A 57671-nucleotide genomic window follows, 5' to 3' on the forward strand; every position below is an offset into this window, starting at 1 on the left:
TGAGAGAGGGTTGGCTTAGGTTTCGGTGCGGAGCTCGGGTTCCTTCTGCAGGCCGGTGAGGCCGTTCCAGGCCAGGTTAACCAAGTGCGCTGCAACGGCGCGTTTGTCCGGTTCGCGGCTGTCGAGCCACCACTGGCCGGTCATCGCCACCATGCCAACGAGCATCTGGGCGTACATGGCGCCGTCCGCCGCGCTGAAGCCCCGCCGGGCGAATTCGTCCGAGAGCAGGTGTTCTACGCGGGCCGTGACGTGGGAGAGCAACGTGGAGAACGCGCCCTCGGGTTGTGAGGGCGGGGCGTCGCGCATCAGGATCCGGAATCCGTCGGTGCGTTCTTCGATGTAGCCCAGGAGGGCCAACGCGGCGCGCTCAACGAGGACCCGGGGTTTGGCGTCGGTACTGAGGGCCCCGGTGATGGAATCCAGAAGGATCCGGAATTCCGTGTCCACGACTTGCCGGTACAAGCCTTCCTTGGAGCCGAAGTGCTCATAGATCACAGGCTTGGAAACGCCCGCAGTGGCCGCGACTTCTTCGATGGTGGTGCCGTCCAGGCCCCGTGCGGCAAACAAGGCACGGCCGATGCCGATGAGCTGCGCACGCCTCTGCTGGCCCGTCATCCTGGCCCGGACAGGGGACCCGCCGGTACGGGGTTCCAAGGACTCAGGGACAGCGGTGTGCAGGGGGAGTTCGGTGCGCTTGCTCACTTGTCCATCATGCACCAAGGGCAGCGGCGGGAGGCCGGACGCGCAGTTCACAACCCGGCAAAAGAGGGTCAAGTCGCGAAGCACGCAAAGGTCATGGCAAACTAGTTTCTTGTGTGTGCATCCCGGTGATCCGGGAACGCCTCCGGACCCTGCCGTCCGGATGTGGAAAGCATGCACGGTCCGCTCTGGTGTAACGGCAGCACCCCGGCCTTTGGAGCCGTGGAGTATAGGTTCGAATCCTATGGGCGGAACGGTCGGAAATGCGCTCCACTCTGTACCTGGAACGGCTTGAGCAGTGCCTGGGTCCAAAGCTCGGATGGCAGCATTCCGAAGCCGGAATATCCGGGACAAACCGAGCAAGGAGAGCCAGTACGTGAGCCCCGAAACCACCGGTCCCGCAGCGGTCATCGTCTTGGCGGCAGGTGCCGGAACGCGAATGAAATCGCGGACTCCCAAGATTCTCCACGAAATCGGCGGCCGTTCCATGGTGGGCCACGCGATCCTCGCCGCCCGTTCGATCAACCCCCAAAAGCTTGCCCTGGTGGTCCGTCATGAGCGCGACCGCGTCGCCGAGCACGTCTCCGTGCAGGATCCCGCAGCGCTGATCGTGGACCAGGACGACATCCCGGGCACGGGCCGCGCTGTCGAGGTAGCCGTGAAGGCCCTGGACACGGAAGCCGAGCTGAGCGGCACCGTGGTGGTCACCTATGGCGACGTCCCGCTGCTCACCGGTGAACTCCTGGGCGAACTGGTCAGCACCCACGAATCCGAGGGCAACGCCGTGACCGTCCTGACCGCCGTGCTGGACGACGCCACGGGCTACGGCCGCATCCTCCGTGCCGAGGATGGCACCGTGCTGGGCATCCGCGAGCACAAGGACGCCACGGACCAGGAACGAGCCATCCGCGAGATCAACTCCGGTATCTACGCCTTCGATGCCGCAGTCCTCCGCAAGGCGCTCGAAAGCGTCACCACGGACAACGCACAGGGCGAGATGTACCTGACCGATGTGCTCGGTTTGGCCCGCGACGCCGGTGGCCGGGTTGCCGCCGTCGTGACTGACGACCGCTGGCAGGTCGAAGGCGCCAACGACCGCATCCAGCTCTCTGCGCTCGGCGCAGAGCACAACCGCCGCATCATCGAATCCTGGATGCGCGCCGGCGTCACCGTGGTGGACCCCTCCACCACGTGGATCGACTCCACCGTGACCCTCGACGAGGACGTCCGCCTGCTGCCCAACACCCAACTGCACGGTTCCACCACCGTGGCGAGGGACGCCGTCGTCGGACCTGACACCACCCTCACCGATGTGCACGTAGGCGAAGGCGCGAAGGTGGTCCGCACCCACGGATCCGGTTCCACCATTGGTGCCAAGGCGAGCGTCGGACCGTTCACCTACCTCCGCCCGGGAACGGTGCTGGGGGAGACGGGCAAGATCGGCGCCTTCTACGAAACCAAGAACGTGACGATCGGCCGCGGCTCGAAGCTGTCCCATCTCGGTTACGCCGGCGATGCCGAAATCGGCGAAGACACCAACATCGGCTGCGGCAATATCACCGCCAATTACGACGGCGAGAAGAAGCACCGTACGGTCATCGGCTCCGGCGTCCGGACCGGTTCCAACACCGTTTTCGTCGCCCCGGTCACCGTGGGCGACGGAGCGTACAGCGGCGCCGGTGCAGTGATCCGCAAGGACGTCCCCGCAGGTGCCCTGGCCGTGAGCCTCGCCGCGCAGCGGAACGCCGAGGGTTGGGTCCTGGCCAACCGCGAAGGCTCCATCTCTGCGCGCCACGCAGAGGCAGCCCTGGAACCGCGGCTTGCAGCCGCCCCCACATCCTCACCATCCCCGGCAACCACAGAAGAGGGCACACAGGCATGAGCGAAATTACCGCACACGGCGAGAAGAAACTGGTTCTCGCCGCCGGAAGGGCACATCCGGAGCTGGCGCAGGAAATCGCGAAGGAACTCGAAACAGAGCTCCTGCCCATCGACGCCTACGACTTCGCCAACGGGGAAATCTACGTCCGTTCGGCCGAGAGCGTCCGCGGCACCGACGCGTTCGTGATCCAGGCCCACCCGGCACCCCTGAACAACTGGCTCATGGAGCAGTTGATCATGATCGACTCCCTCAAGCGTGCCTCGGCCAAGCGCATCACGGTGGTTTCGCCGTTCTACCCGTACTCCCGCCAGGACAAGAAGGGTCGTGGCCGCGAGCCCATCTCCGCCCGGCTGGTTGCGGACCTGTACAAGACCGCGGGCGCTGACCGCATCATGTCCGTGGACCTGCACACGTCCCAGATCCAGGGCTTCTTCGACGGCCCGGTGGACCACCTCATGGCCATCCCGCTGCTGGCCGACTACATCCGCACCAAGGTCGAAGCTGACAACATCACCGTTGTTTCGCCGGACACCGGACGCGTGCGCGTTGCCGAGCAGTGGGCCGAACGCCTGGGCGGTGCCCCGCTGGCGTTCGTGCACAAGAGCCGCGACCTCACGGTTCCCAACCAGGCCGTCTCCAAGACCGTGGTGGGCCAGATCGAAGGCCGCACCTGCGTGCTCATCGACGACATGATCGACACCGGCGGAACCATCTCCGGCGCCGTCCAGGTGCTGAAGAACGCCGGCGCCAAGGACGTCATCATTGCCTGCACCCACGCCGTGTTCTCGGACCCGGCAGCGCAGCGCCTGGCTGACTCCGGTGCCCGCGAAGTGGTGGTCACCAACACCCTGCCCATCCCGGCAGAGAAGCGCTTCCCGCAGCTCACGGTCCTCTCGATCGCGCCGCTGATTGCCCGCGCCATCCGTGAAGTGTTCGACGACGGTTCGGTCACCAGCCTGTTCGACGGCAAAGCATAGCCGAGGCCTGACAGGGACTGATCCTGACGACGGGCCATCCACCGCTTGAGTGCGGTGGATGGCCCGTTTTCCGTTTCCGGCCGGACCGCTGGTAAACTTTCGGGGATACCTTGGCGAGGGAGAGCACGCCGGTTGTTGAAACCGGTGGATGTCTCCGTCATCGACTGGGTCTGTAACCTCCTTCGACAAAGGCGGCCGGCGTTCAAGTCCGGGCCCGCGGGCGTGGAAGGTCACTCCAGACCTCCGCCCTTGCTGATCAACCAACCGCCATCCGGCGGTACACCAGTAATCAAGGAGTACACATGTCTGAGCAGAAGCTCGCAGCAGAACTGCGCACCGAATTCGGCAAGGGCTACGCCCGCCGTGCACGCGTCGCCGGCCGCATCCCCGCCGTCATCTACGGCCACGGTGCAGAGCCCGTCCACGTAACCCTCCCGGGCCGCGAAACCACCCTGGCAGTCCGCGTTGCCAACGCCCTGCTGAACCTGGACATCAACGGCGAGGCACACCTGACCATCGTCAAGGACATCCAGCGCAACGCCATCAAGCAGACCATCGAGCACATGGACCTCCTGACGGTCCGCCAGGGCGAGAAGGTCACCGTGGACGTTCCTGTGCACGTCACCGGTGAAGTTGCTCCGGGTGCCGTTGCCAACCAGGAAGCCGTCACCCTCTCCGTTGAGGCCGAGGCTACCCACCTGCCCACCGCCCTCGAGGTTGACATCGAAGGCCGCGAGGCCGGCGCGCACGTCCACGCTTCCGACGTCGTTCTTCCCAAGGGCGTCAGCCTGCTGACCGAAGCCGACACCCTGGTGGTCAACATCTCGGAGCCGGTTGCTGCTGCAGCTGAAGAAGAAGAGGCAGCTGAAGGCGCAGAAGCACCGGCCGCTGAAGAAGCTGCCGAGTAGTCTGAGGCTTAGCCTTTCGAAGAGTGGCCGGGTCCCTGCGGGGTCCCGGCCACTTTCCTTTGCCTGACCTGCAGTACCCACCAGATTCCCTAGGATGAAACCATGACTGACACTTGGCTGATCGTTGGCCTGGGCAACCCCGGCAGCGAGTACAGCGGCAACCGCCACAACGTGGGCCAGATGGTCCTGGATGAACTGGCCGCACGCATGGGTGGAAAGTTTAAGGCCCACAAGTCGCGTGCCCAGGTGGTGGAGGGCCGGCTCGGGATCGGCGGTCCCCGGGTAGTGCTGGCCAAGCCGATGACGTACATGAACGTTTCCGGTGGCCCGGTGTCGGCGCTGAGCAAGTTCTTCGACATCGCCCCGGACCACGTGATTGCCGTCCACGACGAAATCGACATCCCGTTCAATACCCTCAAGCTCAAGATCGGTGGCGGCGAGGGCGGCCACAACGGGCTGCGGGATATCTCCAAGGCGCTTGCCACCAAGGATTACCTGCGCGTGCGCGTGGGCGTCGGCCGTCCCCCGGGACGCATGGACACCGCCGATTTTGTCCTGCGGGACTTCGGAACCACGGAGAAGAAGGAACTCCCGTTGCTGCTGGACGAAGCAGCCGACGCCGTGGAATTGCTCATGGCCCAGGGTTTGCTTGCCGCGCAGCAGAAACACCACCCGGCGCGTTCTTGAGCAAATCTTGAGGAAAGCCTGATCAAAGCCTTACGGTCGTAAGAACCCTTGGCCCTACTAACTGTCGGCGCCCGGCGGTAGTGTGCATGGTACGCAGGGTACGCGGTGGGGACTGTCGGGATGTTGTAGCGAGGGATGCGGGTGTCGGCGGAGTTGCTAAACAGGAATGGGGGAGGCGCAGCGAGGGCTGCGGCTCCCGATCTTGTTGGCGGACCCTCGGATCGGCAAACCTGGTCCCTCCTGGCGCGCAGCCAGGATCTCGCAAGGGCCAACAAGCATCTCGAATCATCCGAATCCTATGGCGTTGTCCTGACCGGTGACCGCGGAATCGGCAAGTCCGGGCTGGCAAGGGCGGTGGTGTCCTCCCTCGGTCCCAAGGTCCACAGCCTGCAATTGCGCAATACCTTGGCCAGCGGACAGACCCCTTATGGCTGCTTGGGTTTTCTCCTGGCCCGGCTGCCCTCGGAGGCAGTGAGCTCACCGACGGGCATCCTCCATGCCGTCACGTCGCTGATCCGGGCCGAAGCCGGAGGACGCCAGACAGTTTTCATCGTTGACAACGCCGGCGGAATGGATCCGATGAGCACGGGCGTGCTGCTCAACCTCATGGCCACGGGCACCGCGAAGGTGATCGCCACCGTCCAGCGCGCCAGCGACCTCCCCGCAGATTTCCATCGCTTGGTGCTCGAAGGCCAATTGGGTGAAGTGCACCTGAACGCCCTGTCAGAAGAGCAGACCAAACAGGTGCTGGGCTCGGTCCTGGGCCACTACGTTTCCTCAACCCTGGTGGGTTCGCTGCACTCCGCCGTGGGCGGGAACCCGATGCTCCTGCATGCGCTGCTGGATGAGCAGCGGCATTCGGGCAACCTGGTGCTCAACGACTCGGTGTGGACCCTTCGTGACCGCATCAAGCTCGACGGCGCGACGGTGGTGGAGGACTTTGTCCGCTCCCGGCTGGCGCGCGAATCCCCAGCCAACCGGACCGTCGTCGAAATCCTTGCCTGTGCCCGGCGGGCGACGCTCATGGACCTGGCCGCGATCTTCAGCACCGAAGTCCTGGTGGAGATGGAGGAATCCGGCCTCCTTTCGGTGGACCGTTCCGGGGAGCACTGGGTTTCGCTCCGGGATCCCTACTTGGGCGAGGTTGTCCGGGGGTGGCTGAGCACCAGGCGTCGCCGGGAACTGCGCCTCATGCTCCTGGGACCCAAGGAGCCCGAACTCCATGGCCTGGCACCCCAGGACCTGCTCAGCTACGCAGCCTGGATGCACGAGTGCGAGGACGAACCTTCGCCGTCGGCATCGCACGCCCTCGCGGCGGGACGCGCTGCCCTGGACGAGTACGATCCCAACTTCGCCATCCAGTGCACCGTTTCGCTCGATCCCAAGGATCCCGAATGGGTGGCCGGCCAGCGACTCAAGGCAGCGTCCTACCTCATGCTGGACCTCCCGCTGCACGCCGCGCAGGCACTGGATGAGGTCTCGGAGGCGCACCTGGCGGTCCTGGGACCCACGGACTTCGCCGAGATCACGGCGGCGAAGTGCCAGGCCATGACGTGGATCGACGGCCGCTCCGCCATGGTCCCGGGAGTGATCACGGAGGCCAGGGAATCCCTTGCCGCGATGGAGGCCTCAGGAATCCATGCGGACACCGACCTCTCCCGGGCACGCAACCGGCTCAACCTCTGCAACTACGAGTACCAGACGTACATGGGCGAATACGCTGACATTGTTGAGGCCCTGGAACGTGAACATGCGCAGGAACCCGGTGAGGACAGTGAGCACTGGTTGCGGTGCGGCTTCTTCCTGGTGGAGGCCCGTTGCATGTTGGGCCGCGAACTGGAAGCCCAGCAATTGGCGCGCACCATGTCCAAACATCTTCGGCAGGCCGGTACCACGCCTTCCCTGGAGGAAGCCTTCGCCCGGCACACCTACCTGGTGCTCTTGCTGTCCGGCCACTGGCGCAAATGCATCGAGTTGATGCGCCGGGCGCCGTCCAAGCCCTCGCGCCTGCAGTTCCGGGGTGCCGTGACCGAATTGGGCATCGGGCTGGCGTACGCCTATGCCGGCAAACCGTCGTGTGCCATTGAACCGTTGCGTTCGGCTGCGGCGCAGCTTGAACTGCGGCCCGCCATGAACCTCGTGAAGGTGGCCTATGCTGCCACCGCCTTCGCCTACGCCCAGCTGGGGAACGCCTTGGAAGCGGGCCGCTACTTGGATCTTTACCGGACGTGCCGGGGTACGGGAATGTATTTCTCCGAATCGGTAGCTGAATTCTGCGCGGAGATGGCCGGCCGCTGGATGGGCGATCCCGAGGTGAAGCAGCGGCTCCTGGCGAAGGTCCACCTGGATGTGGCCAAGCAACGGTTCACCACTGCGGGTATTTGCCTCTTCGGTGCCACGGTGGAGGGCACGGACGCCGAGTACCGCTTCCTGGAAGACATCGCGGCCAGCCGTCAGGGTCCGCTGGCGAAGATCTCCGGCGACCTGGCCCGCGGTTCGCTGACCCGCAGCTCACGTTCGCTCCTGGCGGCCGCAGATGCCGCCGCGGCGTTGGACCTGCTGGTGGTCGAGGCCCGGTGCGTGGCGATGGCCCTGGACTTCGCCCGCGACGCCGGTGAAACCACCACGGCACGGACAGCCCAGCTCAGGCTCGAACGACTGGAACAATCAGTATCGGCCCTGCCGATCCAACCTCGCAGCGATGCGCCTGTCCTCACCGAGAGGGAACGGCAAATCGCCAAACTTGCTGGAAAGGGTGTCAGCAACCGTGAAATCGCCATGGATATTGGGGTGTCTGTGCGGACCGTGGAAGGCCACCTCTACCAAGTCTTTACCAAGCTGGGTGTCTCCTCGCGGGGCGAGCTCAATGGCCTGCTGTAACGAAGGGACGAACCGTCCAAGGCTGAGCGCTGCCCATGCAGGCTGAGCACCTTGTGGGCCGGGAAGCCGAACTGGACCTGGCGACGGAAATATTGAGGCAGGAGGGCGCTGGAGCCGTCCTGCTCCTTGCGGACCCCGGAATCGGCAAGACCGCCATGGCAGCGGAGATTGCTGCCCGTCTGGCCGACGAAATGGTGGTGATGCGGGTCCATGGAAGCCCCGCCCTGTCCGCCGTTCCCTTTGGCGTCCTGTCCCCGTACCTGTTGGACCTGCCCGTGGACCAGGCCACCTCGCCGGTAGCGATCCTGCGCGAATTCTGGTCGCAATTCGAGAAACGCCGGGGCAGTGCGGGGGCCCGCCTCCTGCTGGTGGTGGACGACGCGCACGACCTCGACGAAGGCAGCACCCAAATCCTGGCTGAACTTGTCACGGCCGGTTGGGCCCGGCTCGTTGCCACGAGCCGGCCCCGGCCCGGACTGCCTGCAGCCCTGCTTCAGCTCTGGTATGACGGGTTGGCTGAACGGTTGGAACTGCACCCGCTGGAGAAGGAAACGGTCACGGAACTGGCCGAGAAGACCCTGGGCGGCACGGTGATGGCCAGCACCGTGGACGTGCTGCATTCAGTATCCGAGGGCAACCCCTTGCTGTTGCGGTCCCTCCTGGAGGACTCAAAGGCAGACGGCAACCTGGTCCGCCGCAATGGTGTGTGGTTCCTGACCCGCGCGCTGACGGGCAATGGAGAAGGCCTCGCCGAGGTGGTCCGCAACAAGGTCCTCCGGACCAGTGAGGCCGAGCGGGAGGCGATGTACGTCATTGCGTTGGCCGAACCTGTCCCTGCCGCCGTGTTGGACTCGCTGGTGGGCAGGGACACCGTCCGCTCCTTAATGGACAGCCGGTTGGTCCTCGCCACGAACGGGGCGGGCAGCCCGCTGAAGATGTGGCACCCCATGTACGGGGAGGCCTTGCGCCAGATCGTTTCGCCGGCCCGCAGCCTGCAGATCCGCCAGAGCATGGTGCAGCACTTGCTGACCGAGCCGGCCACGGCCGAGGGGCTGCTCCGCATGGTGAGCTGGGCACTGGACTGTGGGGCCGACGTCGACGATGAACAGCTGCTGCAGGCAGCGTTCCTGGCCGCGAAACTGCTGCAGAACCCCCTGGCCATGGCCGCGGCGGAGCGCGTCAGGTCAGAGGCGCTGCGGCCCCGCGCCCGCGCCGTGATGGCGATGGTCAACTACAACGACGGCGACTACCGCAGTACCATCCGGCTGTTGGAGGAAGGTGCCGGGTTCCTGGACGCGGACCCGTCCGGGCCCTTGGGTGCCGGACTCCTGTGGGCGGCGGCCCGTTCGGCTGTGGGGGACAGCTCCGGGGAAATCGTTGCGGATGTGCGCGCCGCAGCGGAGGCCGTTGCCGTGCAGCACCCGGCGGACCAGGAATTGGTCAACGGAATCCAGCGGCATGCGTTCGCCCTGGAATTGGCTGCCTTGGCACACGATGGCCGGTATGCGGAACTGAGGGAAGGCCTGGACGCTTTTGAGTCCGGGTTGGAACAGGACCAACCGGACATCGTCATGAGCCAACTGTTCCTGCTGGCCATGCGGTGCGAGCTGCTGATGGTGGAAGGCCAGCCCGTCCAGGCCCTGGACAAGGGCCGGGACGCGTTGGTGCTGCTGGACGAGCACAAGGACGATCTCCTCTACCTCAGCGACTTCATCCTGGTCCGCTACGCCTTGGCAGCCCTCGAATCGGGGGACTGGGCCGCTGCGGAGACGGCACTGAACCGCTATGCCGCCAGCTCGGCCTTGGGGCTCATCACCTTCGGCGGCGACATCCAGACCCTCAAAGGCCTGTCGCTGCTGCGCCAGGGCCGGTCGGAACAGGCTGGGCTGGTGTTGACGCCCGCTGTGGAAGCCCTGAAGGTCAAAGACCCGCAGCGGCTTCGCAGGCTCGGCAACGCGTTGGCGTTCTACGCCGCCGCACGCTCGGGGAACACGGACCTGGCCCGGCGGCTGGGCAGGGAACAAAGCACCGCCGCGGCCGGCGGAGCCTACGTTGAAGCCATGGCCCAACTCTTCATGCTCGCCGGCAAGGAACACCTGGACAAAGGCTCTGCGCTGGAGAAGCTGCGCACCATCGCCGGGGAATCGACTCTCCACCACCTCCCGGGTGTCCTGCTCCAAAACCTGGTGCTCCGCGCTGAACTGGGGGACTTGGAAGCCATGGAAGCCATCCAGGACACAGCCTCCACCATGGGAGGCTCGTGGGCCAACGGCTGGGAGTCGCTGGCATCGGCCCAGATGGGCGGAGCGGGCGACGGATTCGTGAACGCCGGGAACCTCCTGGCCGCTGCAGGAATGCCCGGTCCTGCCGCCGTGGCCTTCGACAGGGCAGCGAACGCGTTCGACGCCGAGGGAAAGCGTCCCGAGGCCAGGCAAGCCGCTGTGCTGCGCGACGTCAGCGAATCCAACCTGGGCGACGCCTTGGTCCACGACCCCCACACCGAAACGGACCGCTCCGTACCCCTGACCCGCAGGGAGCAGGACATCGTGGCGCTCGCCGTCTCGGGGCTGACGGACCGGCAAATCGCCGAGAAGCTGATGGTTTCCGTCCGCACCGTGGAAGGCCACCTCTACCGCAGTTACGCGAAGCTTGGCATTCGTCGCCGTGAGGATTTGGGAGCGGCCGTCCGCAGCTGACGGCAGGCGCCTAAGTACCGCCGAAACCGCCCTGCGTACCACCTGCCCGCGGGTTGCCGCGGAATTTAACCATTCAATGGAGTAACGCCTGCCTGTGCGATGCCCGGACCAAGTAGTGCGCTCCCGAACGACTGAGTACAAGAGAGTACTGCCGCTGAAAATCCCCGCAACTAATCGAGTACCAACTACTGGTGTTCTGCTTTTCGCCACACGGTTAACTGTTCTCAGGAAGCACGGTTAGCCCCAAGCATCGCCGGACTTCCCACCGCAACACCCGCATCGGTGGTCTCGTTGAGCCGATGCTCCGGCCGTCGCAAGACGGTCCGGCCCTGGACGAAGCCGGCGGCGACAGAGTCTTCTGAGACCGAGACTCTCCCCCCAGCCGTCGCCGGCTTCTAGGCCAGGGATCCGCATTCGCGGAACACCGAACCCCTCCCGGACCAAGGGACTGCTGCTATTGGAGTGCGCATGCTGCCGGATCCCTGGCTGGACGAAGACACCGTCCCAGTCGGGCTGAGGCCACCAGCATTCCCGGACCGGAAGAAGCTGCTTGAGCTGATCCTCGCAGCCGTACCTTCACCGTCCACCAACGGCATTGTGGTAGTCGGGGACCGGGGCTCTGGGAAGAGCCATTTGTTGCTCTCCATCCAAGCCGGCCTTCCTGAATCCATGGATGTACGCACCTTCGCCGGAAGGCCTGAGCTCGAGGCAATCCGGTTCGGGGCCCTGACCGGCGGCGAAGACGCCCCGGACGAACATGCCGTCCTGCCCGGGCTGCAGGTGCTCCGGGCCCTCACCCGGACCCTGGGACCGGCCGATTACCTGTACACACCGTCGGCGGTACGCCGTCGCAGCAAGAAACACGCCACACCGCTGCGAAGGGCACCTCTGGTGCTGCTGGTGGACGATATCCACTACATCGACCCGGCCTCCCTGGCGGTCCTGCTGCAGTTGATTCCCGGTTTTGGGGCGACGCTGGTGGCGACGGCGGACAGCCGGCGTCCCCTGCCCCAGGATCTGTACCAGTTGTGGGAGGACGGGTTCCTGGAGCAGTATTTCCTGCCGCCCTTTACCTTCAATGAGGCCCACGCCCTGTGCCAAGAGGTGTTGGGCGGCAACGTCCAACGCCGCGCGAGCAGCCTCCTGGCCGTCATGAGTGGCTTCAACGTGGGCCTCTTGTGCCTGGCTGTGGAGGATGCCCGCGAAGCAGGCCTCCTGGTCCTCCGCGATGGCTACTGGACCCTCGATGCCCGGGCCCACTGCCACTGGCCACGGGTGGTTGAGCACGTCAGTTCGGAGAACGCCAACCGTCCCGAGGAGGAGCGCCAAGCACTGGAGCTCATTGCCTTGGGCGAACCCCTGGCGTTGGACACCGTGGAGCGCAGCTTCGGCCAGCGCGCCGTGGAACACCTCCTGTCCGCCCACCACATCAGGTTGCTGCCCGGCCGCCCGCCCACGGTCCGGACCAGCTCCTGGCTGCGGGGCGAGGGAACGCGGCTTTCCGTCCCCAAGGCGCGGAGTACCGCCCTGCGGAAGGGCATCGAAGGACCGGCCGTGACACGCGAGTCCGCGCCCACCATGCTCCGGTGGATGACGTGGACGCTCGATTCCGGCCTGAGCTTGTCCGATGAGCTCCTCCTCTCCGCCGCGCCTGCCGCCGACAGGCCCTCCACTGCTGAGCTTGCGCTGCGTGCGGCGGACGCCATCAAGGAACCGGGCCACCTGCAGGAGGCCAGGCTGCTCCGTGCCCGTGCGCTCATCGCGGAGGGACAGCTCAGGGAAGCAACGCCTGAACTGTGGGAGTTGGCAGCCACAGGATCGCAAGCGGGCGTCAGGGACGAGGCCAGCCATCGGCTCATGGCGCTCAGCCTGCTCGGGGCGGTTCCGGAGTCTGGCGGAGACCGCGAGGGCGGGCCCGTGGACCAGGCGGGGTTTGTCATGAAGACCATCGACGAGGCAGGGCGGCTGCTGCTGGCAGGCGCAGCACCGCAGGCCTTGGCCGAGTCGTCCGCCGCCATGGCCGCCATAGACCAAGACCCTGCCTTGGAGGTCTTCCGGCCCGGAGTCCTGCTGCGCCACATCATCTGCTTGCGCCACAACCTGGCGTGGGGTCCCGTTGATGCGCTGCTGAACTGTCCGGGGTCCTATGCGATGCCCGCCCACATGGCTGTTTGCCTGGAGGTGGCCCGCGGGTACGCCCAGCTCAGCCAAGGACTGCCGCGGGCAGCGCGGCTGACGCTGCAGCCGGCGGTGGCGGAACTGCCCGACGCCGGCCTGCCGCCCGTCCTGGCGTTCGCTGCGGCCATGTTGGCCTACTGTGAGGCGCTGTGTGGAGACCCTGTGCAGTCCGGGGAACGGATCGCCCAAAGCCACGCTGCCCTGCTGGAAACGCCCCCAGGGTTCTTCGGTCCGTTCACTGACCTGTTCCTGGCCGCTGCCGAGGATGCCGTTTCGCGGGGGTGGCACGCGGAAGGTGGAAGGCTGTTCACGCTTGCCGGAGATTTCCATGGGCAAAGCCCGTTGCTCGAAGCCGAGGCGCTCTCCCTCCTGACCCTCAACGCAAGCAGCACCGCCGTCGACGATCTGGTGCTGCAGCGGCGCCTCGGCGAGCTGGGCGCCGCTGTCCAGGGACCGGCGGGGGTGGCCCTGCAGACCTTCGCGCTGTCCTTGCTGGACCATGACCCCAAGACGCTCGAGTCTGCCGGAAGGAGCCTGTCCGCGGACCGCCAGTTTGCGCATGCCGCGGTGTGCTATTCACGCGCTGCGAACGGCTACGAGGCGAGGACCCGCAGTGCGGCGAGCCGCCGGGCCTCGGTGATGATGGAGCGCTTGCGCCATGCCTTTGAGAGCGAGGCTGTTCCGCCGCTGGGTTGGCTGCCGGGGACCGCCGGCCGCTGACGTGCTGGAAGGCACACTCCCGCCGGCCTGTGCCGTGGGATAATTGAGTGTCCCTGAAGGCTTTCCAAGGAGCGCCCCTTGACCGTCGTATCAACCCCCGCCTCGCTGAAGCATTCCGTGCACGCCATGGACAACGCCGAGGTTTTGCGGATCCGGAACGACTTCCCCGTCCTGGACCAACTGGTGAACGGCAAGCCACTGGTGTACTTGGATTCCGGCGCCACATCGCAGAACCCGCTCAGTGTCATCGAAGCCGAGCAGGAGTTCTACGAACAACGCAACGCGGCCGTGCACCGCGGCGCCCACTACCTTGCCGTGGAGGCAACGGAGGCTTTTGAAGACGCCCGCCAGACGGTGGCCGATTTCATCGGTGCCCGGTATGAGGAAACGGTGTGGACCTCCAACGCCACCGAGGGCCTGAATTTGGTCAGTTACGCCCTCTCCAACGCCGCGCTGTGGTCCGCCCAAGGCCGCGGTGGTTCGGCGTTGAAGGACCTCGCCTTTGGGCCTGGCGACGAGATCGTGGTCACCGAAATGGAGCACCATGCCAACCTCATCCCATGGCAGGAACTCGCGTTCCGCACCGGGGCCACTTTGAAGTACATTCCCATCACGGACGACGGCGCGCTCCGGCTCGACGCTGCGGCGGAGATCGTAGGGGAGCGCACGCGCTTGCTCGCTTTCACGCACGCGTCCAACGTCCTGGGAACGGTCAACCCGGTGCGTGAACTGGTGGCCCTGGCCCGCCGCGTGGGCGCGCTGGTGGTGCTCGATGCCTGCCAGTCGGTGCCCCACCTGCCCATCGACGTCAAAGAACTGGACGTCGATTTCGCCGTCTTCTCCGGCCATAAGATGCTGGCGCCCACGGGTGTTGGCGTGCTCTACGGGAAGCAGGAACTCCTGGACGTCCTGCCGCCCTTCCTGACAGGTGGTTCCATGATCACCACGGTCACCATGGAACGCGCCGAGTACCTGCCGGCTCCGCAACGCTTCGAAGCCGGAACCCAAAGGATTTCCCAGGCGGTGGCGCTCGCCGCGGCGGTGAACTACCTGAGCGAAACCGGGATCGACCGTATCCACGCCTGGGAATCCCAGCTGGGCCAGCGGCTGGTGAAGGGCTTGGAAGCCATTGACGGCATCCGCGTAGTGGGGCCTGCTTCCGGTTCCGAACGGATCGGCCTGGCCGCGTTCGACGTCGCCGGAGTGCACGCGCACGACGTCGGGCAGTTCCTTGACGATCGCGGCATCGCCGTCCGCGTGGGCCACCATTGCGCCCAGCCGCTGCACCGCAGGCTGGGACTCACCGCAACCACCCGCGCCAGCACCTACCTCTACAACACCACGGACGACGTCGACGCTTTCCTGGACGCTGTGTCCGGAGTGCGGGCGTACTTCCAGGCCTGAGGGCCTTCCATTCACACTTTGACGGACAGGCAAGCACCATGAGTCTCGACCAGTTGTACCAGCAGATCATCCTGGACCACTCCAAGCAGCGGCACGGCAGTGGCCTCGCCGACACCCCGGCACCCGAAGGGGCCGCCACGGGCCAGTCCCACCAGCTCAACCCGGTCTGTGGCGACGAAGTGACCCTGCGGCTCGCCGTCGCGGATGGGACGGTCAGGCAAGTCAGCTGGGATGGGGCCGGTTGCTCCATTTCCATGGCATCCGCCTCCGTCCTGAGCGAGCTGGCCGAGGGCATGTCCATCGGCGAACTGCATGCCGTGATCGATACCTTCCGCGAGGTCCTCCGTTCCCGCGGGAAAGTCCAGGCCGATCCGGAAATCCTCGGCGATGCTGCGGCGTTCGAGGGCGTCGCCCGGTACGCCGCCCGGGTCAAGTGCGCCATGATTTCCTGGGTGGCTGCCGAGGACGCACTCAACCAGGCCACCGCCTGACCCTCCTCGCCGGGGACGTCGCCTAACTGCGGGCGAAAACGTCAGGCACGCCGTCGCCGTCGTCGTCCCGTTGCTCTTCTGCCGCCACTTGCCGGTACCGACGGTTGCGGGCCTTAAGCACGACGGCGGCAAGCACTGCCGAGATCAGGGAACCGGCCAGGATGGCCACCTTGGCGTGGTCGTTGTGGGCCGAACCCGCCCCGAAACTCAACTCGCCGATGAGCAGTGAGACCGTGAAACCGATGCCGGCCAGAAGCGCCAGGCCGAAGAGGTCGATCCAGGCGATGCTCGAGTCCAGGCTGGCCCGCGTGGTCTTGGTGACCAGGAAAGTGGTGCCGAAGACTCCCGCAGCCTTGCCCACAACCAGAGCGGCCACCACTCCCAGGGCCACAGGATCACTGAGGGCTGCACCCATGCCGCCAAAGCCGCCCAAGGCAACACCTGCCGAGAAGAAGGCGAAGACGGGGACGGCGAAGCCGGCCGAGAACGGGCGCAGCCGGTGTTCGAAATGTTCGGCAAGACCCTCCGCCGGTTCACCCTTCCTGCCGCTGGCAAAGACCGGAACAGCGAAGCCCAGCAGCACTCCGGCCACGGTGGCGTGGATCCCGGAAGCATGCACCAGGGCCCACGTCGCCAGGGCCAGCGGGAGCAGCACGTACCAGCTCCGGATGCGCTTCTGGACGAGAAAGGTGAAGAGGGCGAGGGGAACCAGCGATGCGAGGAGCATGAGGGGCTGCAGGCCGCTGGAGTAGAAGAAGGCGATGATGCCGATGGCGATGAGGTCGTCCACCACGGCGAGCGTCAGGAGGAAGGTCCTGAGCGCTGCGGGAAGGTGTGTGTTGATCACGGCCAAGACCGCGAGGGCGAAGGCGATGTCCGTTGCCGTGGGGATGGCCCAGCCTTTGAGTGTTTCTTCGGCCGATCCGAGGTTGAAGAGGACGTACATCAGGGCCGGGACAATCACGCCGCCTACAGCAGCGGCCACGGGAACAACAGCCTTGGCGGGCTTGCGGAGTTCACCGGCCACGAACTCCCGCTTGAGTTCCAGCCCGGCCAGGAAGAAGAAGACGGCGAGCAGGCCATCGGACGCCCAATGGCCAAGGCTGAGGTCAAGATGCCACGGCTCGTAACCGATGGTGAAGTCCCGCAAGGCAAAGTAACCGTCCGCGGCGGGGGAGTTGGCCCAGATCAGGGCAATGACCGTTGCGGCCAGCAGTAGCGCGCCACCGACTGTTTCGGTCCGCAGGATCGCGAGGATACGCCGGTACTCGGGGTAGCTGGAACGGGTGAAGATCGGGGAAGGGCGGTCTGCCACGGGGGGGCTCCTCTTGAGTGGGCGGGCATCAGCGGGTACTGCACATCAACCGCCGACCAGACTTCCCGGCACACCAACATCCATCCTACCCAACTGGGTCGCAGTAGAGCGCGTTATGAGGGGTCAAAACGCGCTTAACTGCGACTCAGTTGGGTGAGGGTTACGCGAAAAGGCCGGCGACGCCGATTGCCGCCGTCGCGAGTCCCAGCACCATGGAAATGGTCACCAGGACCACGTGCACGGTCAGGAACCTGGTGGCCTTGCCCGAGGCGTCACGGGCGCGGGGATCCTTCATGACGCGCTTGAGGAACTGCGGCCACACCGCCAAGGACCATACGCCCGCCACGATCAGGATGATCGCGAGGATGGCAGGAAGCTGCACCTTAGTGGCTTTCGAGCCAGGCCTGGGCCTGCTGGGACTGGATGTTGAGGGCCTTGCCAACCATCGGTTCCGCGGCGTCGGCGATCTTGCCGCCGAGGAACGGAACGGAGGAGGTGACGTTGCCTTCGAGTTCGATGCGGGTGCTGCCGCCCTCGGCGATCAGGCGCTGCACGGCCGAAACGTCCAGGGGAGCGCCGGAGACCTTCAGGGCGATGGTGCTGGCACGCGAACCATCGGCAGCAGGAGCGTCCCACTTCTCGGTCTGGGTGACGGTGAGGCTCTCACCGACGAACTTGCGGGCGATGTCCGGCAGCCGCGTGGTGGGCAGCGTGCGGACGGTGGTGGTGGTGAACGCGCCGGCGGTGTCACCGTCGATCGTGAACGATTCCAGGGAGCCGCCCACCAGTTCGCTCGTGTGGCGCAGGAAGTCTTCGTCGACGAAAACAGCAGCTACGCGGTCAACGCTGTGCGGCAAGGTGGTGGATGCACTCAGGGCCATGGGTCCTCCGTGGATTGGTGGTGTTGAAGCTCTTTTAGCTCCCCAACATCCTACGGGGTGTCGGTGGACACTCCTGAACCGGGCTCCACGGCCTCTTCCTCTTGCAGGGCAATAGCTGCCGCCGAGATGTTCCTGGCCATCGACGGAAAAATGAACCCGTGGAACGGGTAGACGCCCAGCCAGTACAGCCTTCCCGCCAGTCCCCGCGGGAAGAAAATGGCGCGCTGCTTGTAAAGGCTTCCGCCGCCGTCGGGCTCCACCGCCAGCTCCAGCCAGGCGCGTCCCGGTGCCCGCATCTCCGCCCGCAGGCGGAGCAGGTGGCCGCGTTCGATCGCCTCCACCCGCCACCAGTCCACCACTTCGCCGCTGCCCAGCGTCTTGGGGTGGCGGCGTCCGCGGAGCAGCCCGGCCCCGCCTTGGAGCTTGTCCAGCCAGCCACGGACCCGCCAGGCCAAGGGAAGCGAGTACCAGCCGTTCTTGCCGCCGATGCCCTCAATGATGGTCCACACGTGTTCCGGCTTTGCTTCGCTGTGGAAGCTCCGTTCATCCAGGTAGACCTTGTAACCGGCCCAGTCGGGGTCGCTGGGCAAAGGATCGGCGTCGATGCCGGCGTTGGCCCACGTGGTCTCCACCTGGCCGTCGCGTTCCTTGCCCAGCGCCAGGGCGACGGCGCGGCGGTACGGCGTCAGGCCGCCGTCGGGCTGCGGTATGTAATGGTCGACGTCGTGCTCCCGCGACACAGCATCGTGCTGCAGTGACTGCACCAAGGGGAAGGACATGGACAAGGGAATGGGTGTCACCAGTGCCACCCACAGCCCTGCGAGCTTGGGTGCCGGGACGGGCAGGGCGATCACGAGCCGCCGGGGAAGTCCACGCTCCAGGGCATACTCGTTCATCATGTCCTTGTATTTGAGGACGTCCCGGGAGCCGATATCGAATGTCCGGTTCAGCTTGTCCGGAAGCGTCGCCGCGGCGACCAGGTAGTGCAGGACGTCCCTCACGGCGATGGCCTCGATCCGGTTGGTGACCCAGTTTGGTGCAGGCATCACCGGCAAGGTATCCGCCAAGTGTCGGATCATCTCGAAGGACGCCGAGCCGGAACCAATCACCACCCCGGCCTGGAACACGATGGAATCCACGCCGGACTCCAGGAACACCCGGCCTACCTTCTCGCGGGACCGCATGTGCGTGGAAAGCAGCTCGTTGTCCGGATGCAGTCCGCCGAGGTAGACGATCCTGTCCACCCCCGCCGCCTTGGCTGCCTCCGCAACCAGCCGCGCCATGGCTTCCTCCTTGGCTTCGAACCCACTGCCGGAGGCCATGGAGTGCACCAGGTAATAGAGCACCTCCACCCCCGCCAAGGCCTCTTCCACGCCGGCGGCATCGTCCAGTGAGTCCTGCACGATCTCAACCTGGTCGTGCCACGGGACATCCTTGATCTTCTGCGGCGAACGGACCAGCACCTTGACGCGATGTCCGGCCTCGAGGAGCCGGGGGACCAGTCGGCCGCCGATGTAGCCGGTGGCGCCGGTGACCAGGACGGTCCGGCTGTGGGAGGGAACGGAAGGCTGCAAAGGGAACTCCTGGGTCTGGAGGGAGGGGTAGGCTGGAATAACCCGGCATTCTTTTGAATTTCCGGGCATTTGTGTTGCCTGCCCTTGGATCCACCCTAGGAGTTTCAGCCATGAGCCTCAACGGTCTGCGCCGCGCACTCGCGGAAGACAAGAGTTTTGCGCGTGTCCGCACCGAGGCCAGGCGGCCCTTCGACTCCCGGAGCACGGATTACCAGATCAGTGGTCCCACCGGCATGCGTTCCGTGCTGCTCGCCGAAATGGCCGACGCCCTGGCCGGCGAAGGCTCCGCAGGCCCCGTGGTCCTCGCCGTGACGGCCACGGGCCGCGAAGCCGAGGACCTCACCGCAGCGCTGGCCTCCTACCTTCCCGCCGAATCCGTGGCGGCATTCCCCAGTTGGGAAACCCTTCCGCACGAGCGGCTCTCGCCGCGCTCGGACACAGTAGGCCGCCGGCTCTCCGTCCTGCGGCGGCTGGCGCACCCGGAAAGCTCGACGGCGGCCCCCCTGCGCGTGGTGGTGGCGCCGGTCCGCGCCGTGGTCCAGCCCATCGTCGCCGGCCTGGGCGACCTGGTCCCCGTGACGCTTAAAGTGGGCGAAGAGCGGTCCTTCACCGAGGTGGTCCGGGCCTTGTCGGACGCCGCCTACGCCCGTGTGGACATGGTGACGCATCGCGGTGAGTTCGCCGTGCGCGGTGGCATCCTGGACGTCTTCCCGCCCACCGAGGACCACCCGATCCGCGTGGAGTTCTTCGGCGACGAAGTGGACCAGATGCGTTGGTTCGCCGTCGCCGACCAGCGCTCGCTGTCCGCCCCCGGAATCCACCACCCCACCGAATTGCATGCCCCGCCGTGCCGGGAAATCCTCATTACGCCCTCGGTCATGTCCCGGGCGGCCAAGTTGAAGGCGGACATGCCTGCCGCAGCGGACATGCTGGAGAAGATCGCCGGCGGCATCGCGGTGGAAGGCATGGAGTCCTTGGCCCCGGTCCTGGTGGATGCCATGGTTCCGTTCGTGGACCAACTTCCCGCCGGCTCGCTGGCCGTGGTGATCGAACCCGAGAAGGTCCGTACCCGGGCGCACGATCTCGCCGCAACCAACGAAGAGTTCCTTGAGGCCGCTTGGTCAACAGCGTCCGACGGCGGTGCTGCGCCCCTTGATCTGTTGAGCCGCGCCTCCAACGACTTGCATGCCGCCAGTTTCCGTTCGCTCACGGACACCCGGACTTCGGCCCTGGAGAATGAAGTGTCCTGGTGGTCCATCACCTCACTGGCCTCCGACGAGGACCTGGTGTTGGACATTGACGTGCTCAACCTCCATGCCCGTGAACCCCGCGGCTACCAGGGCGAAGTGGCTGAAATGCTCGACTTCATTGGTTCCCGCGTCCGGGACCAGTGGCGCGTGGTGGTGGTGACCGACGGTCCCGGCCCTGCGCAGCGATTGGTTGAGCTGTTCCATGACGCCGATATTCCGTGTGCCCGGGTTGACTCCCTGGATGACGAGCCGCAACCCGGCATCATCGAGGTGACCTGTGCCGCCGTCGGGCGTGGCTTTGTGCTCGATGGCCTGAAGATGGGCCTCCTGACCGAAGCGGACCTGCTGGGCCGCGCTTCGACGAGCTCCACCAAGGACATGCGGCGCATGCCGTCCAAGCGTCGCAACGCCGTGGACCCGCTGCAGCTGCATGCCGGGGACTTCGTGGTCCACGAGCAGCACGGGATCGGCAAGTTCGTGGAACTGATCCAACGCAAGGTGGTGGGAACATCCGCGTCCGACTCGGGGCTGCGCGAGTACCTGGTGCTGGAGTACGCCCCGTCCAAGCGGGGTGCCCCCGGGGACCGCTTGTTCGTTCCCACGGACCAGTTGGACCAAGTGACCCGCTACGTTGGCGGTGACACCCCGGCGCTGAGCAAGATGGGCGGCGCCGACTGGGCCAGCACCAAGTCCAAGGCCCGCAAGGCCGTCAAGGAAATCGCGGGCGAACTGATCCGCCTTTACTCGGCCCGCATGGCCTCGCGGGGGCACGCGTTCGCCCCGGACACCCCGTGGCAGCGGGAACTTGAGGAAGCCTTCCCCTACGTGGAGACCCCGGACCAGCTGACCACCATCAACGAGGTCAAAGCGGACATGGAGCGCGAGATCCCCATGGACCGGCTGGTGTCCGGCGATGTGGGCTACGGCAAGACCGAAATCGCCGTCCGCGCCGCGTTCAAGGCCGTCCAGGACGGCAAACAGGTGGCTGTCCTGGTGCCTACCACCCTCCTGGCCCAGCAGCACTATGAGACCTTTACCGAGCGATTCTCCGGCTTCCCGCTGCGCGTCAAACCATTGTCCCGGTTCCAGTCCAGCAAAGAAGCCAAGGAGACCGCAGAGGGCGTCAAGAGTGGCGCCGTGGACGTGGTGATCGGCACGCACCGCCTGCTGTCCAAGGATTTCGAGTTCAAGGACCTCGGCCTGGTCATCGTGGACGAGGAACAGCGGTTCGGCGTGGAGCACAAGGAAGCGCTCAAGAAGATGCGCACCAACGTGGACGTGCTGGCCATGAGTGCCACCCCCATCCCGCGTACCTTGGAAATGTCCCTCACGGGTATCCGGGAAACGTCCACCCTGGCCACGCCGCCGGAAGAACGCCACCCCGTGTTGACCTACGTGGGACCGTTCACCAACAAGCAGACCTCGGCCGCGATCCGCCGTGAACTCATGCGCGAAGGACAGGTGTTCTTCGTGCACAACCGGGTGTCCTCGATCGAACGGATTGCCGCGCAGATCCGCGAGCTGGTTCCCGAAGCGCGGGTGGAAGTGGCTCACGGGCAGATGTCCGAGAGCCGCCTGGAAAAGATCATCGTGGACTTCTGGGAGAAGCGCTTCGATGTGCTGGTGTGCACCACCATCATCGAAACCGGCCTGGACATCTCCAACGCCAACACGCTGATCGTGGATGGTGCCGACAAGTACGGCCTCTCGCAGCTCCACCAGCTTCGTGGCCGCGTGGGCCGTGGACGTGAACGGGCCTATGCCTACTTCCTGTACCCGTCGGAGAAGCCGCTGGGCGAGGTTGCGCTGGAGCGCCTCAAAGCCGTGGCTGCGCACAATGAGCTCGGAGCCGGCATGCAGCTGGCCATGAAGGACCTCGAAATCCGCGGCGCCGGCAACCTCTTGGGCGGCGAGCAATCCGGCCACATCCAGGGTGTCGGCTTCGACCTTTACATCCGCTTGGTGGGCGAAGCCGTGGCAGAGTACCGTGGCGAGGCCGAGGAGAAGGCCGCCGAGATGAAGATCGAGCTGCCTGTCAACGCACACTTGCCGCATGACTATGTTCCGGGAGAGCGCTTGCGCCTGGAGGCCTACCGGAAACTGGCCGCAGCCATCACCAACGAGGCCATCGACGAGGTCCTGTCCGAACTCGTGGACCGCTACGGTGAGCCGCCACTCCCGGTCAAGAACCTCATTGCCGTGGCCCGCTTCCGGGTGGGTGCACGCGAAGCCGGGCTGTCCGACGTCGCACTCCAAGGAAACTTCATCCGCTTCTCGCCGGCGCAACTGCCCGAATCGAAAACCATGCGCCTCAACCGCATGTACCCGGGTTCGCAGGTCAAGCCCGCCTTGGACGCGGTACTGATCCCCAAGCCCAAGACAGCAAGGATAGGTGGCCGCGACCTGCAGGATGCCGAGATCCTTGACTGGGCCAACAACGTGATCGAAGCAATCTTCACCGATGTACCCGTAAAGGCTGGCTAAACGAATGATGGGAGGACACCACGCCGCGTCGGGAGCCGCGGCGTGGATCGCTATTGCCTCGACCGGCCCGTACGCGCTGGGCTGGTACCCGCTGGATTCCACCGGCATCCTGATCGGCGCCATGGCGACGGCGGGAACGGCGCTGGTGTGCGACTGGGATCACCGGCACAGCACCATCGCCAATTCGTTGCCGCCGTTGTCCAACGCGATCGCAGTGGGTATCGAGAAGGCCAGCGGCGGGCACCGTCAGGGAACACACTCCTTGCTGGGCGCCTCGGCGTTCGTGGTGCTGGCGGCGATGGCTGCCCAATTCCAGATGGTCACGCCCGTTGGGAGGTTGTCGGTGGGCGCCGGGCTGCTGTGTATGTTCATGATCAACCTGGCAGCCAAGGCCTTGAACCTGTTTCCCAAGTCCGGGTGGATCACCAACTGGCTTTTCGCACTGGTGATGGCGGGGTTGGTGACCTGGTTCGCACCGGCCCAGTGGGGTTGGCTGCCCCTGTCCATGCTGACCGGCGTCGTGGTCCACATCGTGGGGGACATGATTACCGTGGGCGGTGTGCCGTTGCTGTGGCCGATCGTCATCAAACCGCCCAAGTTCTTGCGGAAGTCCGCCATCAGCGGGATCTGGCGTCCCAACGGAGCCTTTTCCCTGCCGCTGCTGGGGCGGGCGGGATCACGCCGCGAATGGCTGGTCCTCATCCCCGTCAGCGGCTACGCGATGGTGGGCATGGGCGCTGCTGCCTGGGGACTGGCCCAACAGCACTGGCCGGCGGTCCTGGCGGCGTTGGCGCTGTAAACCCGCACTTAAACAAGGAAGGGGCACCCGCTGGGGTGCCCCTTCCTTGTTGCTTAAGACCTAGTTCTCGCCGGCCGAGTCCGAACGGCCGAGGACGGTCTGCGGAATCCAGAAGGCCAGGGCGAAGAGGCCCAGGCAGACGGCCATCGGCCACGGGTTGTCCAGCGTCAGGAAGGACAGGGAGTAGATGGCGCCAAGGAAGAGGACGATCATGACCACGAACAGCACGATGCTCGTGCCCAGGTTGTTCTCGTTTTCAATCGGGGCAGTGTTCTTGGACAATTCATTCCTCCTCGGCCCCGCAGGGCTCAAATCCGTGGCGGCGGCCGGAAGCCTCAGTAGTCGGATGAACCCTGTTCACCCTTGACGATGGCAATTCCGGAACTCGCTCCGATACGTGTTGCACCAGCAGCAATCATAGCCTGTGCATCGGCGAGGGACCGCACTCCGCCCGAGGCCTTGACGCCCAGTTCGGGGCCGACCGTCTTGCGCATGAGGGCTACGTCTTCGGCTGTTGCGCCGCCTCCGTTGAAACCGGTAGAGGTCTTGACGAAGTCGGCACCCGCTTCCACCGCTGCTTCACAAGCGATGACCTTCTGCTCGTCAGTCAGCAGCGAGGTTTCGATGATGACCTTCAGGATCGCCTCACCCGTGTGCACAGCTTCGGCCACGGCGGTGATGTCCTCCACCAGCGCACCCTTGTCATTGGCACGGGCCGAGGCGATGTTGATCACCATGTCGATCTCGTCCGCGCCGTCCAGCACGGCGCCCCGGGCCTCGAACGCCTTGACGTCGCTGGGTGTCGCGCCGAGCGGGAATCCCACCACCGCGCAGGTCAGGACGCCGGAACCCTTGAGGGCTTTCTTGACGGTCTTGACCCAGATCGGATTGACGCAGACGGACTTGAAGTTGTACTCGGCTGCCTCGGCACACACCTTGAGGACGTCGGCCTCGCTGGCCTCGGGCTTCAACAGGGTGTGGTCGATGTACGAGGCGATGCCGGCTTGGTTGCTCATGGAATCCTTCCGTGCCGGGCGTGGCCGGCCCGGTGGCCGCAGGGTTGTCACTGCCCGTCAAAGGACCATCTTGCCACACCGGCCACCGGCACCGGCGGGAGGTTGTCAGGCGGCTGCCTGGACTTCTGCCGTAGTAGCGGCAGCGCCGCCACGAGCGGCAGACAACAGCCCCGAAGCGCACAACATGGCCGACGATTCCGCGGACAGAAGGAGCCCCAACCGCAACCCGTCGCAGGACGCGGCGTCGCCGATCGCCCAGATGCCCGGCACCGACGTGGCCAGGTCGCGCCCGACGGCGATACCGCCGTCGTGAGCCAGTTCCAGGCCCGCGCTGGAGGCGAGTTCGGTGCGCGCAGTGCGCTCCTCCGCCAGGACCACCAGGTCGCCGTTCATGCTGCTGCCATCCTCGAACAGGATGCCGGTGGCCGGCAGCGGGGAACCGGCCAGGGAAGGTACGACGGCGGACGGCCGCAACGTGGTGCGCACGGGACGGACACCCCTGGCCCGGAGCACGGCCTCAGCCTGCCCGGCGGCGGGTCCGGTTCCCACGAGGATGCCCAGCGGACGACGGCCAACAACCCGGGTGACGTCCTTGACGGCTTCGCCGATGGGACCGGCGTCGTCAATGGTGGAGTAGTTCAAGCCACAGTAGGCGCCGGTAACCGGGGGCAACGACGGTGCCGAGCCGGTAGCGATCACCAGTTGGTCGTAGGAGAACTCCATGCCATCAACAGTGGTCACCATCTTGGCGTCCACGTCGATGTAGCTGGCGGCCTGGCCGAAGCGGACCGAGACCTTGGGCAGCTCAGCGAGTTCCAGCAGGGCGTCGGAGCACTCGTCGCGGTTGCTGAGGACCGTGATGGTGCCCTCGAAGGTGCGGTGATCCCGGGGGCGTGGGCCACCCTTGCCTGCGAGCCTCCGCACCAAAGCCTGGGCGGCCGGACCTGCGCCGGCAATGACGATGTGGAGGGAAGGTGAGGACATGGTGGGCCCTTTCGCTGAATGACCTGTTCGGTGCTTGTGGGATCAGCCTAGGACGCCGGTTTTTCGCGGGTGTTTCACCGCTGTTGCCATCTTTGGTTGTTGCGTAGCGTGGTGTTTACCGGGCGGTAATAACGTACGTCACATTCGCAGCGTTCGCAGTGGGGCATCCGGGATTTTGGCCCTGTGGATAGCACCACCTAGATAATTTTCCGCTCCACCTAATTTTGGGTTTCTACCACCTAATTTCCCTTGTTTTGGTCTAGGGAGAGCCTTTTTTGCCACCTAGTCGGTTTTTCGTGTGCTCACAATGACCCCGGCTGCGTGACCACTTCCGGTCACGACCATTCCGGTTGTTGTTCCAGGAGCGCTTGTGACGTCCGTTGACACTTCGTCGGGGTTGAATCCTTCGGGTGGGTTCACTTTGCCTGAGGTTGATTCCCTTGATGATGCGGTGAAGTCGCTGCGGCAGCTGGCCGGAGATTACCTGACGGACTTTTGCAACACCGCGGGGATTTGGCGGAACCTTTCGGTTCATTACAGGTCCGAGGAATCAGCCACGGTTCTGACAGCATTTGACCATCTGACGCCCACCGCTCAGCGCGTAAACAGCACGGCAACTTCCACCGCGGCCGCTCTGGAGACTTTTTCGTCCACGTGCCGGGACTTGAAACAGCGGCTCGAAGCCTACGGCAGGGCCGTGCACGCCTTGGACGCGGACATTTCCGCATTCCCGAGCAGCATCGAGGTCACCCATCGGGTCAAAGACGACGAGATCACCACCACGGTCACCCAGCACTGGAGCGGGGACGCTGACCTGAGCGCCCGGCGCGAGCGGCTCGCCTCCGATATCAAGGCCATCCACGACGACTACCTGAAGGCGCAAAACACCTGCGCACAAGCACTTGCAGTCATCTCCGGCGGTCCCGTGTACGCGGCCACGGCACCTACCGGGCCGGACCCGAAATTCGGGAACTGGGTGGACGCACTCCTCTGGGACGCCGGAACGTACGCCGGCATCGACCGCCCCCAGGACGAACAACCCTGGGGCAACCAAACCATTCCCTACCGGCCCAACGGCGGGCTGGGGCTTCTCCAAGGGATTGGCGCAGCGTTTATCGAAACCGTGGACGGCATCTGGTCCCTGAGCGGAACCCTGAATCCGATCAAACGCGACTTGGCCTGGGGCGGAATCAACGCCACCATCGGCGCCGCTGGAACCTTGGCCGGAGCCAGCATTCCGTGGCGGGACGAGGAGACCAAGGAACGCGAAGAGCCCAAGGTCAAGGAAGCCCGGGACCTCTTCACGTCCATCGGCCCGGCCTTCATCCACCTCGAAGAAAATGAGACCACCGCGGCCTGGGCAGCCGGGGCATCCGTGTTCAACGTCTCCAGCCTCTTCCTCGGCGCCGGAGCAGGCGCAGGAATTAAGGCCTCCAAAATCGTCTCCTCAGCAGGGATGGCCGCAGGGCGCCTGTCCCTCGCGACGATCGACAGCGCCAAATACGCGGCGTTCGCAGCCAAGCTCGCCGCCAGTTCCCATCTGCTCCTGAAAACCGCGGACTTCCTCGAAAAACCCGGCTCCTTGGCCTTGAAGGTTTCGGACATCCTCGCTCCCAAGACCACAGCGAAAGTCCAGGACGCCCTCACCAAGGCCCGCGTTGGAACCTGGAACCTCGTCACCAATGCTCGGGCAGGCGCGGCCCAATCCGCCGCCGCAGTCAAGAACGCAACGGCCAATGGTTTATCCAAGCTCGCGGACGGACTCCGCGCAGCAGATGCTTCACTGCCAAAAGCCGTTTTCCCTACCCCGGGCGGAGCTCTCACCCGGACTGGCCACACCCACCATGCCTCGAATTGGTTGGAAACCCGGGCCTCGGCCATTCGCGGGAACAACCCACCCTCGTTCGTTCCACCACTCAGGACCAGTCCGGGACATCCAGCTGTGCCGTCGGTACTCCCGGACCACTTCGTCGTACCGGACAGGATCGAGAACACCATCATCCTGAAGCACGGTGATGGACTTTTCCCGGTCAGCCGCAGGGAAAACTTCGCGGCACGAACCAACCTGAAGCCGTTCACCGAGTATGTCATCGAGCACCGCAGCCTCATGAAGAACTCCCAGGGGATCGTCAATAAGCCCACTCTGGAAAAGTTCTACACCGACGCCACTGGCACCGTCAGGGTCGTCGACACTTATGGCGGCGTCAGAGGGGCATGGTCCCTTGAGCTGAACAAGCCTCTGCCGAACGTCACCTACAACGTGGTGGTGGAAGTGGATGGTGGACTCCAGAACACGTTCACTCTTGTCATGGACCAGAATGCTGAGCTCGCCTCAGGCAAGGGCCACATTGTTTCGACACTCGTCGGAGACAGTAACCGCAACGGTTACCAACAGCGCAAGGCCGGCCGCCTCGGAGGCCCCGGCTACGACGGGGGCCACGCAGCACCATCAGGCCTGGGCTTCATCGGCGAAGGCGCCGGCATCTTTCCCCAACACATGTGGCAAAACCGCGGTGTGGGCATACCCAACGACATACAAAACTTCCACGAGGTTGAGATGGATGTGATTAACAAGGTCAACCGTCAACTGTCCGCAGGAGCACCAGTCGACCTCACGTGGGAAATGCGGATGATTCCGGGGACTAGGTCGGGGGTCCCCAGTAAGGTGGAATTGGAATTTCGATTCGGGCAGGGTCGGCCTACGTTCAAGACATTTAACAATTAGTTCGGGAGCTGGTTGAAAATGACTGTTTACGACTTAGCGGACGTTGCATGGATTGTTGACGGACTGACGAGATTGCGGGAAGAGGCCTTCGGAGACGTTGGTTTCGCACGAGGCATGAAGAAGGCACGAGCGACCCTTGTGCATCACGTCTCGGGAACGTCCTGGCACGGAACAATCGAGAGTGCCGACCGATCAACATTTATGACTGGCGACATGCGCTTTTCGCATGCGGCGTGGAACGATTGGCTGGAGACGTGCAGGGTCTTGGCCTATCAGCCGGGTCACGGGACATGGACAACAGCTGAAGTTGTGGTGTTCCCGGACTCGGCCGGCGAAGCAAGTTTCTTCGATGAAGAGCATCTGGAACTTGACGCCGACGGTGAGTGGTATCCAGGCCAACGCCCTTCGAATGCGAGCGCATGGGCCCAGGAACTGTATGCGTTTCCCCGAACCGTCGATAACATCCCCGCGTGGATGTGGGACATCTTCCGCGCCGAAGGCGTGACCCCACCCATCTACAACCCGCAGTTCAACTCTGTGGACTGGAAGAACCGGCGCCGCCCGGTCACGGACCGCGGAACCGACTTCTCAGTGGAGCCAACCATCATCGACCCCTCCAAAGAACCAGGGAAGTTCGCGAGGTTCAGCAATAAACTCCTGCGCCGATGACGTAAGTTGACGCAGGCATGGGGGACACGACGACCGCAGGGCCATTCAGTACCGGCGCAGCAGTTCCCTCAAGCCGTTCGCGGCAAAACCCGCCACGGCCGCGGCGCGGTCCACGACTCCGTGTGCGCCCACGGGTTCGATGGAGGCCAGAAGTCCCGCTGCGTCGGCGAGGCTCATGGACAGTTCGGCCCTCACATCCCCAACTATGAGCTGGGCGCGGCGCGAATCTGACCACGCGTCCGGGCCCGGATCATCGTGCAAGGTGCGGGTAACCGCGACATCCTGCCACCCGCCGTCGAGCCTTGCACGGCCCCGGTAGGTGACGTCCGCGCCCGACGCTTCCACGCGTCCGTCGGCAACAAACGTCCGCCCGCCGAATCCGGCGTGTTCCAGGTACCCGGTGAACTGCGGGGGTGCGCCGGAGGCCGAGGTGGGAAGCACCACCGTTGCCCGGAACGTGAGCAGATCTCCTCCGATCCTGCCCTGTAACGTGTCATTGAAGCGCACCCCGGGAACGGGGTCGGTCATGGCCGTGCAGCTGGAATCCTTGGCGAGCCCCTCCGCGGTCATGGAGTCCAGGTAAGCCCGGGCGTCGCGGTAGCCCATGCCGATCAGGGTGTCTGCGTCCACCCGGCCCAGGTAGAACTCGGGATCCAGTGGCAGCGGGTGCGCAGGACGGATCACGTGCAGCACAAACTCGCGCCGCACGGCGGCGGCAGCCTCGAAATCAGCAAGCAAAGCACCCATGGCGCTCATTTCGATCATGTGCACGTACTGCTCCAAGGGCCCATCGCCCCAGTACGGGGAGTTCCCGATGCACCAAATGAGCCAGACCTCGGTGGCTCCGCGGCGGAGTGCCTCGCCCACATTGGCATCGCGCATCCACACGGCGTCCGTCCAGATCTTTCCATCGCGCCGCAGCGGTGTCAGGAAGATCGGCAGCGACATTCCCGCCGCCATGAGTTCCGCGTCGATCTCCTTGGCGTCGATGGCATGGCATCGTTTTTCGACGAACTCCACCACGTTGAAGGAACCTTCGACGGCGCCCGGTTCCGCCGCGCGGCCACGGATGGTGGCGTCGTTGATCCCCAAGGCGGGGAAGACTTTGTCCAGGATGCCGTCGGAATCGCCGACCGCAGGCAGCGACCACGGGCCCTTGAGGTAATCGCCGATCGGGAGGGCAGAGCCGAAATCCTTAACGTCCACGCCGGACCAGCGCTGGCACATTTCCCTGGCGGACACTCCGGAGAGCAGCATGCCGGCGGTCAGGATGCCCCCGGAAGCGGCGTCGACGTGGTGGAAGTCCAGACCCTCCTCCTCAAGGGCGCGCATGACGCCCGCCTGCCAGGCCACGCGCATGCCGCCGCCGGCAAGGACCAGGGAGCGTTTCACTGTTGCAGGCCCGGCCCGGCACCCAGCCGGCGCCAATACACGAAGAGGAGTACCGCCGTCGCGAGGTCAAAAAACGCGACCAACAGGGCAATCGGCGAGAACACTCCGTTGAGTACCCCAATGCCGACCGCACCGAAAGCACCCGCCTTCTGGACGCCGGACCACAGAACAACTTCCGGGGACGGCACCGCATTGAGCAAGGTGTGGAGGAGGAGTCCGCCAACCACCACCATGAACATGCCCACGGTGCCGAACAGTTGGCGGGCCTCCGGCGTGGGATCGGCGCCGAGCATTTGCAGCAGCGGCCCGCCAAAAGGAACCTCCACCACGCCCGTAATCACCGTGATGACGGCGATCGCCGCCAGTACTGCACGCAATGGGTCCGCCAGTGCCCAGGCAACGGTCCCTGGCGGATGCGGTTTCCGGGAACTAGCGTGGGCGCTCATGAGAAGGACTCCAGGAGCCGTCCCCGGTCCACCAGCAGCCAGACCATGGCCGCCCAGGTGAGCGTGGAGACGTAGAAGCGGATGTCGTTGAGGAGCATCCAGCGTTGCAGGAGCGTACGAAGCTCGGCGTCATCCTTGAAGTCGCCGCCACGGATCCGGACGTTGATGGGGATGATGATGCCCTGCCCCACCACTGTCAGGGTAATGATGCCCACCAGGCAGATGATGGCCGGGATGAGACGGATGGTGCCCCACTCGGACCACACCAGGATGCCCCCGGAGATGAACATGATGGGCACCACCACGGTGAAGAATTTGGTGGCTGCCCGGGTGGGGATGCCGAAGTGCATGTCCACGTTGTCCCTGGCCAGCGACCGCCACGTGGGGTAGAGGAAGAACTTGAGGACCCACATGGTGCCCACGTACATGGTGGCGCCAAAGAGGAAATACAGCGCGTTGAGGAGCAGGAGCCAGTTCACGGAGCACCGTCCGCGGACCTGATCGGCGCACCGGGGACCCTGCTGCGGTCCGGGGGCGCCAGCCATTCCTGCCCTTGGCCAAGTTCCGTGACGCTGTCCAGCATGTCTCCGCCGCGGATACCGGCGGCACCGGCTTCCGTAGGCGCGGTCAGGAACCAGGCTTCGTAGTGGTCGTCCAGGACGCCGTGGGCCTGTGGCAGCCAGGCGGTGAAGATCGGCTTGCTTTCCACCTGGAGCGTCTTCAAAGGTTCGACGCCGGGCGCGTCACCCAGGATGAGCCGGGCCTTCGCTTGGGCGCCGAGCGCAATGTCTCCGGTGGCTTCGAAGTAGATGTCGGACTTCCAGAGCATGTTCCGGAAGGCACAGTAGTTGGAGGCTGCGAGTTTGAGCGGCAGGCCCAAGGGGTCCGGCCGTTCGATCTCGATATAACAGCCCAGCTGGCCGTCCTTGTCGTACTGGGCCGAGACGCTGGAGTCCGTGACCACGAAGTCCAGGTTGGCCTGGTGCTTGGGCATGCCCCAGATACCCTTCCCGCCCTTCACGGAGATCTCCGTGCTGACGGGGAGGTCCACCACGAACTGGCCGAGCTTGAACGTCTTCTGGAAAAGCAAGGGGAGGATGGGCGGTGCCGGGCGGCTGCCGTGGGTGATGGCGATGGCCAGGGAGTATTCGATGTACTTGCCGATGTCCGTGGATTTGTAGTTGACCACCGTGACCACCAACAGCCCTTTCCCGCCCAGGCTGAACGGTCGCAGTTCCGTACCCGGGAGCACGGAGGCTGCGGCCCGTTTGTTGATGGGGAAGGCGGCCATCAGGACCGGGGAATCGTCCGAGTTCACGGGCATGAGGTACTTGATGCCGTCGGCCTGGGCATGCTGGCCGCGGAGCCGCTCCTGGCGCCGGGGTACCGGCGAGGGCATGAGCTTGAGCAGGGGACTGACCAGTTCGGTGAGGGTTTTCATGGGTTCAGCTCCTGCTGCCGTTGAGTTCGCTGACGATGACCGGGAAAGTGTCCTGCCAGGCGCGTTCTCCGAAGAACACGTCTAAATGGCCGTAGCCGGGGATGAGGTGGAGGGAGTCCTTGCCGGGGCGGTGCTTCCGGAAGAAGTCGTAGCTGCGTTGCTGGCTTTCCGGCAGGAAGCACAGGTTGTCCAGCCCTGCGATGAACGCGAAGCGGGCGTCGGTTTGTGGAGCCTCGGCCACATAATTGTCCGGCAGTTCCGGATGCTCGCCCGCGGCCACCATGTGACCGGCTTTGATGCTGCGGCCCATTTCTTCGAAGAACGTGACGGGGACCTCGGCGAATTCGCCGCTGAGCCATTCATGGGTGGCCTCGTCCAGGTTCTCGTGAGCCCACAGCGCGGGGCGGCCGCTGCCGTAGGTGAAGCTGACCATTTTGCAGACCGTGTTGTCGCACTCGTGGTGCGTGGCTTTGACCAGCCCGCGGATGGCCCGGGTGAAGTACCCCTGGGACTTGTATCCCCAGGCGGGCGAAAGGTAGGGCGTGAACATCTTCACCACGGGCGTGAGGTAGTCGATCTTGAGCCGCGAGAAAGCCGGCACCACGGGGTGGAGGGAGACGGCGTTGGAGACGATCGTGTCCACTTGCGGCAGGAGCCCGGCCACCGCGGACATGGTGAACGATGTTGATCCCTGGCAGTGGATCACGGCTTTCATGGTTTCGGCGCCTGTCGCCTTGAGGACATGCTCGACGGCGGCAGGATGGTCGTACACGGCGGCGTCGGCAAGCGTCCAGGACAGGGGATCGAGGTCAATGGATGCCCGCCAATTGAGCATCCACACGTCCCATCCGTCCTCCAGGAGCACGTCCACAATGGTGGTGCGGATGGGCGGCCTGAACAGTTCGGCGCGGACTCCCGATCCGTGGACCAGCAGCACGGGCCCCTTGCTTGCCTCGGCCGGCGAGGTTACATGGACCAGGCTGAGCGGGGTATTGTCCCGGGCACGGAACGGGATGACCTCGGTCCGGTGCTCGGCACGGGTGATGATCATGGTGCGGTTCCCTTCCGTGCGATGGTGATGGGTTCTTCAAGCAGCCGCACGGCAGGCAGGCCGGACTCCGGAACCAGCCGCGCGCCGTCGTTCGTGTCCGGGAGCCGCCAGTCGCGGCAGATGGTGTCAACCACCAGCGGGTAAACGGTCAGGGTGCCGTCGGCCGCGAGGTGCAGGCGAAGGAAGCCTTTGTGGTCCTCGATGGATTGCCCGGACATCTTCCACGTGGACACCTCACCGCTGGGCGTGGACAGGATGTACAGCGCGAACGCCTCGCTGCCCAGCACCCAGCCGCCCGCATGGACCGATGCCAGGGCCAGCAGTACCAACACGACGTCCGGCCACCCGCGGGGCCACGGAACCAGGATCACGACGGCGGCACTCACCGCGAGCGCGGACAGCTGGTAGAGCACGCCGCGGGTGAAGACGACGATGCCGGCCTTGGCGATGCCGAGCACTCGAGCCGTAAGCACCGTGATTCCGAGGAGGACGGGTATGGCCAGGACCAGGAGCACGATGAGCAGGAGGGTGTTTCCGTGGGTCAGGCCATGCAGGCTATCCACGAAGGATTCGCCGCGGAAGGCGCTGAAGACGGTCCACGCGGTGAGGGCGGCCACCACGTGGACGAAGCCCATGGAGAGCCCGAAGCCGGGGTTGCGGGCCGGCAGCCACGAGGGCGATAAGGGGTTGGCCAGGCGCGGACCCAGGAGATGGGAATCGGACTGGCCAGGGTAGATGGTGGAAGCGCGGGTGAAACGCCTGCCTGTTGCCGGGGTTCGGTTGCCGGCGGGAACGCTGGACGATTCACCGGGTTCGGCGGGAGCCGGTAGGAGGAGTTCGTCCGGCAACCAGTGGGCGTCGGAGAGGTAGGCTCCGCCGAGGCCGCAGGTGATGAGCTGGGTCTTGGCTGGTCCCGCCACGGTTCCGTCTTCGTAACGCGAGTAGTGGTGCAGGTCGCCCGTGAGCCAGAGCCGGACGTTCGCCCCGGTGGATTCGAAGTGGCCGGTGACGGGGTTGAACCGGCGGCGCAGGTAGTCCTGTTCGAAGAAGTTCGCCTGGCGGAATTCGTTGGGTCGTTCGGCGGCGTGGGCTGCGTCTGCGTCCACCCAGAAGGGGGAAGCGACGCAGAGGATGATCGCGTCCCCGGGCTGCAACTGCAGTGTGACGTTGCGGTAGAAGTAGTCCAGTTGGGGTTCGTCGATGTATTGGCCCAGTTGGCTGTCCAATCCCAGGAGCCACCAACCGGGCGCGCCGCTCCGGCCTGGTCCTGGTGGTTCCCCCGTGAGCCTCACTGCGAAGTAACTGCGGGACTGGATGGTCCGCCAGGCTCCAATGTTCCGTTGCCGGGTGAACGTGCGGATGAACGAGGTGAGGCCGTCATACCAGTCGTGGTTGCCGGGAAGCGCGAGCATGACGGGAACCTCGTTGTGTGGCCCCCTCTGCATTGAATGTCCAGGGTTTGGGGCGTTCTGCAGGCCCCGCAACGCAGGATTCCGTTCGGGGAAGGCTGTCCTGTAGGGGCCCACCATCCGGTTTTCGTAGGCCGCCGGCGACGCCACGGGGTAGACCTCGTCCCCGCCCAGCACCAGGACGCGGCCGCGGGGGAGATCCTCTCCTGCCACCGGCAACGCATCCTGCGCCAGCAACGACGCCACCGTGTAGGTTGCGTCGAAGCCGTCCCCGAGGTCCGCGGTGAAGTCCAGCCACAGATCCTGGGCAGGGGCAGTGCGGTCCGGGCCGGCAAGTTCGCCCGGACCGGGCAGGCCGCGGCTGGTCACCGGAGGCTGGGCCGGTTGGCCGGGGATTGGGAGCTTGTCCAGGCGCAAGAGCTCGCCCGGGAAGCCGCCTTCCAGCTCGCGTTTGTCACCGAAGTCCGCGAAGACCGTTGCTGCCATGACCTTCAATGCCGTTCTGGCCAAGGACATGGGTGCGAGCCACCGGACGGCGGGCTGGGGAGTGAAACCCAAGAGGCCCCTGTGTTGGGCGAGCTCCCAGCTTTTCATCGCGTCTCAGCGGCCTGGGCGATTCGGCGTGCGGGAGGATCTGAGCGGGAACGGCACACGCCGGATGCCGCGCCCGTAGACCTGCCACAGCTCGCCCGCGAACAGTTTCATGAAGGCCGCCAAACCTGCAGCCCGCGCCGGACCCTCCGCTCGGAACGTCGTCAACTGCTTCGCGAAATCGAGCGGCCGGATGTACAGGATGCCGGCCCCAACCACGCCATGCTCCGCTGCCACGGAGTCCGCTGCCACGGAGTCCGCTGCCACGGAGTCCGCGTCCGGCCGCTTGGTGTCGGCGTCCGGTGGCACGTGCCCGCGAAGGATGGTGGCGTACAGGATGGTGGTATCCGGCCAGAGGTCGAAGCCCGCCTCATTGTGGATCTGCTTGTACCCGGTAAACGTGAACGGCGTGCCCCCGGGATCGCGCAGCCACAAGCGGTACAGCATGCGCCGGGCGGGGCGCCCGTCCGTGGATTCGTCTTCCACGAAGAGGTTGAACCAGCCACGCTCCACGGGCATGCGGCCCCCGAAATAGTCGGCCAGGACGTAGCCCTCTGCCTTGGCGGGATGGCTCGGATCCGCGACAAACGCCTCCATGTCCTCGGCGATGATGGTGAGCTCGAACATGATCTTCCGGCTCCGGTCCCGGCCGAGCATGCGGCCTTTCTCCGGGTCGGAAAGGCCGGGACTGAACCAGCCGTGCATCTGCTCGGTGAATCGAACCGAGGTGGCAGGTGACGGACCCGCTGCGGGCGCCGTCAGCCCCCGAGGGCTCGCCTGGGGAGCGTCGGTGGCGCCAGGAGCCGGACCCGCACCGGGCGGGGTCAGGCCGCGTGGGCTCGCTTCGGGAGCATCGATGCCGCCGGTAGCCGCGCCCTTACCACGCCGCGTCAGCCCGCGGGAGCTCGCTTGGGGAGCGTCGGTGCCGCCAGGAACCGCGCCAGCGGGCTGTTCCTTACGCGCCCCTTTGCCTTTGGTAGCGTCAGGCGCCAGTGCCCGCGGTGCGCTCGCTCCGACGTCGACGACGGCGCCCGCCGCCTCCGCCTGCGAGGTCGCCGGACTGCCGTGGCCCTGGTCGGCAACTTCCGCAAGGGCGCCTTCCGCAGCCACGTCCTCCCCAGCCGCGTCCTCCCCAGCCGCGTCAGAGGGCGCGATGCCGCGATGTCCGGCAGCCCGGCGTCGTTCCCTTGCTGCGCCCTCATCGAGGATCCGGGCACACGCCCGCTCGGCGAACGCCGCGATGGTCAGGGACGGGTTGGCACCCACAGGACCGGGCATCGCCGCCCCGTCCACCACGAACAACCCCGGATAACCGAACACTTCGCCATAGGAATCACACACGGCTTCGCCGGGATGCCGCCCTGACGGTGCCCCGCCGATCGGGTGCACGGTGATGACGCGCTTGGCCCACCACAGCGGGTTGTCCACGAAGTTCCCGTCCAGGTCCTTCGCGATGGACTCCATGGTTGCCCGGACGCGACCGAAGTACTCCTTGGAGGTTGCCATGGTCCACGCAATGGCGAGCCGCCCATCGTTCAGGGTCATGACACCGTCGGGGATATCCCTGCCCATGCCCAGCAGCGGCACCGAACTGGCTGACAACCTGCCATCGCCCAGCGCCGCGGCAAGGTCTGCGGAGACGTTGGAGCGGCCGGCCTCGAAAAGCCTGTCCTTCAGCAGTTGCCCGGCAACCCGGGCGGTGCGCATGGCCGCAGTGCGTAGTTGGGCCGTTTCCATGAGCCAGTTGATGAAGGCCGGGTACCCGGCGTCCTCCACGTAGTAGCCGCGACCGTCGCCGTCGTCGTCATTCGCGTCCGGAACCCTGATCGCCGTCGTAATCACCGGCCCCCGGCTGCCGGTGAGGGTCCGCACGCCGGGGCGGGATCCGTTGGTGGCCGGTGTCTTGGCGTCCATGATGAAGGTCAGGAGGTCTCCGTTGCCGCTGAAGCGGGTGCCCAGGGTTTCGCTCAGGGCGGGGAGCGAGCCACGGTTGCGCAGGAGCAGGAAATTGGTGCCGAACGTGCCCGCCCCGAGGATCAATCGGGTGCAACGGATGATCTGTTCGGTGAGGAGTTCGCCTTGGTTCTCCGGATGATGGACGACGTAACGGACTTCGTAACCGCCGCCGGGCAGGGGCCTGATGCCGCGGACATCATGGAACGTGCGGACATCTGCACCTTTGGCGGCCGCCGCCGAGATGTAGTTGTGGTCCAGCGTGTTCTTGGCGCCCGCGTTGCAGCCGATATCGCATTCGCCGCTGAGCGTGCAGGTGGTGCGGACGGTGTTGGGACCGTGGACGCTCCCGTACTCCGGCAAGGGCAGGGGATGGTTGGTCCGCGGGTCTCCGCCCGGGGTGGGCGCGAACGTCACGGCGATCGGTGGGCGGCTGATGGACAAGCCCAACGTCGCAGCAGTGTTTTCCATCGCCTGGGTCTTGGCTGTGTCCTTCCATGGATAGGGGACCGGCTGGAGCATGGCCTCGGCGGCATCGTAGTAGGGGTCCAGGTCTTCGCGGGTGAAGGGCCAGTTTTCGTAGCCGCCGCCCGGGATGGGGGACTCGTTCACGAACCACTTTTCATCCTTGCGCAGCAGCACGTTCGCGTAGATGAGCGAGCCGCCGCCCAAACCACTGGACACCAAACCTTCAGTGCCGCGGAAGGTCCAGGCGTCGAACAGACCGTAGAGGCCGCGGTCCGGGTCCCAGAAGTTCCGGCCCATTTCCGACGGCGACCGGGCGAAACTCCCCGGCGGATACGGCTTGCCGCGTTCCATGAGCACCACGGACTGCCCGGCTTCGGCCAGGCGCAGGGCAGCCACCGAGCCGCCGAAGCCCGAGCCCACCACCACAGCATCCACTGTCTCAAGGCTGCCGCCGTGGCGTGACCGATCGATGCCGGGTTCCGGACCCGTACTCCCAGTGTTCGCGTACCCCAGACGAACCATGGCCGTTCCCCTCAAACGAGAGCTGACCTGGAGTTACCCGAACGTGGCCGGGCGATGCCTCCGCGGATTATGGCCCTTATGTTCCCACCGGTCCGGGAATCTGTCCATGAGGTGGAGTAATCCGGGTGTAGACCATGTCGAAGTCGTGCTCCAGCGGTCCGCCGGGATACGTGCCGCGCTCCAAGCGTGCGGTGATGGTCTTCCCATCGTCGCTGATGCGGCCCACGAAGCGTTGCGGCCAATCCGGACCGTCCCGGAACAGCGTCCAGACGTTGTCTTTGAGCGTCATGTCGTAGATGCGCGCTACCCCTCGCGAATCGAAGTAATGCTGCTGGAACGCCCCGTCTGAACCGGTTGCCCCGATCACGCTCACTGCGTTGGGGTACTCCGGGCGTTCCACCGTTGAACGCTGGATCAGGAAGCCGCCGCCTTCCAGCCACTCGAACGTGGTCCGGCCCTGGGTCTCCGCGCTGGGAATGGTGGTCTCCCATGTGCCAAGCAGGATGGTCAGTTGCTCCAAGGTGGGTTCCGGTTCGCGTGCCATGGCGTCCCTCTTTTCGTGGGTATGGACAGGTTCAGCGTAGGACGCGGGACCGGCACGGCATAGGGTCGAGGCATGAATCATCCTTCTCAGGTAGCTGTGCTCACGGGAGCAGGGAGGCGTCGTTCCATCGGCGCCGCGCTGGCCACGGGCCTTGCCCGCGATGGCTGGAACCTCGTCCTCAACCACTGGAAGCCCTACGACGACCGGCTCGGCCTCGAGGCGTCACCCGACGATGCCGCCGCCATTGCCGCCGAATGCCGCGAACTGGGTGCCGCCGTCGAACTCGTCCCGGGCGACCTCAGCGATCCCGCTGTTCCCGCGGCGCTGGTTGCCGCAGGGCAGGAATTGGGTCCGGTGACCGGCCTGGTGATGTCCCACTGCGAGTCGGTGGACAGCAGTATCCTCAGTACGTCCGTGGACAGCTGGGACCGTCACTTTGCCGTGAACGCCCGCGCGACGTGGCTGCTCATCAAGGCGCTCGCCGAGCAACTGCCCACGGTGTCCGACGGTGTTGCGGGTGCGCGGATTGTGGCGTTGACCAGCGACCACACCGTCAACAACCTGCCCTACGGCGCCAGCAAAGGCGCCCTGGACCGGATCGTGACGGCGGCCGCCGTGGAACTGGCGGACAGGGGAGTGCGCGCCAACGTGATCAACCCGGGACCGATCGATACCGGCTGGATGGACGACGCCGTTCGCGGCTGGGCGGTCGGGGCGACTCCTGCCGGACGCCTGGGCACACCCGCCGACACGGCCAACCTGGTGCGGTTCCTGTTCTCCGACGCCGGCTCATGGGTCAACGGCCAGATCCTGCACAGCAACGGTGGCTTCAACGTGGCCTGAATCCGTGACCATTCCGTTGATCCGGTGGCAGGATGGGCGCATGAGCCAAGTTACCTGTGACCTCACCGTGTCCCTTGACGGCTTTGTAGCCGGTCCCGACCAGTCCATGGAGCAACCCTTGGGTGCCGGTGGCGAGACGTTGCACCGCTGGCAGTTCCAGGAGCGCGATACCAATGCTGCGGAAGTGGCCGGGATCCTCGAAGCCGGCGCGTACATCATGGGCAGGAACATGTTCGCCGGTCCTGGCGAAGGGGTATGGCCGGCCGATTGGCGTGGCTGGTGGGGTGAGGAGCCGCCGTACCATGCTCCGGTCTTCGTGCTGACCTCCCACGCCCACGAGCCCTTGGTCATGGAGGGCGGCACGACCTTCCACTTCGTGAACGACCCCATCGAATCGGTGCTGGCCCGTGCCCGCGAGGCTGCGGGCGGGAAGAACGTGGCGATTGCCGGTGGAGCGTCGACGGCCCGGCAGTTCCTGGCGGCGGGCCTCATTGACGAGCTTCGGCTCCACGTCGCTCCGGTCATCCTTGGCGGCGGCGAGCGCCTGCTGGACGGCGTGGGCGAGCTGAAGCTTGAGCCCTTGGACGTGCGGGGGACCCGGCTGGTTTCGCACCTTCGCTACAAAGTGGGCTAGGGCTTTTCCTGGTTGGCTGCTTCCTCGATCCAGTCAACGGCCTCGTCGGGAAAGCAGGATCCCTCTGTTTGCCCAGCTGCCCACCAAGGATCCGCGGCGCCCGGACCACCCGCTGCTGCGATCTCAGCGACGATGTCCGGGCGAACGGCGTCACCGTTGTTGTTGATGAGCCAATCCTGTGTAGCGGCCGTTAGCTTCGGCCACCAGTGCTCAATGGCCTTCGGGGGAGTAGTCATGGTCGGGAGTCTCCCACGCCGGGGCTGCGTGGTCGATCCCTTGTACTGGGAAGGAAGTCAGCCTCGAGCCAGGCCGCTGATGATGGTGGCCACGGCAGCGAAGGCTGCCACGAAGGCCCAGTACTGCATGGGGAGGAAGAACAGGCTGTGCCGGTTGAAGAATCCCCGTCGCGCAGTCTCGGCTTCGTACTTCCACTGTTCTTCTGCTTGGGCATGCGCCTCTTCGATGGACCGCGGTGCGGCCAGGCCGGGGAATTGATACGCTCCCACCTCTACCATCCGGTTGAGCTCCTGGGCACGCAGATTAACGGCCTTCTCATAGGCCTCCTTGGGCATGGTCTGGTTGAACCATTTGCCCAGATACCAGATCCCCGCCGCTCCGGCAGCAAACCCCACCCCTACGGCAATCAAGTTGCCGTGCGAAAGGCTGCCGGCCAAACCGCCACATACTGCAAACACCAGAATCACCAGGATTCCCCAACCTCTCCAAATAATCACTTCATTAGCGTAATTTATGGGGAGGGATGCGCTGGCCAGTCCCGCACGCCAACTCGCGGGAGAACGGCGAATCCGCCGCAAGCTTCCCAGCGCCCAGGCAGCGTTGCCCCGACCCCGGCGAGCCCGCCCGAAGGCCACAATGTCTGCCACCCGATGTACACTCAGTTATCGAACATATATTCGAATAAAGGTGTGTTGTGGGCGTGATAGTCGGCCCCCGTGTGCTAGATGCGGGCTTCTCTCTTTTGTCGGTCCTGTTGGCTCCGGTCCCGGTGGCAGCTGGGTTTCCGTCGCCCGCGCAGGACTACTTCGACGGCCGGATAGACCTCAATGAGCACCTCATCAAGGACGTCACCAGCACCTTCGTGGTGCGCGTGACCGGCCAATCCATGGAGGGTGCGGGAATCAGCGATGGCGACGAGTTGATCGTCAACCGCGCGCTGGAACCCAAGGACGGCTCCGTCGTCGTCGCTGTCCTTGATGGCGAGTTGACCATCAAGAGGCTGCGCGTCACGAAGTCCGGGGTGGTGCTCCAGGCTGATAACCCGAAGTTTCCGGACATCCGGGTGGGAGCGTTGTCGGAATTGACCATTTGGGGCGTGGCCACCACGTGCCTGCATCACATTTGAGGAGGCCGGGCTGTTGAGCGCCGGAGCACCAGTTGCGGCATGAACTTCCGGTCCGCGGGAGGTCCGTCCGGGTTGGCGAGGCGCTCCAGGGCAACCTCCCCGGCTGCCTCCCCGAGCTGTACCGCGTGCAGGTCCACCGAGGTGAGGTCGATTCCGTGCAGCCGCGCGGTGCGGGAGTTGTCGTAGCCGATCAGCGAGAGGTCCCCGGGAATGGAGATACCCCTGGCGTAGGCGGCTTCCCGTGCGCCGAGGGCCAGTTGGTCGTTGTGGCAAAAAAGAGCCGTCGGCCGGTCTGCTTGGTCCAGGATCCGGGCCGCGGCGCGTTCTCCGGAGTCCTGGGTGAAGTCGTCCGCGCATACCGTCTGCGGGACCAGGCCGGCGTCCCTCATGGTTTGCTCATAAGCGCGTCGACGCACCAGATGGCCGTCGTAGGCAAGTCCTGCCAGGTGGGTGATCCGCGTGTGCCCAAGTCCCAGGAGGTGCTCGGTGGCCACGCGGGCGCCGTACGCATCGTCCGAATAGACGCTGTCCACGCCCTCCACCGGTCGCGTCACACTCACCAGCGATACGCTTCGCGCCATCTCGTGGACGTCATGGTCCGGGTCCAGGAGGGTCGCGGCGATGATGATTCCCACCCGGGCCTCGATCAGCGACTCCAGCGCCCCGCGGTCCTCGCCGTCGGCAGATCGCGAAACGCTCAGGATCAACCTGTTGTGTTGCTGTGCCAAGGCTGTCCGGACTCCGCTGAGGATATCGGCGTAGATCTCGTTGCGGATGTCCATGAGGTAAAGCCCGACGGCGGAACGGTGCTTGCGTGCCAGATCGGCGGCTACGGCATTGGGCCGGTAACCAAGACGCCTCGCGGCTTCGAAGATCGCTTCCTTGGTTTCGCCGCTGACCCCGGGCGCTCCGCGGAAGGCGAAGGAGACGAGGGTGCGAGACACGCCGACTTCACGTGCAACGTCACTCTGCGTCGCAGCCCGGCGCTGCTGGTTCTCGGATGCCATGGGGATCATCCTGCCATGAAGACAAAACCGAACAATTAAGGTCATTTGTTAGTTTGACCTTACATTTAAGTCTTTCGCGCGTTAGTCTTGTGTCAGAGCGGGAGAGTATGACCCGCAACACACTGACAAAGGAGTCCTGATGTCTGCTACGCAAACTCAACGGGAGAGTGCCCATAACGCGGCCCTGCCCCCGTTGACCAACGGCCCGCACCGCAAGCGGTTGGGCCTGGTAGCTCTGGTCGCCACGTTCGGCGGCCTCCTCTTTGGTTACGACACGGGTGTGATCAACGGGGCACTCCGGCCAATGACGGTCGATCTCGCCCTGACGCCCCTGACGGAAGGAATCGTCACCAGTTCCCTGCTGTTCGGCGCCGCAGCCGGCGCTGTGGCCGGAGGAAGGCTTTCCGACGGGTGGGGGCGGCGGAAGACCATCATCCTCCTGGCAACGCTGTTCTTCGTCGGAACCATTGCCTGCGTCTTCGCGCCAAGTTTCGAAGTCATGGTGCTGGGCCGGATCATCCTGGGCCTGGCCGTGGGTGGCGCCTCAACCGTTGTGCCGGTCTTCCTGGCGGAGCTTGCGCCCTACGAAATCCGTGGATCCCTGGCCGGGCGCAACGAACTCATGATCGTCATCGGCCAGCTCGCCGCGTTCGTGGTCAACGCCATCATCGGCAACATCTGGGGTGAATTCGGCGGAGTGTGGCGCATCATGCTCGCCGTGGCAGCCCTGCCCGCCATCGCCTTGTTCTTCGGCATGCTCAGGATGCCCGAATCGCCGCGTTGGCTCATCTCCAAGGGCCGCACCCGCGAGGCGTTGGCTGTCCTGAAGACCATCCGCTCCGAGGAACGCGCCGAAGCCGAGATGGCCGACGTCAAGCACCTCGCGGACGAAGAGAAAGCCTCCAAGGCAACGTCCTGGGCGGCCCTCAAGGACAAATGGATCCTCCGCATTATCCTGGTGGGCATCGGGCTGGGCGTTGCCCAGCAGCTGACCGGCATCAACTCGATCATGTACTACGGCCAGTCCGTCCTGGTGGAAGCCGGTTTCGATTCCAGCGCCGCCCTGATCGCAAACATCGCGCCCGGTGTGATCGCCGTCGTGGGTGGTGTCATCGCCCTGACGTTGATGCAGCGCGTCAACCGCCGCACCACGCTGCTCCTCGGCTTCACCCTGACCACCATCTGCCACTTCCTCATTGGTATCGCGTCGATCGTCCTGCCGGTTGGCAATGCTGCCCGTCCGTTCGTGATCCTGTTCCTGGTGGTGGCGTTCGTGGGCTCCATGCAGACCTTCCTCAACATCGCCGTATGGGTGATGCTGTCCGAGATCTTCCCGCTCCATGTCCGCGGCTTCGCCATTGGCCTCTCGGTGTTCTGCCTCTGGATCGCCAACGCCCTCCTTGGCCTGTTCTTCCCCACGCTCGTGGCCGGCGTCGGCATCACCGGAACGTTCTTCCTGTTCGGCGTGGTGGGAATCCTGGCGTTGATCTTCATCTACACGCAGGTCCCGGAAACCCGCGGCCGCACCCTCGAAGCCCTCGAAGAAGACGTCACCACCGGCGCCATCTACCTGGTCCACAAGAAGTAGCCACCCCACCCAACTGGGTCGCAGTTAAGCGCGTTTTGAACCGTCAGAACGCGCTTAACTGCGACCCAGTTGGGTGCTGGGCGTTAAGAACGCGTCAAGATCTGCGCCTGCCGCGTTAAGGAACCGTAAGGAACGGCAAGTGGCCGGTTTTTGAGGAGTTGACTTTCATCTGTCCCGCAAACGGGACCTGATGAAAGGACGTTCCAGTGGCCGACCTGGCTGTTGTGGGGATTCTCATGGTGTCCATGGGAACCGTGATGTGGGTTGCCCATTTATTGGGCCGGATGATCGACAAGGACGGGCCGGTGAGTGGGCGGTGACTATCGACGCTGTGATCTGGATCGGCCTGCTCGTGGCCGGACTGGTGCTCCTCGGGTACCTGGTAGCTGTCTTGGTCAATCCGGAAAAGTGGTGATCCGGGGTGGTCTTCAATACCCTCTCCTTCCTGACCCAGGTTGCCGTGCTGTTGGTGGTCCTGGTCCTGCTGCATAAGCCCCTTGGCATCTACATCGAACGGGTGCTCGCCGGGACCACATCCTCGCGCGCAGAGAACATGTTCTATCGCCTGGCCGGAGTGGACCGCACCGCCGAACAAGGATGGTCTGTGTACTTGCGCAGCGTCCTGGTGTTCTCCGCGGTGTCCATCCTGGCGGTCTTCCTGCTGCAGCGGCTCCAAGGCATCATCCCGGGAACGGGGCCCTCAACTCCCGTGGATCCGTGGGTGGCCATGAACACCGCGATCTCCTTCGTGACGAACACCAACTGGCAAACCTACGTCCCCGAGTCCACCGTGGGGATATTCGTCCAGATGTGCCTCCTGGCGGTACAAAACTTCCTCTCCGCGGCCGTGGGCATCGTTGTGGTTGCCGCCCTCATCCGGGGCATCACCCGAACCCGCACGGACAAACTCGGCAACTTCTGGGTAGACCTTGCCCGGACCACGTTCCGGCTCCTCCTGCCTTTGGCCACCATCGGTGCGGTGGTGCTGGTGCTTGGCGGCGTGGTGCAGAACTTCTGGTCCGCTGATGTCACCAACGCGGCCATGGGTGTCAGCCAAACCATCCCCGGTGGTCCCATAGCCTCACAAGAGGCCATCAAGGTCCTGGGGACCAACGGTGGCGGCTATTTCAACGCCAACTCCGCCCACCCCTTCGAAAACCCGAACGCCTTCACCAGCCTGTTCCAGGTGTTCCTGATCCTGCTCATTCCGTCTGCCCTGCCGTACACCTATGGGCGGATGGTGGGTGACCAACGCCAGGGATTCACCGTTGCGGGCGTCATGGGCGCCCTGTGGCTGGGTTCCACGCTGCTCATGGGCGCTGCGGTTGCTGCCGGACAAGGTACCGCGACGGCGGCTGCCGGCGGCCTGGGCGAGGGTTTCGAACAGCGTCTTGGACCGGCGTCGAGCGCTTTGTTCGCCGCCTCCACCACCTTGACCTCCACGGGCGCAGTCAACGCCGCACACGACTCGCTGCCACCCTTGGCCGGAGGTGTGGCCATGGTCAACATGATGCTCGGCGAGGTGGCTCCCGGCGGCACCGGCTCAGGACTGTACGGCATGCTCATGCTGGCCATCATCGCCGTGTTCATCGCCGGACTGATGGTGGGCCGGACACCAGAGTTCCTGGGCAAGAAGATCGGCCCACGCGAAATGAAGCTGGCGGCCCTCTATATTTTGGTCACGCCCACGCTGGTCCTGGTCTTCGCAGCCATCACCGTCCTCCTGCCCGGAATCATGGCCAACGCCCCGGCCTCCGGCCCGCACCAGTTCAGCGAAGTCCTGTACGCCTTCACCTCTGGTGCCAATAACAACGGCTCCGCGTTCGGCGGCATCACGAGTTCCGGACCCTACCTGTCCACCATGCTGGGCCTGGCCATACTGTTCGGACGCTTCCTGCCCATCGCCCTGGTCCTGGCGCTCGCCGGTTCCTTGGCAAGGCAACACCACGTGCCCGCGTCGTCGGGAACCGTACCAACGCACGGTCTGCTGTTCGGGTCCCTCCTGATGGCAGTCACCGTCATCCTCACCGCGCTCAGCTACTTCCCGGCCCTGGCCCTGGGCCCCCTCGCAGAAGGACTCGTCGCATGACCAAGTCATTGACGGAAGCCGCCACGGCTACACTTGCCGACGGCAACCCGCTGGGAACGCCCGGCGAACACAAACACCACACCAAAGCGCCCGCCAGGCTCACGCTCACGGCAGTACGCGAGGCCCTGCCCGTAGCCTTCCGGAAACTGGCCCCGCGCCAGATGCTGCATTCACCGGTCATGTTCACGGTGTGGGTGGGGGCGGCCCTCTGCACACTGATCTGCGTGGCGCGGCCCGCGGTCTTCAGCATCGCCATCACGCTGTGGTTGTGGCTGACCGTTCTGTTCGGCACGTTGTCCGAGGCCATCGCCGAAGGACGCGGAAAGGCCCAGGCGGACAGCCTGCGCGCCAGCCGGGAGGGCGTCATGGCCAAGGTCCGTTCAGCGGACGGCACCATCAGGGAAGTTCCAGGAACCGAACTCCGGCTCAACGACACGGTGGTGTGCGAGGCCGGCGATGTCATCCCTTCGGACGGAGAGATCATCGAAGGCCTGGCGAGCGTGGACGAATCCACCATTACAGGTGAGTCCGCTCCGGTGATCCGGGAGTCCGGCGGCGACCGGTCCTCGGTGACCGGCGGAACGCGGGTCCTCTCCGACCGGATCGTGGTCCGGATCTCGGCCGAACCCGGCGAAACCTTCATTGACCGCATGATCAAACTCGTGGAGGGTGCCGTGCGGCAGAAGACGCCCAACGAGGTGGCCCTCCACGTTCTCCTGGTCTCCCTGACCGTGGTTTTCCTCATCGTGACCATGAGCCTTGCCCCGTTCGCCTCGCTCGCCGGTTCCACGCCGTCGCCCATTGTGCTCACAGCGTTGCTGGTGTGCCTCATCCCCACCACGATTGGTGCGTTGGTGCCGGCCATCGGGATTGCCGGCATGGACCGGCTCGTCCAGCACAACGTGCTGGCAACCTCGGGACGCGCGGTCGAGACGGCTGGTGACATCACCGCCCTGCTGCTCGATAAGACGGGGACCATCACGTTCGGCAACCGTCGCGCCGTGGAGTTCCGCCCGGCGTCGAACGTTGGCCGGCAGGACCTGGTCGAAGCCGCCCGGCTGTCCAGCCTCGCGGATGAAACGCCTGAGGGTCGGTCCATTGTGGAACTGGCTGATGGGTGCGGAAGCAACGGCCCGGGGCTGGAAGAACTCCAGGCTGCGGACAGCGCGCTCGAGGTGGTGCAGTTCAGCGCCAGCACCCGCATGAGCGGCTTGGATACAGGCGGACGGATGCTCCGGAAAGGTGCTTCCGCCGCGGTTGCTGCCTTTGTGACTGAGGCCGGCGGCGCCGTGCCCGCTGACGTTGATGAGGCCGTACGCCGGATCTCAGCCAGCGGCGGGACCCCGCTGCTGGTCGCCGAGAAGAACCACGACGGCGGAGCCCGGGTCCTGGGAACCGTCCACCTTGCGGATGTGGTCAAGCCGGGCATGACAGCACGCTTCGCTGAACTGCGGAAGATGGGCATCCGCACGGTCATGATCACCGGCGACAACCCCGTGACCGCAGCAGCCATTGCCGCCGAAGCAGGCGTGGACGATTTCGTGGCCGAAGCCACCCCCGAGGACAAACTCGAGGTCATCCGCCGCGAACAGGAACAGGGCCGGCTTGTGGCCATGACCGGCGACGGAACCAACGATGCCCCGGCGCTCGCCGCTGCCGACGTAGGGGTCGCCATGAACTCCGGCACACCCGCCGCCAAGGAAGCGGCGAACATGGTGGACCTGGACTCGGATCCCACCAAGCTCATCAACATCGTGGGCATCGGCAAACAATTGCTGATCACCCGCGGAGCCCTCACTACATTCTCCGTGGCCAACGATGTTGCCAAGTACTTCGCGATTGTCCCGGCCCTCTTCACGGCGGCGTTCCCGGGACTGGGCCTGCTCAACATCATGGGACTGGCCACGCCTGCCTCGGCCATTCTTTCCGCAGTCATCTTCAACGCGCTGATCATCGTGGCCCTCGTGCCGTTGGCGCTGCGTGGCGTGAAGTACCGTGCGGTTTCGGCGAGCCAGGCACTGGGCAGGAACCTCTTGGTCTATGGACTGGGAGGCCTGGTGGCGCCGTTCATCGGCATCAAACTCATTGACATGCTCATCGCCCTCATCCCCGGCATGGCTTAGGAGGCCCCCATGAAGACGCTCACTGGTTACGTCCGGCAAGCAGCAACAGCCCTGCGCTTCCTGGTGCTGGCCACCGTTGTGCTCGGTGTCGCCTACCCACTCGCCGTGTTCGGCGCGGGCCAACTGACGGCACCGTTCCAAGCAAATGGTTCGGTTATTCACGACGCCGAAGGGCGGCCGGCTGCCTCGGCGCTGCTGGCGCAGGTGGCCGCCACCGCGGACGGCGTGCAGGACCCTGGGTGGTTCCATGCACGGCCGTCGGCGGTCGGCTGGGATGCGGCCACATCGTCCGCGAGCAACCTGGGTCCCAACGAGCAAGAGCTGCAGGACGCGGTGACGGCCAACCGGAACGCCGTGGCTGCGGGCGAGGACGTGGCACCCTCCCAGGTCCCGGCCGATGCCGTGACGGCGTCGGGATCGGGCCTTGATCCGGAGATCTCCGTGGACTATGCCATGCTGCAGGTCCCGAGGGTGGCCCGGGCCCACGGGCTGCCCGAGGGCTCTGTACGGTCCATGGTGGAGGCGCGCACGAGTTCCGGCGTGGTGGCCTTCCTGGGCCAGCCAAGCGTCAACGTCGCCGCGTTGAACCTCGGCGTGGCCGCGGCCGGAAGCAAGTAACCAATGGTTCACCGAGTGAAAGAATGACGTCATGGCAAGGGGTACGCTGCGCATTTTCCTGGGGGCCGCCCCGGGCGTCGGGAAGACCTACGCCATGCTCGAGGAAGCCCACCGCCTGAAAGGCCGGGGCGAGGACGTGGCCGTGGCTTTCGCCATGGACCACGGTCGGATGGAGACACGCGCCCTGCTGGATGGGCTGGAGGTCCTTCCGTCGAAGGCCATGGATTACCGGGGAACCTCCTTCGAGGAGCTCGACGTCGACGCCGTCCTGGCACGCAGGCCGCACACCGCCGTCGTGGATGAATATGCCCATTCGAACGTGCCCGGCAGCCGGAACCCGAAGCGCTGGCAGGACGTCGAGCAACTGCTCGACGCAGGCATCGATGTCCTGTCCACCGTCAATGTCCAGCACCTGGCATCCCTGGGCGACGTGGTCACTGCCATCACCGAGGTGAAGCAGGCCGAAACCGTGCCTGATGACGTGGTCCGGAAGGCCTCCCAGATCCATCTGGTGGACATTTCGCCGGAGCTTCTCCGCCAGCGGCTCGGCGACGGACGGATCTATGCGGCGGACAAGATCGATGCCGCCCTGTCCAACTACTTCCGCCTGGGCAACCTCACGGCATTGCGCGAGTTGGCACTGTTGTGGCTGGCGGACAGGGTGGACGAAGGCCTGGCACGCTACCGGGCCGAGAACCGCATTGAGGCAAGCTGGCCGGCCAGGGAACGGATCGTGGTGGGGCTCACGGGGGGACCCGAGGGTGAGGTCTTGATCCGGCGGGCAGCCCGCATCCTCAAGCGGGTCAATGGCGGGGACCTCCTGGCCGTCCACGTCCGGGCCTCGGACGGCTTGGCCACGGAGTCGCCCAAGGACCTGCGGACACAACGCACCCTGGTCAAGGACCTGGGCGGCAGCTATCACACTGTGACGGGGGAGGACCCGGCCACGGCCTTGCTGGACTTTGCCCGCAGCGTCAATGCCACGCAGATCGTGGTGGGGGTTTCGCGACGGAAGTCGTTGCCGGGGCGCTTGTTTGGCGGAGTAGGCAACAAAGTGGTCCGTGAGTCGGGCGATATCGATGTCCACATGGTTTCGCATCCCCTCGGGGGCCGCGGCCGGGAACGCCCTCGCCAAGGTGATCTGGGCCGGATGCGGGTTGGCATCGGATTTGTGCTGGCCGTGGTGCTGCCCGTGCTGGTGCAGGTGCTGTTGGCGGCCAGCCCCACCCACAACATCGCCACCGCCGCACTGATCCAGCTCACCGGTTCCGTAGTGGTGGCGTTGGTTGGCGGGCTCTGGCCAGCCCTGCTCGGTGCGCTGTGGAGCAGCCTGCTGCTGAACTACTTCTCCGTCCCTCCCTTGGGAACCCTGACCATCAGCGATCCCCAAAACCTGCTGGCCCTGCTGGTCTTTGCCGGTGTTTCCACGGCCGTGGCCGTAGTGGTGGACCGCTCGGCGCGTCGGTCCAAGGAAGCCTCGCGCGCCCGCGCGGAGGCCGAGACGTTGGGCGACCTGACCCGCGGGGCCTCCGTTGCGGAGGACCCCGTGCAAGGCCTGTTGGAGCAAGCGACGGCGGTGTTCCAGGTTCGGCGGGCGGCACTGTATACCGCGGCCGCAGACCCTGATACCACCGGCGAAAGCGCCGACACACAACGGTGGCGCCTCACTGCGGCAGCAGAATCAGGGCCAGCGGAATCCGGGTCAGGGCAACCCCCTGCGGGTTCCCCCGGGCCTTCTCTTTCGGGCTCGCCAGCGGTTTCTCCCGCTCCGGATTCTGTGGAGACCGTGGAACAGATCGACGCCGGCACGCGCCTGGTCCTCACCGGAAGGGCCCTGCCTGCCAGCGACAGGCGCCTCCTGGGGGCCTTCGGGGCACATCTTGCGGCCTTGCTGGAACGTCGCCAACTGGCAGCAAGCCGACGGGAAGTGGTGCGCCTGGCCGAGAGCAACAGCATGCGCACGTCCATCCTTCGGGCGGTTTCCCACGACCTCCGCACTCCCTTGGCCGGGATCAAGCTGGCCGTTGGTGGATTGCGCCAACCTGGCGTCACGTACACCAAGGATGAAGAACAGGACCTGCTGGCCACCATCGATGAATGCTCGGACCGCCTGGACGTCCTGGTGGGAAACCTGCTGGACATGTCCCGGATAACCTCCGACTCCGTGACCCCGCTGCTGAAGCCGGTGCGCTGGTCCGAGGTAATACCCGCATCCCTCCATGGAGTTCCCGCGGGTACAGTGCGGGTGGACCTTCCTGCCAACATGCCGGAGGTGGAAGCCGACGCCGGCATGCTGGAACGGGTGATCGCCAACATCGTGGAAAACGCCGTCAAGTACGCGCCCAACACAGACATCGTGGTGGTGGGCGCGGCCGGCGGACTGAGCACCGTGGCACTGAACGGGCGACCTGCCGGTGAGCTGCGCGTCATCGACCACGGGCAGGGTGTTCCAGCGGCCAACGTCCTGCAGATGTTCCAGCCCTTCCAGCGCCTGGATGATGTACCCGCGGCCACCGGCGTTGGCCTGGGCCTGGCCGTAGCCAAGGGGTTTATCGAAGCCATGGCTGGAACACTCACTGCTGAGGAAACCCCGGGCGGTGGCTTGACCATGGTGCTCCGGCTGCCACTCTCCACCGGCTCGTTGTTTGTCCATCCCACCGGCCAGGCTCCCATGGAGGCACGATCAGTGCTGCTCCACCGCCATCACACTCCGCCGTTGCCAGCCAAGGAAGGGCTGCAGTGAACAACATCCTGGTGGTGGATGACGATCCCCATTTGCTGCGGGCCCTCGGCATCACGCTCAAAGCCCACGGCTATGCCGTGGCCACAGCTGCCGACGGCGAAGCGGCCCTGCACGTTGCCGCCCAACGGCCTGTCGCCGTCGTGATCCTCGACCTTGGCTTGCCGGACATGGACGGCACCGCCGTCATCGAACGGCTGCGGCAGTGGAGCAGCGTCCCTATCCTGGTGCTGTCCGCGCGGCACGGCTCCAACGATAAGGTGGAGGCCCTCGATGCCGGAGCGGACGACTACATCACCAAGCCGTTTGGCCTCGATGAGCTGCTGGCCCGGTTACGGGCGATCCTTCGGCGCAGCAACGAAGCCGGTCCGGAGTTTCCGGTGGTCGAAACGGGATCGTTCACCGTGGACCTCGCCAAGAAGCGGGTCAGCAGGGAAGGCCAAGACATCAGGATGACTCCTACGGAGTGGAACATCCTGGACATCCTGGTCCGCAACCCGGACAAGCTGATCACGCAGCAGCAACTCCTCAACGAGGTGTGGGGGCCGTCCTATGCCAAGGAAGGGAACTACCTCCGCGTGTACATGGCCCAGCTCCGTCGCAAGCTTGAAGCTGAGCCCGGCAATCCCCGCCACCTGATCACGGAGCCAGGGATGGGGTACCGGTTCGTTCCGTGAGTGGGGGACTACACTGAACACTCCGGACGAACTCACGCCGCGGACAACCTAGGAGGACTCCCATGAAAATCAGCGCCCGCAACCGCCTCAAGGGCACCATCACGGAGATCACCAAGGGAGCCACCACGGCCCACGTTCGCATCCAGATTGAAGGCTCGGTGATCACCGCATCGATCACCAACGAGGCAGTGGACGAGCTTGGCTTGGCGGTGGGCGGCGAAGCCTACGCCGTGGTTAAGGCATCCGATGTGATGATCGCCGTGGACGAATAGGTGTCCGTCAGGCCGCGTAGACCGTGATCGCCGTGGCCTTGATGACAAAATAGGCCTCTGATCCAGGTGCCAGGCCGAGTTCCGCGGACGCTGCCGGTGTGACATCTGCGGCGAGGTGTCCTGCCCGGACACGGATCAGGTCTCCGTGGGGTTCGAGGTCCGTGATGGTGACCTTGAACGAGTTCCGGGGGCTGCCGTGCCCGGCCGTTGCGTAGATCGAGACAGCCGACGGCGGAAAGGCTGCGGCTCCGGGGTTGCCGGGGAAGGCCGCGTCTTCGCGTTGTCCGGCGATCTCCAGGCCGTCATCCGTAGCCAGGCCGGATTCGGTGATGGTGCCGGTGAGCAAGTTCAGGCCGGACAGTCCCGCGGCAAACCGGCTGCGCGGACGCTCGAGGATTTCGCGGGTAGGGCCCTGTTCGATGATATGGCCGTCCTCGAGTACCACCACCCGGTCGGCGAGCATGAGGGCGTCAAGGATGTCGTGGGTGATGATGATGGCCTTGCGGTCTGCGAGCACCCGCTTGAGCAGGCGCCGCAGCAGGGGAGCGGCGTGTATGTCCAACGCGGCCATGGGTTCGTCGAGGAGGAGCAGCTCCGGATTGGTGGCCAATGCCCGGGCAACGGCGACACGCTGGGCCTGGCCGCCGGAGAGTTGGCCGGGACGCCTGGCGGCGAATTCGACGGCGTCAACCTCGCCCAGCCAATGCTGCGCAATCTGGTGGGCTTCCTTGCGGGACGCCCCGGCTGCGCGGGGTCCGAAGGCAACATTGTCCACGACGGTCAGGTGCGGAAAGAGCAGCGACTCCTGGGCGAGCAAGGCGGTGCCGCGGGCGTGCGGCGGCGTGAAGGTGCCGCCGTCGATGTCGAACAGGGTCCTTGCACCGATCTCCGCGTAGCCGGTATCCGGCCGGAGCAAGCCGGCCGTGATCCCCAGGAGCGTGGATTTGCCCGCCCCGTTGGGACCCAGGACGGCGACCGTTTCGGCCGGACCGATGTTCAGCGAAACGTCGAAGTTGCGGGCCTTCAAGGCCACGTTCAGGGTGAAGGTCATGCCGTAGCTGCCTCGGTGACGGGTTGGGTGCGGTAGCGCCGGTAGGAAAGCCCGACGACGGCGACGGCCACCGCTACCAGTACGAGGGAGAGTGCGACCGCGGCATCGGCGTCAGTTTCGCGTTGCAAGTAGATCTCCAGGGGGAGAGTGCGCGTGACTCCCTGCAGGCTGCCGGCGAATGTCAGGGTGGCGCCGAATTCGCCGAGGCAGCGGGCGAAGGACAGCACGGCGCCCGAGGCCAGTCCTGGCAGGACGAGCGGAATGCTCACCCGCCGCAGCACCGTGGTGGGACGGGCACCGAGAGTGGCGGCGACGGCCTCGTATTTGGTTCCCGCCGTGCGCAGGGCGCCTTCGAGGCTGACCACCAGGAACGGCAGCGCCACGAACGTCTGGGCGAGGACCACCGCGGTGGTGGAGAACGCTATCTGGATTCCCGCTACTTCCAGGGTCCTTCCGAGGAGTCCTTGGCGGCCGAAGGTGTAGAGCAGGGCGATGCCTCCCACCACGGGCGGCAGGACGAGCGGCAGCAAGACAAAAGCCCGCAGCAGGCGTTGCCCGGGAAAGCTTCCCCGGGCGAGTACCAGCGCCAGCGGAACGCCGAGAACGATGCACAGGAGCGTGCTGGCAGCGGACGTACGCAGGCTCAGGCCCAAGGCGGTCAGCGACGACTCCGAGGTGATGAGGGGAACGAACTGGGTCCAATTGACCTTGGCCACCATGGCCACCAGCGGCAGCAGAACGAAGAGTCCGCCTGCTGCCGCGATGGCGTAGATCCATGGTGGGATGCCGGTGTACCCGGTCCTGCGGCGTGATGGCATCCGTGCAGTCTACGGGGTGCCGAAGCCTGCGTCGGTGAGGACCTTCTTGCCTTCTGCGCTGGTTACGGCCGCGATGAAGGCCTTGGCCAGGTCCTTGTTCTTGCTGGCCCCGACCGTTGCGATCGGGTAGGTGTTCACGGCCTTGTCCGATTCGGGGAAGGGGATGCCCTTGACCTTGTCGCCAGCGGTCTTGACGTCCGTGACGTAGACCAGTCCGGCGTCGGCCTCCTGCGAGGTGACCTTGCCCAGGACATCGGTGACGGAGGACTCTTCACTGACCGGGGTCAGCGTGGTGCCCGTGGCCTTTTCGATGGTCTCAGTCGCTGAGCCACAGGGGACCTGCGGGGCACAGACGACTACCTTGACGCCGGACTTGGCGAGGTCGGCGAACCCTGCGATGTTGGCCGGGTTCGACGGCGGAACGGCGATCTCCAGGACGTTCGTGGCGAAGTTGGTCGCAGTCCCGTCGACGAGCTTCGCATCGGTGAGCTTGGTCATGTTCTTGGTGTCGGCCGAGGCGAAGACGTCGGCCGGGGCACCCTGGGTGATCTGGGTGACCAGGTCCGAGGAACCTGCGAAGTTCAGCGTGACCTTGGTGCCCGGGTTGGCGGCCTCGAAGTCCGAAGCGATCTTGGTGAACGTGGACTTCAGCGACGCAGCGGCGAACACGGTAACGGTTCCGGAGAGCTTGGCGCTTTCGGTGGCGGTGGCCGTGCCGGATGCGGCCGGGGTGGCGTTTCCTCCGCCGCAGCCTGCAAGGCCTGCGACGAGCGCGCCTGCGGCGAACAGCGTAGTGATGGTCTTGGGGGCGATCCTCATATGATGCTCTTTCCTTGGGGTGTTTCGATGATGACTGTGGTGGCTTTGACCACGGCGGTGGCCACTGAACCAAGTTCCAGTCCGAGTTCACGGACGGCTTCGCTGCTCATGAGGGACACGACCCGAAAGGGGCCGCACTGAAGCTCTACCTGCGCCATGACCTTGTCCGCCGTGATGCCGGTAACCAGTCCGACGAACCGGTTGCGGGCAGAACTGCCGATCTTGGTGGGGTCATCAGGTAGCTGCGCCTGTTCCCGGGCCAGGGTTGCGAGCTCAAGTCCGTCCACCGCGAGGCGGCCGGACTCGTCCTTGGTTGGCGTCAGGATCCCGTTTTCGGTCCAACGCCGGACAGTGTCGTCACTGACACCGAGGAAGCGCGCTGCTTCAGCGACTCGTATTTTGGCCATAAGACCAGAATATTCCCTGATATGCGGTTCAAACCAAGCCAAGAGTCCGTAAATTCGAATGTGACTGATCTGATCAGTACACATCCCGCAGGTAGCGTTTCTGGGCTGCGAGGTTCTTGACGTAGCCCTTGGCTTCGATTTCGGAGATGCCGCCGTGCGCGGCTGCGATTTCCGTGAGGGTTTTGTCGACGTCTTTGGCCATCCGGCTGGCGTCTCCGCAGACGTAGAAGTGCGCCCCCGATTCGAGCCATTTCCAGAGTTCGGCGCCGTGTTCGCGCATGCGGTCCTGGACGTAGATTTTCTCGGCCTGGTCGCGGGAGAACGCGAGATCCAGGCGGGTGAGGAACCCGTCGGCGTGCATGGCGGAGATTTCGTCTTTGTAGTAGAAGTCGGTTTCGGCGTGTTGTTCGCCGAAGAACAGCCAGTTGGGTCCGGTGTGGCCTTGGGCGCGCCTGTCGTGGAGGAACCCGCGGAACGGTGCGATGCCGGTTCCGGGTCCAACCATGATCATCGGTGTCTCCCGGCCCGCTGGCGGACGGAAGCTTGAGGCCTTCTGGATGTAGATGGAGACGTTGTCGTCTTCAAGGTGGTCCGCCAGGAACGTCGAGCAGACCCCGTGCCGGGGCGTGCCTTCGCAGCCATACCGCACCGCGGAGACCGTGAGTTGGACCTCACGGGGGTCAGTCCTGGGGCTGGAGGAGATCGAGTACAGCCGCGGCTGCAGGGGTTTAAGCACGGTCAGCCACTCCTCTGCCGTTGCCTTGACGTCGAGGCTTTTGAGGACGTCCGCCGGTTGCCGGGCCCAGAGCCATTCGGTGAGGGCTTTCTTGTTTTCCGGGCGCAGGAGTGAGGCGAGGTCCGCGTCGTGGGTGCGGTCCAGGACAAAGCGCAGGAAGTCCGGGGTGATTTTCGTGATGTCCAGCCGTTCCCGCAGGGCGATCTCCAAGGACATGGTCCCGTGGTCGGGCAAGGTCACCGGCGTGGCTGCGTCCAGGGCCGTGAGGTTGAGCCATTCGATGACGAGGCGTGGGTTGTTCCGCGGCCAGACGCCAAGGGCATCGCCGGCTTCGTAGGTGAGAGAGCCGTCTGGGAGGTGGAAGCCGAACTGGCGCACGTCCTTGGACGCGCCGGGGCGGCTCAGCAGCTCATTGCGGACAAGCAACGTAGACAGCGGAGCCTTGCGTGTATACCCGGATGGTTCCGGAGATCCGGGTTCGACCAGGTGGGGGATGGGTTTGGGAGCTCTCACGGGCGCAACGGCAACGTTGGCGCCGGTATCGGGTGCTCCCACAGACACAGGGTGCTTCGCCTGTGCGGACTCAGGCGCCTCGGCGGTCAAAGCGGTCTGGATGGTTGCCAGCCACGCTCCGGCGGGTTCCTCGAAGTCCGGCTCGCAGTCGGTGCGGGGAGCCATTCTGGTGGCACCGAGCTCGGCCAGTCGGGTGTCGAGCTTGCGGGCGTAGCCGCAGAAATCGTCGTAGCTGGAGTCCCCGAAACCCAGGACGCTGTACCGGGTTCCGGCAAGTGTGGGGGCGGTCTCGGCGCTGATCGCGTCCCAGAACGAGGAACCGTTGTCGGGGGCTTCG

Annotated in this window: 48 protein-coding genes and 1 tRNA gene (1 of these 49 only partly in view); 25 read left to right on the forward strand and 24 right to left on the reverse strand. The window is 65.2% G+C overall.

The genetic code is table 11. The annotated features are described in order from the left end of the window. Positions 1-15 precede the first annotated feature (15 nt). Positions 16-615: a TetR/AcrR family transcriptional regulator gene (locus ACIQTZ_RS09395; protein WP_400331632.1), complete on the reverse strand. Its 600-nt coding sequence runs from the start codon at positions 613-615 to the stop codon at positions 16-18. Between the two features lie 266 nt (positions 616-881). Here ACIQTZ_RS09395 and ACIQTZ_RS09400 point away from each other — a divergent pair. The 10 genes from ACIQTZ_RS09400 to sufU all read left to right on the forward strand — a co-directional run bounded on the left by ACIQTZ_RS09400 (position 882) and on the right by sufU (position 15522). After that, positions 882-953 (forward strand) — tRNA-Gln (locus ACIQTZ_RS09400). A 122-nt stretch (positions 954-1075) separates the two neighbouring features. Then, positions 1076-2581 carry a bifunctional UDP-N-acetylglucosamine diphosphorylase/glucosamine-1-phosphate N-acetyltransferase GlmU gene (glmU, locus tag ACIQTZ_RS09405; RefSeq protein WP_402979811.1) on the forward strand — a complete coding sequence of 502 codons (1506 nt, stop codon included), beginning with the start codon at positions 1076-1078 and terminating at the stop codon, positions 2579-2581. Continuing rightward, on the forward strand, positions 2578-3558 hold the full coding sequence (locus tag ACIQTZ_RS09410) for a ribose-phosphate diphosphokinase (RefSeq protein ID WP_387433444.1): 981 nt from the start codon (positions 2578-2580) through the stop codon (positions 3556-3558). Before glmU ends, ACIQTZ_RS09410 begins: the two co-directional genes overlap by 4 nt. A 302-nt stretch (positions 3559-3860) precedes the next feature. Then, complete coding sequence (locus ACIQTZ_RS09415) at positions 3861-4466, forward strand: 50S ribosomal protein L25/general stress protein Ctc (protein ID WP_400330920.1); 606 nt, start codon at positions 3861-3863, stop codon at positions 4464-4466. Between the two features lie 102 nt (positions 4467-4568). Beyond that, a complete protein-coding gene (gene pth / locus ACIQTZ_RS09420) occupies positions 4569-5153 on the forward strand; it encodes an aminoacyl-tRNA hydrolase (RefSeq protein WP_400330923.1) in 585 nt (194 codons plus the stop codon). A 135-nt stretch (positions 5154-5288) separates the two neighbouring features. Next, the gene (locus tag ACIQTZ_RS09425) at positions 5289-8033 is read left to right on the forward strand and encodes a LuxR C-terminal-related transcriptional regulator (protein ID WP_402944288.1); all 2745 of its coding nucleotides are present in this window, start codon (positions 5289-5291) and stop codon (positions 8031-8033) included. Between the two features lie 35 nt (positions 8034-8068). Beyond that, a complete protein-coding gene (locus tag ACIQTZ_RS09430; RefSeq protein WP_402979814.1) occupies positions 8069-10729 on the forward strand; it encodes an AAA family ATPase in 2661 nt (886 codons plus the stop codon). 468 nt (positions 10730-11197) lie between these two features. After that, on the forward strand, positions 11198-13627 hold the full coding sequence (locus ACIQTZ_RS09435) for an AAA family ATPase (RefSeq protein WP_402979817.1): 2430 nt from the start codon (positions 11198-11200) through the stop codon (positions 13625-13627). Between the two features lie 78 nt (positions 13628-13705). Next, positions 13706-15031 (forward strand): cysteine desulfurase, encoded by a 1326-nt coding sequence (locus tag ACIQTZ_RS09440; protein ID WP_402979820.1) that lies wholly within the window; start codon positions 13706-13708, stop codon positions 15029-15031. 38 nt (positions 15032-15069) lie between these two features. After that, positions 15070-15522, forward strand: a complete 453-nt coding sequence (gene sufU / locus ACIQTZ_RS09445; protein ID WP_400330937.1) for a Fe-S cluster assembly sulfur transfer protein SufU — start codon at positions 15070-15072, stop codon at positions 15520-15522. A gap of 22 nt (positions 15523-15544) precedes the next feature. Here sufU and nhaA read toward each other — a convergent pair whose 3' ends face one another. From nhaA to ACIQTZ_RS09465, 4 genes are all read right to left on the reverse strand, one after another. Then, on the reverse strand, positions 15545-16837 hold the full coding sequence (gene nhaA, locus ACIQTZ_RS09450; RefSeq protein ID WP_402979824.1) for a Na+/H+ antiporter NhaA: 1293 nt from the start codon (positions 16835-16837) through the stop codon (positions 15545-15547). 160 nt (positions 16838-16997) lie between these two features. Then, on the reverse strand, positions 16998-17219 hold the full coding sequence (locus ACIQTZ_RS09455) for an SCO4848 family membrane protein (RefSeq protein WP_400330942.1): 222 nt from the start codon (positions 17217-17219) through the stop codon (positions 16998-17000). Between the two features lies 1 nt (position 17220). Then, positions 17221-17718 (reverse strand): DUF2505 domain-containing protein, encoded by a 498-nt coding sequence (locus tag ACIQTZ_RS09460; RefSeq protein ID WP_387433465.1) that lies wholly within the window; start codon positions 17716-17718, stop codon positions 17221-17223. 50 nt (positions 17719-17768) lie between these two features. Then, positions 17769-19361 carry an SDR family oxidoreductase gene (locus tag ACIQTZ_RS09465; RefSeq protein ID WP_402979827.1) on the reverse strand — a complete coding sequence of 531 codons (1593 nt, stop codon included), beginning with the start codon at positions 19359-19361 and terminating at the stop codon, positions 17769-17771. Between the two features lie 41 nt (positions 19362-19402). Here ACIQTZ_RS09465 and mfd point away from each other — a divergent pair, with 41 nt between their 5' ends. Together mfd and ACIQTZ_RS09475 are read left to right on the forward strand one after the other, a co-directional pair. Beyond that, on the forward strand, positions 19403-23026 hold the full coding sequence (mfd, locus tag ACIQTZ_RS09470) for a transcription-repair coupling factor (protein ID WP_402979830.1): 3624 nt from the start codon (positions 19403-19405) through the stop codon (positions 23024-23026). Between the two features lie 4 nt (positions 23027-23030). Beyond that, complete coding sequence (locus ACIQTZ_RS09475; protein WP_397326108.1) at positions 23031-23825, forward strand: metal-dependent hydrolase; 795 nt, start codon at positions 23031-23033, stop codon at positions 23823-23825. A gap of 60 nt (positions 23826-23885) precedes the next feature. On the opposite strand, the gene ACIQTZ_RS09480 is transcribed toward ACIQTZ_RS09475, so the two are convergent. From ACIQTZ_RS09480 to ACIQTZ_RS09490, 3 genes are all read right to left on the reverse strand, one after another. Next, complete coding sequence (locus ACIQTZ_RS09480) at positions 23886-24107, reverse strand: hypothetical protein (protein WP_387433475.1); 222 nt, start codon at positions 24105-24107, stop codon at positions 23886-23888. Positions 24108-24160: 53 nt separating this feature from the next. Then, positions 24161-24841, reverse strand: coding sequence for a deoxyribose-phosphate aldolase (gene deoC, locus ACIQTZ_RS09485; RefSeq protein ID WP_400330955.1), 681 nt, complete (start codon positions 24839-24841; stop codon positions 24161-24163). Positions 24842-24946: 105 nt separating this feature from the next. Next, a complete protein-coding gene (locus tag ACIQTZ_RS09490) occupies positions 24947-25825 on the reverse strand; it encodes an FAD-dependent oxidoreductase (protein ID WP_402979833.1) in 879 nt (292 codons plus the stop codon). A 664-nt stretch (positions 25826-26489) separates the two neighbouring features. Here ACIQTZ_RS09490 and ACIQTZ_RS09495 point away from each other — a divergent pair. Then, positions 26490-28550, forward strand: a complete 2061-nt coding sequence (locus tag ACIQTZ_RS09495) for a hypothetical protein (protein WP_402979836.1) — start codon at positions 26490-26492, stop codon at positions 28548-28550. A 213-nt stretch (positions 28551-28763) separates the two neighbouring features. Further along, complete coding sequence (locus ACIQTZ_RS09500) at positions 28764-29219, forward strand: hypothetical protein (protein WP_402979839.1); 456 nt, start codon at positions 28764-28766, stop codon at positions 29217-29219. 45 nt (positions 29220-29264) lie between these two features. On the opposite strand, the gene ACIQTZ_RS09505 is transcribed toward ACIQTZ_RS09500, so the two are convergent. The 8 genes from ACIQTZ_RS09505 to ACIQTZ_RS09540 all read right to left on the reverse strand — a co-directional run bounded on the left by ACIQTZ_RS09505 (position 29265) and on the right by ACIQTZ_RS09540 (position 39036). After that, positions 29265-30611: a patatin-like phospholipase family protein gene (locus ACIQTZ_RS09505; protein WP_402979842.1), complete on the reverse strand. Its 1347-nt coding sequence runs from the start codon at positions 30609-30611 to the stop codon at positions 29265-29267. Further along, the gene (locus tag ACIQTZ_RS09510) at positions 30608-31057 is read right to left on the reverse strand and encodes a hypothetical protein (protein ID WP_402979845.1); all 450 of its coding nucleotides are present in this window, start codon (positions 31055-31057) and stop codon (positions 30608-30610) included. Before ACIQTZ_RS09510 ends, ACIQTZ_RS09505 begins: the two co-directional genes overlap by 4 nt. Next, positions 31054-31536 (reverse strand): hypothetical protein, encoded by a 483-nt coding sequence (locus tag ACIQTZ_RS09515; RefSeq protein ID WP_400330969.1) that lies wholly within the window; start codon positions 31534-31536, stop codon positions 31054-31056. Before ACIQTZ_RS09515 ends, ACIQTZ_RS09510 begins: the two co-directional genes overlap by 4 nt. Then, positions 31533-32498 (reverse strand): acetoacetate decarboxylase family protein, encoded by a 966-nt coding sequence (locus ACIQTZ_RS09520; RefSeq protein ID WP_402979848.1) that lies wholly within the window; start codon positions 32496-32498, stop codon positions 31533-31535. The genes ACIQTZ_RS09515 and ACIQTZ_RS09520 overlap by 4 nt, the downstream gene beginning before the upstream one ends. A 4-nt stretch (positions 32499-32502) precedes the next feature. Continuing rightward, positions 32503-33549, reverse strand: a complete 1047-nt coding sequence (locus ACIQTZ_RS09525) for an alpha/beta fold hydrolase (RefSeq protein ID WP_402944247.1) — start codon at positions 33547-33549, stop codon at positions 32503-32505. Further along, positions 33546-35516 carry a hypothetical protein gene (locus tag ACIQTZ_RS09530; protein ID WP_402979851.1) on the reverse strand — a complete coding sequence of 657 codons (1971 nt, stop codon included), beginning with the start codon at positions 35514-35516 and terminating at the stop codon, positions 33546-33548. The genes ACIQTZ_RS09525 and ACIQTZ_RS09530 overlap by 4 nt, the downstream gene beginning before the upstream one ends. Before the next feature lie 42 nt (positions 35517-35558). Continuing rightward, complete coding sequence (locus ACIQTZ_RS09535; protein ID WP_402979854.1) at positions 35559-38492, reverse strand: GMC oxidoreductase; 2934 nt, start codon at positions 38490-38492, stop codon at positions 35559-35561. Between the two features lie 76 nt (positions 38493-38568). Continuing rightward, entirely contained in the window at positions 38569-39036 is a 468-nt protein-coding gene (locus tag ACIQTZ_RS09540; RefSeq protein WP_400330983.1) for a hypothetical protein, read from the reverse strand. A gap of 72 nt (positions 39037-39108) precedes the next feature. Between ACIQTZ_RS09540 and ACIQTZ_RS09545 the strand changes: the two genes are divergently transcribed. Beyond that, positions 39109-39879, forward strand: coding sequence for an SDR family oxidoreductase (locus ACIQTZ_RS09545; protein ID WP_402979857.1), 771 nt, complete (start codon positions 39109-39111; stop codon positions 39877-39879). 40 nt (positions 39880-39919) lie between these two features. Next, a complete protein-coding gene (locus tag ACIQTZ_RS09550; RefSeq protein WP_400330988.1) occupies positions 39920-40513 on the forward strand; it encodes a dihydrofolate reductase family protein in 594 nt (197 codons plus the stop codon). Here the strand turns inward: ACIQTZ_RS09550 and ACIQTZ_RS09555 are convergent. Both ACIQTZ_RS09555 and ACIQTZ_RS09560 read right to left on the reverse strand, forming a co-directional pair. Next, the gene (locus tag ACIQTZ_RS09555; RefSeq protein WP_400330991.1) at positions 40510-40749 is read right to left on the reverse strand and encodes a hypothetical protein; all 240 of its coding nucleotides are present in this window, start codon (positions 40747-40749) and stop codon (positions 40510-40512) included. The genes ACIQTZ_RS09550 and ACIQTZ_RS09555 overlap by 4 nt on opposite strands. 57 nt (positions 40750-40806) lie before the next feature. Then, positions 40807-41247 (reverse strand): hypothetical protein, encoded by a 441-nt coding sequence (locus ACIQTZ_RS09560; RefSeq protein WP_400330994.1) that lies wholly within the window; start codon positions 41245-41247, stop codon positions 40807-40809. A 197-nt stretch (positions 41248-41444) separates the two neighbouring features. Here ACIQTZ_RS09560 and ACIQTZ_RS09565 point away from each other — a divergent pair, with 197 nt between their 5' ends. Continuing rightward, positions 41445-41876 (forward strand): LexA family protein, encoded by a 432-nt coding sequence (locus ACIQTZ_RS09565; RefSeq protein WP_400272103.1) that lies wholly within the window; start codon positions 41445-41447, stop codon positions 41874-41876. On the opposite strand, the gene ACIQTZ_RS09570 is transcribed toward ACIQTZ_RS09565, so the two are convergent. Beyond that, positions 41867-42883 carry a LacI family DNA-binding transcriptional regulator gene (locus ACIQTZ_RS09570; RefSeq protein ID WP_402979862.1) on the reverse strand — a complete coding sequence of 339 codons (1017 nt, stop codon included), beginning with the start codon at positions 42881-42883 and terminating at the stop codon, positions 41867-41869. The two genes, ACIQTZ_RS09565 and ACIQTZ_RS09570, sit on opposite strands and share 10 nt — an antisense overlap. Before the next feature lie 139 nt (positions 42884-43022). Between ACIQTZ_RS09570 and ACIQTZ_RS09575 the strand changes: the two genes are divergently transcribed. From ACIQTZ_RS09575 to ACIQTZ_RS09610, 8 genes are all read left to right on the forward strand, one after another. Then, the gene (locus tag ACIQTZ_RS09575) at positions 43023-44471 is read left to right on the forward strand and encodes a sugar porter family MFS transporter (protein ID WP_402944225.1); all 1449 of its coding nucleotides are present in this window, start codon (positions 43023-43025) and stop codon (positions 44469-44471) included. 316 nt (positions 44472-44787) lie between these two features. Next, on the forward strand, positions 44788-44886 hold the full coding sequence (locus ACIQTZ_RS09580) for a potassium-transporting ATPase subunit F (protein ID WP_400331004.1): 99 nt from the start codon (positions 44788-44790) through the stop codon (positions 44884-44886). A 6-nt stretch (positions 44887-44892) separates the two neighbouring features. Next, entirely contained in the window at positions 44893-46560 is a 1668-nt protein-coding gene (gene kdpA / locus ACIQTZ_RS09585; RefSeq protein WP_402979866.1) for a potassium-transporting ATPase subunit KdpA, read from the forward strand. Continuing rightward, on the forward strand, positions 46557-48683 hold the full coding sequence (gene kdpB / locus ACIQTZ_RS09590) for a potassium-transporting ATPase subunit KdpB (protein WP_402979869.1): 2127 nt from the start codon (positions 46557-46559) through the stop codon (positions 48681-48683). Before kdpA ends, kdpB begins: the two co-directional genes overlap by 4 nt. Positions 48684-48692: 9 nt before the next feature. Beyond that, positions 48693-49301 (forward strand): potassium-transporting ATPase subunit C, encoded by a 609-nt coding sequence (locus tag ACIQTZ_RS09595; RefSeq protein WP_402979872.1) that lies wholly within the window; start codon positions 48693-48695, stop codon positions 49299-49301. Between the two features lie 31 nt (positions 49302-49332). After that, on the forward strand, positions 49333-52044 hold the full coding sequence (locus ACIQTZ_RS09600) for a DUF4118 domain-containing protein (protein WP_400331016.1): 2712 nt from the start codon (positions 49333-49335) through the stop codon (positions 52042-52044). Beyond that, the gene (locus tag ACIQTZ_RS09605) at positions 52041-52718 is read left to right on the forward strand and encodes a response regulator (protein WP_400331019.1); all 678 of its coding nucleotides are present in this window, start codon (positions 52041-52043) and stop codon (positions 52716-52718) included. The genes ACIQTZ_RS09600 and ACIQTZ_RS09605 overlap by 4 nt, the downstream gene beginning before the upstream one ends. Before the next feature lie 62 nt (positions 52719-52780). Beyond that, entirely contained in the window at positions 52781-52990 is a 210-nt protein-coding gene (locus ACIQTZ_RS09610; RefSeq protein WP_400331022.1) for a molybdopterin-binding protein, read from the forward strand. A 7-nt stretch (positions 52991-52997) separates the two neighbouring features. Here ACIQTZ_RS09610 and ACIQTZ_RS09615 read toward each other — a convergent pair whose 3' ends face one another. The 5 genes from ACIQTZ_RS09615 to ACIQTZ_RS09635 form a co-directional block, all read right to left on the reverse strand. Then, entirely contained in the window at positions 52998-54041 is a 1044-nt protein-coding gene (locus tag ACIQTZ_RS09615) for a sulfate/molybdate ABC transporter ATP-binding protein (protein WP_400331026.1), read from the reverse strand. Continuing rightward, positions 54038-54859 carry an ABC transporter permease gene (locus ACIQTZ_RS09620; protein ID WP_400331029.1) on the reverse strand — a complete coding sequence of 274 codons (822 nt, stop codon included), beginning with the start codon at positions 54857-54859 and terminating at the stop codon, positions 54038-54040. The genes ACIQTZ_RS09615 and ACIQTZ_RS09620 overlap by 4 nt, the downstream gene beginning before the upstream one ends. Positions 54860-54868: 9 nt before the next feature. Then, positions 54869-55678, reverse strand: a complete 810-nt coding sequence (gene modA / locus ACIQTZ_RS09625; RefSeq protein ID WP_400331032.1) for a molybdate ABC transporter substrate-binding protein — start codon at positions 55676-55678, stop codon at positions 54869-54871. Then, complete coding sequence (locus tag ACIQTZ_RS09630; protein ID WP_400331035.1) at positions 55675-56085, reverse strand: molybdopterin-binding protein; 411 nt, start codon at positions 56083-56085, stop codon at positions 55675-55677. The genes modA and ACIQTZ_RS09630 overlap by 4 nt, the downstream gene beginning before the upstream one ends. A gap of 73 nt (positions 56086-56158) precedes the next feature. After that, positions 56159-57671 carry the 3' portion of a molybdopterin-dependent oxidoreductase gene (locus ACIQTZ_RS09635; RefSeq protein WP_402979875.1) on the reverse strand. It continues 2819 nt past the right edge of the window, so the window shows 1513 of its 4332 coding nt (coding positions 2820-4332); its start codon lies off the right edge, out of view — the gene reads right to left on this strand; its stop codon occupies positions 56159-56161.

Source organism: Paenarthrobacter sp. NPDC090520, from assembly GCF_044769205.1.
Classification (GTDB): Bacteria; Actinomycetota; Actinomycetes; order Actinomycetales; family Micrococcaceae; genus Arthrobacter.

Excerpts from the sequence above, each read along its gene's own strand:
- ACIQTZ_RS09510 (WP_402979845.1), bottom strand. The coding sequence starts at position 31,057 with ATGAGCGCCCACGCTAGTTCCCGGAAACCGCATCCGCCAGGGACCGTT.
- sufU (WP_400330937.1), top strand. The coding sequence starts at position 15,070 with ATGAGTCTCGACCAGTTGTACCAGCAGATCATCCTGGACCACTCCAAG.
- ACIQTZ_RS09555 (WP_400330991.1), bottom strand. The coding sequence starts at position 40,749 with ATGACTACTCCCCCGAAGGCCATTGAGCACTGGTGGCCGAAGCTAACG.
- ACIQTZ_RS09475 (WP_397326108.1), top strand. The coding sequence starts at position 23,031 with ATGATGGGAGGACACCACGCCGCGTCGGGAGCCGCGGCGTGGATCGCT.
- ACIQTZ_RS09490 (WP_402979833.1), bottom strand. The coding sequence starts at position 25,825 with ATGTCCTCACCTTCCCTCCACATCGTCATTGCCGGCGCAGGTCCGGCC.
- mfd (WP_402979830.1), top strand. The coding sequence starts at position 19,403 with ATGAGCCTCAACGGTCTGCGCCGCGCACTCGCGGAAGACAAGAGTTTT.
- ACIQTZ_RS09465 (WP_402979827.1), bottom strand. The coding sequence starts at position 19,361 with ATGCCCGGAAATTCAAAAGAATGCCGGGTTATTCCAGCCTACCCCTCC.
- ACIQTZ_RS09595 (WP_402979872.1), top strand. The coding sequence starts at position 48,693 with ATGAAGACGCTCACTGGTTACGTCCGGCAAGCAGCAACAGCCCTGCGC.
- deoC (WP_400330955.1), bottom strand. The coding sequence starts at position 24,841 with ATGAGCAACCAAGCCGGCATCGCCTCGTACATCGACCACACCCTGTTG.
- ACIQTZ_RS09500 (WP_402979839.1), top strand. The coding sequence starts at position 28,764 with ATGCGCTTTTCGCATGCGGCGTGGAACGATTGGCTGGAGACGTGCAGG.
- ACIQTZ_RS09410 (WP_387433444.1), top strand. The coding sequence starts at position 2,578 with ATGAGCGAAATTACCGCACACGGCGAGAAGAAACTGGTTCTCGCCGCC.
- ACIQTZ_RS09435 (WP_402979817.1), top strand. The coding sequence starts at position 11,198 with ATGCTGCCGGATCCCTGGCTGGACGAAGACACCGTCCCAGTCGGGCTG.
- ACIQTZ_RS09460 (WP_387433465.1), bottom strand. The coding sequence starts at position 17,718 with ATGGCCCTGAGTGCATCCACCACCTTGCCGCACAGCGTTGACCGCGTA.
- ACIQTZ_RS09395 (WP_400331632.1), bottom strand. The coding sequence starts at position 615 with ATGACGGGCCAGCAGAGGCGTGCGCAGCTCATCGGCATCGGCCGTGCC.
- ACIQTZ_RS09550 (WP_400330988.1), top strand. The coding sequence starts at position 39,920 with ATGAGCCAAGTTACCTGTGACCTCACCGTGTCCCTTGACGGCTTTGTA.
- pth (WP_400330923.1), top strand. The coding sequence starts at position 4,569 with ATGACTGACACTTGGCTGATCGTTGGCCTGGGCAACCCCGGCAGCGAG.
- ACIQTZ_RS09525 (WP_402944247.1), bottom strand. The coding sequence starts at position 33,549 with ATGATCATCACCCGTGCCGAGCACCGGACCGAGGTCATCCCGTTCCGT.
- ACIQTZ_RS09600 (WP_400331016.1), top strand. The coding sequence starts at position 49,333 with ATGGCAAGGGGTACGCTGCGCATTTTCCTGGGGGCCGCCCCGGGCGTC.
- ACIQTZ_RS09575 (WP_402944225.1), top strand. The coding sequence starts at position 43,023 with ATGTCTGCTACGCAAACTCAACGGGAGAGTGCCCATAACGCGGCCCTG.
- ACIQTZ_RS09570 (WP_402979862.1), bottom strand. The coding sequence starts at position 42,883 with ATGGCATCCGAGAACCAGCAGCGCCGGGCTGCGACGCAGAGTGACGTT.
- ACIQTZ_RS09535 (WP_402979854.1), bottom strand. The coding sequence starts at position 38,492 with ATGGTTCGTCTGGGGTACGCGAACACTGGGAGTACGGGTCCGGAACCC.
- ACIQTZ_RS09610 (WP_400331022.1), top strand. The coding sequence starts at position 52,781 with ATGAAAATCAGCGCCCGCAACCGCCTCAAGGGCACCATCACGGAGATC.
- modA (WP_400331032.1), bottom strand. The coding sequence starts at position 55,678 with ATGAGGATCGCCCCCAAGACCATCACTACGCTGTTCGCCGCAGGCGCG.
- kdpB (WP_402979869.1), top strand. The coding sequence starts at position 46,557 with ATGACCAAGTCATTGACGGAAGCCGCCACGGCTACACTTGCCGACGGC.
- ACIQTZ_RS09540 (WP_400330983.1), bottom strand. The coding sequence starts at position 39,036 with ATGGCACGCGAACCGGAACCCACCTTGGAGCAACTGACCATCCTGCTT.
- ACIQTZ_RS09430 (WP_402979814.1), top strand. The coding sequence starts at position 8,069 with ATGCAGGCTGAGCACCTTGTGGGCCGGGAAGCCGAACTGGACCTGGCG.
- ACIQTZ_RS09615 (WP_400331026.1), bottom strand. The coding sequence starts at position 54,041 with ATGACCTTCACCCTGAACGTGGCCTTGAAGGCCCGCAACTTCGACGTT.
- ACIQTZ_RS09630 (WP_400331035.1), bottom strand. The coding sequence starts at position 56,085 with ATGGCCAAAATACGAGTCGCTGAAGCAGCGCGCTTCCTCGGTGTCAGT.
- ACIQTZ_RS09520 (WP_402979848.1), bottom strand. The coding sequence starts at position 32,498 with ATGAAAACCCTCACCGAACTGGTCAGTCCCCTGCTCAAGCTCATGCCC.
- ACIQTZ_RS09545 (WP_402979857.1), top strand. The coding sequence starts at position 39,109 with ATGAATCATCCTTCTCAGGTAGCTGTGCTCACGGGAGCAGGGAGGCGT.
- ACIQTZ_RS09415 (WP_400330920.1), top strand. The coding sequence starts at position 3,861 with ATGTCTGAGCAGAAGCTCGCAGCAGAACTGCGCACCGAATTCGGCAAG.
- ACIQTZ_RS09425 (WP_402944288.1), top strand. The coding sequence starts at position 5,289 with ATGCGGGTGTCGGCGGAGTTGCTAAACAGGAATGGGGGAGGCGCAGCG.
- ACIQTZ_RS09620 (WP_400331029.1), bottom strand. The coding sequence starts at position 54,859 with ATGCCATCACGCCGCAGGACCGGGTACACCGGCATCCCACCATGGATC.